This window comes from Bradyrhizobium sp. Unk1 (assembly GCF_059512345.1).
On record NZ_JCAMOP010000015.1, the window covers coordinates 1 to 55,025 of the forward strand.

Sequence of the window (55,025 nt, forward strand, 5' to 3'; positions counted from 1 at the left end):
GAATTCCATCACACGCCTCCCGCGTTGCTGAGGCGGCGCACTGTGCGCGTCATTCATCGCGCAGACCACTTGCGCTGCGGCCGCAACTCCCGGCGCAGACCGATTACGGGCGGCAGTCTCGGACGGCCGCCTGCTGCGCGCGGTCACCCCAGTGCGCGCGGGGATGACGCTCCTCGTCGTCGGCAGCGCCGCCTTCGCGCTCACGCTTCGGCTTGCCGGCCAGCCGTCGCTCGCGCTCGAGGCGCTGTTCCACCTCTACGCATCCGCGTTCGGCGCCGCCGCGATCGTAGCCGCGCTTGCATTCGCGCCGCGTCTTGCGAGCCGGCCATTCCTTGTCAGCGCAAGCCTCTTCCTCGGCCGCATCTCCTACTCGGTCTATCTGTTCCACCTGCTCGTGCTGGCAGCGCTGGACCGCCTCGGCGCAGCAGAGAGCCCCGCGGGTTTGATCCTGTACGTCGCCCTGACGATCATCGTCACGACACTGATGGCCGTCGGGGTGGAGGCGCCGATCCTCGAGGCGAGACCATCCTACAGTGCCGGCCAGCGACCATCGCTCGATGCTCGTGAACGCGACGCTCGCGCGGTCGTAGAAGGTTGAACGCTGCCCGAGCATGGGCTTGACAAGCCCTGCCCTTCGGCTGTAGGGACCCGCCCCATGATCAACGCTCGGACCCATCAGCGCACCGAAATGCTCCGCCGTCGCTCCCGCGACGACGAGAGGGTGCGCCATGTCCGACGACGCCGCTGAACCACTGAATTCAGCCGAGTTTTCGAGAAGGCCGCACCCGCAAGGTGCGGCCTTTCTGCTTTTTGCGCCCCATTTCCACCCGCCTCCAGAGGAGTTCGACATGACCACGCATCCGTTTGACGCGCTGATGGACATCACCGCACGGCCCAAGGCCGTGTTCGTCCGCGGCGCGGGCTCCTACCTCTGGGACGACAGCCGCAAGCGCTATCTCGATTTCGTGCAGGGCTGGGCCGTGAACTGCCTCGGTCACTCTCCGCCCGCAATCGCCGATGCGCTGTCCGCGCAGGCCAAGCGGCTGCTGACGCCGAGCCCGGCGTTCTACAACGAGCCGAGCCTGAAACTTGCCCAGCGGCTTGTCGCAAACAGCGCGTTCGACCAGGTGTTCTTTGCCAATTCGGGTGCGGAAGCCAACGAGGGCGCGATCAAGCTCGCGCGCAAATACGGCAGCCTGCACAGGAACGGCGCGTTCGAGATCATCAGCTTCGCAGGCGGCTTCCACGGCCGGACGCTGGCGACGATGTCGGCCTCGGGCAAGAAGGCGTTCGAACCGCTGTTCGAGCCGAAGGTCGCGGGCTTCAAGAAGGCGAAGCTCAACGACATCGCCTCGGTCGAGAAGCTGATCAACGACAACACCGTCGCGGTGATGCTGGAGCCGATCCAGGGTGAATCCGGCGTATGGCCCGCGACCGATCAGTTCCTGCAGGAGCTGCGCACGCTCACCGAGGCACATGGCTTGCTGCTCATTTTCGACGAGATCCAGACCGGCATAGGCCGGACCGGAAAACTCTTCCACTACGAGCACACCGGCATCGCGCCCGACATCATGACGCTCGGCAAGGGCATCGGCGGCGGCGTGCCGCTCGCGGCCCTGCTGGCAACCGAACGGGCATCCTGCTTCGAGCACGGCGATCAAGGCGGGACCTTCAACGGCAACCCGATCATGTGCGCGGCGGGGCTCGCGGTGCTGGAGGAGATCGGCAAGCCCGACTTCCTGAAGGCGGTCACCGAGACCGGTCTGCTGCTCGAAAGCGAGTTGCAGAAGGTCTCGGCCCGGCACGGCCTCGGGGGCGTGCGGGGACGTGGCCTCTTGCTCGCGCTCGACCTCAAGCTGCCGATCGCACCGGGCATCGTCGCGCAGGCGTTCGAGGCCGGCGTGCTCCTGAACGCGCCGCAGCTCGACACGCTGCGCTTCATGCCGGCGCTGAACGTCACGAAGGGAGAGATCGCCGAGATGATCGATTGTCTCGACGGGATCTTGACCAGGGCCGGCGCGGCAAGACGCGTGGCGTAGAGACGGTCTCGTAGGGTGGGCAAAGCGAAGCGTGCCCACCATTCGTAGTCATCGTTGAGAGATGGTGGGCACGGCGCTCTGCGCCTTTGCCCACCCTACGAAACCGTCGATGCCGGCAGACCTACGGCTTCAAAATCGACGCGCCGGTGGTCTTGCGGCTTTCGAGATCGATATGGGCCTTGGCGGCGTCCTTGAGCGCGTAGGCGTGGTTGATCGGCACGTGCAGCTTGCCGTTGATGACGGCGGCGAACAGTGTGTCGGCGCCTTCCAGCAGCTCCTTGCGCGTGCCGACGTAGTCGTTGAGCTTCGGCCGCGTCGCAAACAGGGAGCCGTGATTGTTGAGCTCGGCGATCGAGAACGGCGGCACGGGCCCCGAGGCATTGCCGAACGAGACGAACATGCCGCGCGGCTTCAGGCAGGACAGCGAGCCCGGGAAGGTCGCCTTGCCGACGCCGTCATAAACGACGTCGCAGCCCTCGTTGCGGCTGATCTGCTTCACGCGCGCGACGAAATCCTCTTCGTTGTAGAGGATGACGTGGTCGCAGCCATTGGCCTCCGCAAGCTCCGCCTTCTCGCGCGAGCCGACAGTACCGATGACATGGGCCCCGAGCGCCCTCGCCCATTGGCAGGCGAGCAAGCCGATGCCGCCGGCCGCGGCATGGATCAGCACGCGATGATGCGGCTCGACCTTGAAGGTCTTGTGCAGGAGATACCAGACCGTCAGCCCCTTCAGCATCAGCACGGCGCCCTGCTCGTGCGTGATGTGGTCGGGCAGCTTGACCAGCTTCTCCCAGGGGATGTTGCGCTCGCCGGTATAGGCGCCGAGATTGTGGTAGTAGGCGACGCGGTCGCCGGGATGGAAATGCGTCACGCCGGGCCCGACGGCGATGACCTCGCCCGACGCCTCGTTGCCGGCGATGAAGGGCAGCCCCGGCGCCTTGTAGAGGCCGGTGCGATAGTAGACGTCGATGAAGTTCAGCCCGACCGCATGCTGGCGGATGCGCACCTCGCCGGTAGCCGGCGCCGGGACCTCGACGCTCTCATAGACCAGGGCTTCGGGGCCTCCGACCTTGTGCACACGGACGGCTTTGGTCATCACCTGACCTCCTCTCGGTCTTCTCGCCGCTGAGCGAAAGACATCGCGCCCGCCTTGTCAACTCGACCCAGATTGGAACGGCTAAACGGACGACTTGCGGACTTTCCTGCGGTTGCGCTTCGCCAGCACGTTGAAGAATTCCACCGCCGCCGAGAACGCAATTGCGAAGTAGATGTAGCCGCGCGGAATGTGGAATTGGAATCCGTCCGCGACCAGCGCGACGCCGATCAGCACCAGGAACGCCAGCGCCAGCATCTTGGTGGTCGGATGCTCCGCGACGAATCGCGACACCGGCCCCGACGAAATGTACATGACCAGGCAGGCGATCACGACCGCCGCGATCATGATCTCGATATCCTGCGCCATGCCGATCGCGGTGATGATCGAGTCCAGCGAGAACACGATGTCGATGATGATGATCTGGACGATCACCCAGAAGAAGGCGTTGCCACCGGATTCGCGGTCGCCCTCGCCGTCATCGGCTTCGACCTCGGCGTGGATCTCGTGCGTCGCCTTGGCGATCAGGAACAGGCCGCCGCCGATCAGGATGAGATCGCGCCAAGAGAAGCCGTAACCTGAAAACGAAAACACCGGCGCGGTCAGGCCGATCAGCCAGACCAGCAGGCTGAGCAAGATGATGCGGAAGATCAGCGCCAGAGCGAGCCCGATCTGGCGGGCGCGGTGGGCCTGCTTCTCGGGGATGCGCGAGACGATCACCGACAGGAAGATGACGTTGTCGATGCCGAGCACGATCTCGAGCGCGGTCAAGGTGAGTAGCGCGGCCCAGGCTTCAGGGCTCGTGAGGAGGTGCATCATGCGAAGGATCTTGCCAGGCGGATCAATGCGTCGCTGAAGCTGATCCAGAGCGCGATGGCGCAGAGCACGATGGTCACGCCGGTGCCGACGCGAAAATCCATCTCCAGCACATAGAGGCCGAGCACGGCCCAGATCGCGATCAGCGACATCGTCAGCCAGCGCAGCCGCACGACCCGGACCGGATGCAGCACGTGGAACGGCACGAAGGTCAGCACGACAAGCGCCGCGACCAGCAGCGTCGATACCAGCGGCGGCCAGTGCAGCAGGAACAGATAGAACGCCGCCGCATTCCACAGCGCCGGAAAGCCGCGAAAATGATTGTCGTCCGCCTTCATGCGCAGATCGGCGAAATATAGTGCGCTGGTGACGATGATGGCGATGCCGAGCAGCGGCGCGGCCACCGGCAGCAACAGCCCGCTCGCCACGATCGCATAGGCCGGCACGAACACATAGGTGACGAAGTCGACCACGAGATCGAGCACGTCTCCCGACCAGTTCGGCTGCACGTCCTTGACCTTCAGCAGGCGGGCGATCGGCCCGTCGATCGCATCGATGATCAGGGCGACGCCCAGCCACTGAAACATCGCCGCCCAATGCTCGCGCACGGCCTCCAGCATCGCCAGCAGCGCGATGGCCGCGCCGAATGCGGTGAAGATGTGCACCGAAAAAGCCGCGGCGCGGATCGCCGGTTTCGGCTTCAGGGAATCCTCTTGGGTATCCATGGCTTCTGCTATCAGAATGAGACCGCTTTGCACATCCGCCATTGCGGCGCTCGGTCGCACAATTCGCCACAAAATCAAGGAAATATAGCCGGGCTTGAATTTGCCGCGCAGCATGTCAATTGTCGTTCCATGACAGATGCATCGACACTCCATGACGCGGCCGTGATCGGCGGCGGACCGGCTGGACTGGCGGCCGCCATCGCACTGGCGCAGGCCGGCGCGCGGACCGCGCTGGTGGCGCGGCGCGTGCCCTATGCCGACAACCGCACCACCGCCCTGCTCGGCGCCTCCGTCGATCTCCTGGAGGGCCTCGACGTCTGGCCGCGCTGCAAGGGCAAGGCGGCCGCGCTTGAAATCATGCGCCTCGTCGACGACACCGGCCGGCTGTTCCGGGCGCCGGAGGTCCGGTTCTCCTGCCACGAAATCGCGCTCGACGCCTTCGGCTACAACATCGACAACCGCTCGCTGATGCTGGCAATGGAAGAACGCGCGGCCGAGTTGCCCAACCTCGTCCGTTGCGATGACGAGGCCGAAAGCGTCGTCATCGAAGCCGACGACGTCGCGGTCCGCACGGCGTCCGCTCAATTCCTCTCGGCCCGGCTCGTGGTCGGCGCCGACGGCCGGCACTCGCTGTGCCGGGAAGCCGCCGGCATCGCCGTGACGCGGCGCGACCTGACGCAGACCGCGCTGACCTTCAACGTCGGCCACGCGCGCCCGCATCGCAACGTCTCGACCGAGTTCCACACGCCGCATGGCCCTTGCGTGTTCGTGCCCCTGCCCGGCGACCGCTCCAGCATCGTCTGGGTCTCGGCCCCCGCCGAGGCCGAGCGGCTTCGCGGCTTGAGCGACGCGGAGCTGTCCGCCGCGATCGAGAAGCAGTCGCATTCCATTTTGGGACGCATGACGGTCGAGCCGGGCCGCAACCTGTTTCCGCTGGCGATCGAACGTCCAAAATCCTTCGGCCGCGATCGCATCGCGCTGGTCGGCGAAGCCGCCCATGTGGTCCCGCCGATCGGAGCCCAGGGCCTCAACCTTGGTCTGCGCGATGCCGCTGACATCGCCAGGCTTGCGGGCGAAGCCATCGCTGCGGGCCAGGATCCCGGCGCGCCCGACGTGCTCAAGCGCTACGACCGGGCGCGGCGCCCGGATATTTTGAGCCGAACGTTTGCGATCGACATCGCCAACCGCTCCCTGCTCAACGATTTCCTGCCGCTCCAGCCGGTCCGCGCGGTCGGCATGCACCTGCTCGGCGCCATCGGCCCGCTGCGGCGCTTCGCCATGCGCGAGGGCCTGACCCCGACGTGGCGGCGGTAGGCTCGCTTACGGAAACGCCAGCCGGCCGGTCTGGATCGCCCACATCACGCTGGTCAGCGTGACCACGGACGCGAAGGTCCCGAGCAGCACCGCGACGGAGGCGGATTCGATCCAGGCGTCGTTCTGCCGGGCGATCACGAACACGTTCAGCGCCGGCGGCAGCGAGGCCATCAGCACGGCGGTCGCGGCCCAGGGCTGCGCGAACGGTCCGAACGCCAGCATCAGGCCGAACGCGGCCAGCGGGTGGATCAATAGCTTCACCGCGATCACACCCGGCACCTCCCACGGCACCCGGTTGAACGGGCGGAGCGCCACGGTCACACCGAGCACGAACAGCGCGGTCGGTGCGGCTGCGTTCTGAAGGAACGTGATGGTGCGGTCGAGTGCGACCGGCATCTCGATATGAAGCGCCGCCACGGCCGCGCCAAAGCAGGCTGACATGATCAGCGGGTTGAGCACGATCTGCTTCAGCACGACGCCGAAGGCATGGACCAACGAGGGATGGTCGCGGTCGGAGAGCTCGATCAGCAGCGGCACGATCGTGAACAGGAAGATGCTGTCGCAGCAGAAGATCAGCGCGGTCGGCGCCGAGGCCTTCGGCCCAAGCACGGCGAGCGCCAGCCCCGGCCCCATATAGCCGATATTGCCATAGCCTCCGGAGAGGCCCGCAAGCGTCGCCTCGCGCAGCGTCAGCCGTCCCAAAACCTTGCCGACGATCAGCGCCAGGGTGAATGCCACAACGGTGGACAGCGTGGTCGCGACCAGGAACGGCGGGTTGTTCAATTCCGCAAACGGCGTCTTCGACATGATCGCAAACAGCAGCGCCGGCAGCGACACGTAGAGCAGGAAAAAGTTCATCCAGGCGAGGCCCGATTCCGGCAGCGATTTGACTTTGCCGCAGGCGAATCCGACAAAGATCAAGCCGAAATAAGGTAGCGCCAGATTGAGGATATCGATCATTGATAAAGTGTTTTCTGAAGATTTGGGGGTTATCCACCCCTTAGTCGAAGGTCAATTCCAGATCAGGGCACTAGCATCGGCCACAATCCTGGTCTATCGACGGGGAATGATTAAAGCGAGGACCGCCAAATTCCAGATCGGACAGGTCGTGCGCCACCGGATCTTCTCGTTCCGGGGGGTGATCTTCGACATCGATCCGGAATTCAACAACACCGAGGAATGGTGGCTGTCGATTCCCGAAGAGGTGCGGCCTCACAAGGACCAGCCGTTCTATCACCTGCTCGCGGAGAACGCTGAGTCGGAATACGTCGCCTACGTCTCCGAGCAGAACCTGGTGCCGGACGATTCCGGCGAGCCGATCCGCCATTCCCAGGTTGCCGAGATCTTCATCAAGGACAAAACCGGCGGCTATCGCCCGCGCAATCCGTCGCTGAACTGACCGGCCGCCGCTTGAATTGAGTTTTGCCGCCATCAAGCGGCCAGCAAAAAAGGCGCTCGAACCGAGCGCCTTTTTCATGTCCGGGATTTGAGCCCGCTTACTTCTGACCAGCCGGAGCCGCGCCGGGCGCGCCACCGTTCTGCTCGAGCTTCTTGCGCTGCTCGTCGGCCTTCTTCTGAAGCTCTTCCTGGAGCTTCTTCTGGGTTTCCTCGAACACCTTCGGATCCGTCGGCGGACCGTCATAGGCCTTCTGGAATTCTCCGGCGAGCGGCAGCGGCAGCGTCAGGGGCGCGCCGTTGGCATTGATCGCCTGGACAACGAGGTTCTGGCCCTTCTTCATGTTGCCGATGAGCTCGGGCGTGGCCTCGTAGTCGGACATGCAGCCGTTCTGGAAGCAGATCACATAGGGGCTCTGCAACGGCGCGTTGTTGTCCACGATGATGCGGGTGCCGTGCACGAGCTGCATGCCGAGCGGCAGCGTCACGCGCAGGATCTTCTTGGGCTCGCCTTCCGGCTCGATGATCACGGCCGCGATGACAGGCTGGCCCGATTCGATGCGGCCGTCCTTGCCGGTGAAGCAGACCTGCTTGGCGTTGGCGTCCTGACCCTTGAGGCAGAACTTGGTCCAGGGGGCATAGATCAGCTGGATCTGCTGATCAGCCGGCTGGGCGGCCGCGCCCTGCTGCGCCGGAGCGCCCGGCGCGGGAGCCGGCTGGGCGGGAGCCTGGGCGGCCGGCGCGGGAGCCTTCGGAGCCGCCTTGGGAGCGGCTTTCGGGGCGGCCGGGGCCGCCTTGGGCGCGGCAGGCGCGCCGGGGGCCGGCGCGGGAGCCTGGGCCTCAGCAGCAAACGGGACGACCAACGCCGTCGCCGTCAACAGGGCGAAAAGTCGCCCGCGCGGCCGGACGGACGCGGCCAAGTAACGGAAATTCATTGCGGAAAACCCTTTCTGAACGGGAAGTGCCCGAACCGCTCCGAAGCACCGAACCGAGCCGCCTGGCGCGGCTCTCTCCCCGTCAATTGAGGCGGATAAGTGACGGGCTCGGCGCTCGTGCGCGATTGCGTGCCTTCTTAACGTGGCCGACGGAAAGATCAATGCCGACAAGCGTCTTTGACAACGCCTTGAACCGCTCCCGGGCCTGCGATCCGTGAAATTCCTTGTGATAGGATTCAGGCCCGCAGGTCCTCGAATCAACGTGTGCCGATGTCCATGTTCCAGCGCCTTCTCGAGGGCCTTCTTGAGGGCCTTGGCACCCGCCTCAGTCTTCTCGCCTTGGTCCTCGCCTCCGCGCTCTCCGCAAGCGGCGTACGGGCTGAGGAAGCCCATGCGATCGCGATGCACGGCAGGCCGGCGATGCCGGCCGATTTCACCCACATGCCCTACGCCAACCCCGATGCCCCCAAGGGCGGCCGGCTGACCTGGGGCATTCTCGGTACCTTCGACAGCCTCAATCCCTTCATCGTCAAGGGACTGGCCGTGCAGCCGGTGCGGAACTACGTGATCGAGAGCCTGCTCGCGCGCGGCAATGACGAGCCGTTCACGCTCTACGGCCTTATCGCCAGATCGGTCGAGACCGATGACGCGCGGAGCTTTGTCACGTTCCGCCTAGATCCCCGCGCCCGCTTCTCCGACGGCAAGCCGGTCCTGGCGGAGGATGTGCTGTTCTCCTGGCAGCTGCTGCGCGATCACGGCCGCCCCAACCATCGGCAATATTACTCTAAGGTTGCCAAGGCCGAGGCGCCCGACCCTCTCACCGTCCGCTTCGACCTGGCCGGCGCCAACGACCGGGAATTGCCGCTGATCCTCGGCCTGATGCCGATCCTGCCGAAGCATGCAGTGGACGTCGCGACCTTCGAGGAGACGACGCTGACCGGCCCGATCGGCTCGGGCCCGTATCGGATCATGGCGGTGAAGCCCGGTGCCAGCGTGAGCTTGACCCGCAATCCCGACTATTGGGGCCGCGACCTGCCCATCAATCGCGGGCTCTACAATTTCGACGAGATCAGGCTCGACTATTTTCGCGAGGCCAACGGCCAGTTCGAAGCCTTCAAGCGCGGCCTCTATGATTTCCGCGTCGAGCACGAGCCGCTGCGCTGGCACGACGGTTACGACTTTCCAGCCGCCAGAAGCGGCGAAGTGATCCGCGACACCATCAAACCCGGCGTGCCGCAGCCTTCCGAATTCCTGGTGTTCAACACGCGCCGTCCGATCTTCGCCGACATCCGCGTGCGCCAGGCACTGACGCTGCTGTTCGATTTCGAGCTGGTCAACCGCAACTATTTCTTCGGACTCTATTCGCGCGTTGCCGGCTATTTCGCCGGCTCCGACCTCTCGGCCTATGGCCGGCCTGCCGATGCGCGCGAACGCGAACTGCTGAAGCCCTTCGCCGCGCAGATCCCGCCCGACATCATGGACGGCAGCTACCACCTGCCCGTCACCGACGGCTCGGGGCGCGACCGGACGACGCTGCGCGCGGCACTCAAGCTGCTGTCGGACGCCGGCTACGATCTCGACGGCACCGTCCTGCGTAACCGCGTGACAAAAGCCCCCTTCACCTTCGAGATGCTGGTGACGACCCGCGACCAGGAGCGCATCGCGCTCGCGTTCCAGCGCGACCTCAAGCGCGCCGGCATCGAGCCGAGCGTTCGCGCGGTCGATCCCGTGCAGTTCGACCAGCGCCGGCTCGGCTACGAGTTCGACATGATCCAGAACCGCTGGGACCAGTCGCTGTCGCCCGGCAACGAGCAGTATTTCTATTGGGGCAGCGCGGCCGCCGACAATCCGGGCACCCGCAACTACATGGGCGCCAAAGATCCCGCCGTCGATGCCATGATCGACGCTCTCCTCGAGGCCCGTGATCACACGGCCTTCGTCTCGGCGGTGCGCGCGCTCGACCGCGCCTTGATCTCCGGTTTCTATACAATCCCCCTGTTTAACGTATCCGAGCAATGGATCGCGCGCTGGAATCGGATAGAACGGCCAAAGGCCACCGCGCTGTCCGGCTACCTGCCGGAGACCTGGTGGTCGAAGGGGCAGCCGCAAGCGAAGTGACGCCGTGAATCAGCCAGCCGTATCGCCGACGCTCGACACGCTGTTTCAGCGCACGCTGATGCGGCAACCGCACGCGCCCGCTCTGCTCGATCCCCTCAACAAGGCCCGCGTGACCGGCCACCAGCCGCGGCGGATGACCTACGCCGAGGCCGACACCGCCATCGAGGCCCTGTCGGCGCATTTCGTCGAATCGGGCCTGCCGGCCAATTCCGTCATCGCGATCCAGCTGCCTGCCACGGTCGAGTTCGTGCTGACGGTGCTCGCCGCGCATCGCGCCGGGCTCGTCGTCGCCGTGCTGCCGCTGCTCTGGCGCCATGCGGAACTGACCGCCGCGCTGAACCGCACCGCGGCGCGCGCCATCGTCACCATGAGCAAGGTCGACGGCGTCAGCTATTCCGACCTCGCGATGCACGCCGCCGCAGAGGCCTTCTCGATCCGTTACGTCTGCGGTTTCGGCGCCGACCTGCCCGAGGGCATGGCCTCGCTCGACGACGTGCTGGCCCGCCCGCCGGGCACCACGCGCGCGGTGATCCAGGACGGCCGCAAGGCGGCGATGATCTCCTTCGACGTCACCGCGGAAGGCTTTCGCCCGGTGCCGCGGCCGCATTTCAGCCTGATCGCCGGCGGGCTCGCGATGTCGCTGGAAGCCGACATCAAGCAGGGCGCGACCGTGATGGCGGCGTTCACGCCGATGTCGTTCGCGGGCCTCGCCTCCTCGCTCGCGGTGTGGCTGCTCTGCGGCGGCACGCTGGCGCTGCATCATCCCTTCGAGAACGACGTGCTGGAACAGCAGATCAACGAGCACGAATGCGAGGTGCTGATCGCCCCCGCGCAGCTCGTGCTGCGGCTCGGCGATTCCGATCTCGCGGCGCGAATGCCGAGCTTGCGCAACGTCATCGGCCTCTGGCGCGCGCCCGAGCAGGTGGCGGCGAGCGATGCCTGGATCGCGCCGCATGCACCGCTGACCGACGTCTATCTGTTCGGCGAGGCCGGGCTGTTCGGCGCCCGCCGCGGCGAGGACGGCATGCCTGTTGCGGTGATGCCCGGGCCGCACGGCGCCCCGCGCGAGCAGTCCGGCTCCTCCATCGCCGGCGAGATCCTGCTGACGCCCAGGGGCACGCTCGGCCTGCGCGGAGCGATGGTGCCGATCGCGGCCTACGCGCCGCCGCAGCCGGTCGGCGACACGCTGACGGCGCAGCCGCCGCGCGATTATGTCGACACCGGCTATGCCGCGCGGCTCGACCGTCCAAGCGGCGCGATCTGCATCACCGCGCCGCCCTCCGGCATCATGGCCGTCGGCGGCTACCGCTTCCTGTCCAACGACCTCCAGGAATGGGCGCGCCGGCTCGGCCAGGGCGCCCTGCTCACCGCGCTGCCCGACCGGCTCTCGGGTCACCGGCTCGCAGGACGGGCGCAAGACAATGCCCGCGCCCGCGAAGCGCTCAATGAGCTCGGGCTTAACCCCCTGATGGTCGAGGCTTTTCGCGACCGCACGGGGCCGGAGCGCAGTTTCGGCCCTTCCATTGACGCTGCATTAAGGCAACCGGACTAGATTGCGCAGCATCTGTTGCGTGATCAGAGTTTGCGATGTCCCAGGCGGGCCCGATCCTGTTTGTGTCCAACACCCAGCGGCCGCCTTTCATTGCGGCACTGGACGAGGCCCGTCTGTTTCCCGTCGTGGACGCTGACTGGGCCAGCGCGGCGCGCGCGGTCGAGCAGGTGCAGCCGGCCGCGGTTCTCGCCGCGATGCATGCCGGGCACGAGCCCTATCTTGCGCCGCTCGCCAGGAAGATCGCGGACCAATCGCCCTACCTGCCGTTCGTGGCACTCGATGCTGCGGGCACGCTGCCGCAGAACGCCCTGCCCTTCTCCTCGCGCGGCGGCAATTCCGACCGCCTCGTCGCGCGGCTCCGCGCCGCGCTGCGCGTGCGTACTCTCCATGCAACGGTTCTGCGCCGGCTGCCGGACGCGAAGGTCGGGTTGCCGGAGGGGGATCCGGCACGCGATGCAACGGTGCTCCTGATCGGCCGCGGCGCAGCCTACCCTGCGCTCTCCGTTGCGTTCGGCGAACGCGTCGGGGTCGTCGGCGCGCTCTCGATCGAGGCTGCGGCCAAGCATCTCAACACCCGCGATATCGATGGCGTCGTGCTCGCCGAAGGTTTTACCGCGCGCGTCACCGACGCCTTCCTCACGGTGCTCGCCGAAGACACCCGATTCCGCAGCCTGCCCGTGGTCGTCACCGCGCACCAGCTCGCGCAGACGTACGACCTGCCCAATCTCGAGCTGATCCCGGGCGAGCCGGCGAAGGTCGCCGCCAACGCGCTGCCGCTGATCCGCCAGCACGCGATGGAAGCGCAACTGAGCCGCACGCTGCGCTCGATCGATGCCGGCGGCTGGCTTGATCCGCGCAGCGGCCTGCTCACGGTAGAAGCTTTTGCCCGCGATTTCGCCAAGGCGGTCGAGCAGGCCCTTGCCCGCGGCGGCGGCCTCTCCGTGGCACGCTTCGCCTTCGAGCCCGGCAATTCCCGTGCCCAGCTCGACGCCGCGCGGATCCTGAGCCGCCTGATGCGGCAGATGGATTTTGGCGTGGCGCAGAAAGACGGTTCCGTCATCGTCGTGTTCGCGGAGACCGACTTCCGCACCGCCCACATGATCGCCCGCCGCCTGTCGGCGGTGATGCGACACACCTCAAATGGCAAGCACGAGATGCGCAGCGATCCCGTCGTCAGCGTGGACTCGCTGTCGCCCTCGGATACGGCGCGGTCACTGCTCGGGCGTCTCTCGGCCGACGCGTCAAGGGCCGCGTCGTAGCTACGATCTCCAGGCCGTAGGGTGGGCAAAGCGAAGCGTGCCCACCACTTTCAGCGGTCTTGGAAGGATGGTCGGCACGGCGCAAGCGCGCCTTTGCCCACCCTACGACAATCCTGCCGAAATCATTCGATCCGCGTCATCGCCCTAAGCGCCGCCATTCGTCCCAGGTTGCGCGTTGGTTGCGAGAGCAGGCGCAGGCGTGGCCAGGAGAAAGCCAACAGTCTCGTTCAGGAGCTCGTGGGCCCGGTCGACGATGTCGTCCAGCGACATCGTCTTCGCGAACATGCGCTGCGCTTCAGCCAGCAACTGGTCGCGAGTCGGCATGCTGGCCAGACGCAGATCGGCTCTGTGCTGCAACAGGTGAATCGCGTCCCGGACCGACAATTCGGTCTCATGGATCGACGTCCTGATCGCCAGGGCGATGTGTTCGGGATTGAAGCGAGCGGCGAGCTGCTCGGCCGCTTGCTTGATCACGCGAGATCCCAGCCGATGCTCATTGCGCAGGACCTGCTTGGGCGGCATCTTCAGATCCCGGACAATCCCGAGCCAGGACAGGACCACCAGGATATAATAGGTGAGATCGATCTCGTACCAGTGGAAGCCCTGTCGAGCACTGGCCTGGTAGGCGTGGTGATTGTTGTGCCACCCCTCACCCATCGTGACGAGAGCGAGCAGCCAGTTGTTGCGGGAATCGTCACCGGTCACATACCGCCTGCGGCCGTGAACATGTGCGAGGGAGTTGATGCAGAACGTGCCGTGATACACCAGCACGGTGCTCCAGAGGAACCCGACCACGAGTCCCGACCACCCCGCAATGAGGAAGCAGAGGCCCGCGAGCACGAATGCCGGCAGAAGCTCCAGCCTGTGCAGCCACATCAACTCCGGATACGACGCCAGATCCGATACTTTCACCAGGTCGGTTGCATCGTGCTGCCGGTAGAAGATCCAGCCGACATGACTGTAGAGGAAGCCCTTGTGCCGGGGCGAATGCACATCCTTCGCCGTATCCGAGTGAAGATGATGATGGCGATGTTTGGCAGCCCACCAGAGGACGCTTTTCTGAGCGCTGCTCTGGGCCAGGAAGGCCAGGATGAACTGAAACACCCGGCTGGTCGCGTAAGCCCGATGCGAGAAATACCGGTGATACCCGGCGGTGATCGCAAACATGCGCAACCAGTACAGGACCGCGCAGATGGCAACGGCTTGCCACGAGACGCCTGACCAGATCGCCGCGAAGCATCCCGCGTGGACCAATATGAACGGCAGGACCTGCGGATACATGACGTCGTCGTGTTCGTCACCGGATTCCTGGCCTGAATCGATATTGATAGACACGCTCGCGACCTCAGAGGTTTCAATGGGCGGGGAAGGCCCGTTTTGCGGTACAAAAAACCCGCGGCCGGTAAACCAGTCGCGGGTCACACGAATCAGGTCATCAGTCGGGCACGCAATCAGCGGCGAGGCCAAATCGTCGGCCGAACTCGACGAATCGAACATGGCTGTCGTTCGATCATTCCGCAAGTGGCCATATGCCGCTGTCTTGTATCCAAGTACCGCTCCGGTGGCGCTCGGAACAATTACGCCGCCTTCTTGCTCTGCGCCAGCTGTGCAAGCTGTCGCATGATCTCGGTGGTGCCGGCGAGACGCTCTTCCGGCGTCTCCCAGTCCTGCAGGAACACCACCTTCATGTCGGGCCGCACCTTGGCGGCCTGGCCGTAGCTGCGGATGAACGACACCAGGCGGTCGGGATGGGCGAACGAATTATCGCGGAAGGCGATGACCGCGCCCTTCGGGCCGGCATCGATCTTCCCGACATTGGCCGTGCGGCAGAACGCCTTGATCGCGGCGACCTTGAACAGGTAGCGCACCTCGTCCGGCAGCACGCCGAAGCGGTCGCGCATCTCGGCGCCAAAGTTCTCGATCTCCTCCTCGGTGTCGAGATCGGCCAGCCGCCGGTACAGCGACAGCCGCACCGAGAGATCGCCGACATAGTCTTCCGGAATGAGCACGGGCATGCCGATGGTGATCGAGGGCGACCAGCGGTCGGCAGCAGGCTCGGACACGCCGGCCTTGAGGTTGACGATCGCCTCCTCCAGCATCGACTGATAGAGCTCGAAGCCCACCTCCTTGATGTGGCCGGACTGCTCCTCGCCGAGCAGGTTGCCGGCGCCGCGGATGTCGAGGTCGTGCGAGGCGAGCTGGAAGCCCGCGCCCAGCGTCTCCAGCGATTGCAGCACGGTGAGCCGGCGCTCGGCCTGCGCCGTGATCTTCTGCTGCGCCGGCAGCGTGAACAGCGCATAGGCCCGCAGCTTGGAGCGGCCGACGCGGCCGCGGAGCTGATACAGCTGCGCCAGGCCGAACATGTCGGCGCGGTGCACGATCAGGGTGTTGGCGTTGGGAATGTCCAGGCCGGATTCCACGATCGTCGTGGACAGCAGGATGTCGAACTTGCCGTCGTAGAAGGCGGTCATGATGTCCTCGATCACCGCGGGCGGCATCTGGCCGTGCGCGACCGCGACCTTCATCTCCGGCACGTTCTTGTCGAGGAAGTCCTTGACCTCGGCGAGGTCGTCGATGCGCGGCACCACGTAGAACGCCTGGCCGCCGCGATAGCGCTCGCGCAGCAGCGCCTCGCGGATCATCAGCGGATCGTGCGGGGCGACGAAGGTGCGCACCGCGAGGCGGTCGACCGGGGGCGATGCGATGATCGAGAGCTCGCGGACGCCGGTCAATGCCAGTTGCAGCGTGCGCGGGATCGGCGTCGCCGACAGCGTCAGCACGTGCACCTCGGAGCGAAGCGCCTTCAGCCGCTCCTTGTGAGTGACGCCAAAATGCTGCTCCTCGTCGACGATGACGAGGCCGAGATCGCGGAACTTGATCGCCTTGCCGAGCAGTGCGTGGGTGCCGACGACGATGTCGACCGAACCGTCAGCGATGCCCTTCTTGACCAGGTTCAGCTCCTTGGTCGGGACCAGGCGCGAGGCCTGCGCCACGTTCACCGGGAAGCCCTTGAAGCGCTCGGTGAAGGTCCTGTGATGCTGACGGGCCAGCAGCGTGGTCGGCACCACGACCGCGACCTGCTTGCCTTCGAGCGCGACGGCAAAGGCCGCGCGCAGCGCAACCTCGGTCTTGCCGAAGCCGACGTCGCCGCAGATCAGGCGGTCCATCGGACGGCCGAGCTCGAGGTCCTTCAGGGTGGATTCGATGGCGCCGAGCTGGTCTTCGGTCTCGTCATAGGGGAAGCGCGCGCAGAACTCGTCGTAGAGGCCCGACTGCACCGGCAGCTTTGGCGCCTCGTGCAAATGGCGCGCGGCAGCGATCTTGATCAATTCGCCCGCGATCTCGCGGATGCGGTTCTTGAGTTTTGCCTTGCGGGTCTGCCAGCCGCTTCCGCCCAGACGATCCAGCTCGACCGTGGTCTGGTCGGAGCCGTAGCGCGACAGCAACTCGATGTTCTCAACGGGGAGGAACAGCTTTGTCTCGGCGGCATAATGCAGCTCGAGGCAGTCGTGGGGCGCGCCCGCGACGTCGAGAGTCTGGAGGCCGATGAAGCGGCCGATGCCGTGATCGACGTGGACGACGATGTCGCCCGCGGCAAGGCTGGTCACCTCCGAGATGAAATTGTCGAGCTTGCGGCTCGCCTTGCGGGGCCGGACCAGGCGGTCGCCAAGGATATCCTGCTCGCTGATCAGCGCGATCTCGTCGGTCTCGAAACCGCTTTCCAGGCCGAGCACGGCGAGCATGGTCTCGTTGCGCGGGGTCGCCTGCACCGTCCGCCAGCTGTTGACGCTGGTGGTATGGGTCAGCTTGTGGTCGCGCAGCATCGAGGTCATGCGGTCGCGCGATCCCTCGCTCCAGAGCGCGATCACGACCTTCTTGCGCTGGGCATGCAGCGCCATCACGTGGCTGACGACGGACTCGAACACGTTGACGGTGGCGTCATTGCGTTCGGGTGCGAAGTCGCGGCCCTTGCGCGCGCCGGCATCGACGATCGTCGCCCCATCGGCCGGAACCGAAAACTGCGTCAGCCGCACCAGCGACATCTCGTTTTCGCGCCTGGTCCATTCCTCGTCGGTGAGATAGAGCCTGTCGGGCGGCAGCGGCTTGTAGATCGCGCCGCCGCCGGGATGCTCCATCGCATCGCGGCGGGCTTCGTAGTAATCCTGGATCTGCTTGAAACGCTCGCGGACGGCGTCCTCGGCCTGCGGCTCGATCGCGATGGCTGCGCCTTGCAGATAGTCGAACAGCGTGTCCATCCGGTCCTGGAACAGCGGCAGCCAGTGCTCCATGCCGGGATGGCGGCGGCCCTCGCTGACGGCCTCGTACAGCGCGTCGTCGCGCTCGGGCGCGCCGAACTCGGCGACATAGCCCATGCGGAAGCGGCGGATGGTGTCGGTGACGAGTTGGAATTCCGAGATCGGCACGAGGTCGAGCGAGCGCATGTCGAGCATCGTGCGCTGGGTCTCGGCGTCGAACGAGCGGATCGATTCCAGGCTGTCGCCGAAGAAGTCGAAGCGGACCGGCTGGTCGAGGCCGGCCGGAAACAGATCCAGGATACCGCCGCGCACGGCATATTCGCCGGGCTCGCGCACGGTCGAGGAGCGGTTGTAGCCGTTGTGCTCGAGCCAGGCGACGATGGTGTCCATCGGCACCACGTTGCCCGGCGCAACCGACAGCGCCTGCGCGGCAACGAGTTCGCGCGCAGGGACGCGCTGCAGGATCGCGTTCACCGTGGTGAGCACGATCAGCGGCTTGTCGCTACCGGTCAGCGGCGCAAGCCGCGCCAGCGTGGTCAGGCGCTGCGCGAGGATGCCGCCATGCGGCGAGACGCGGTCATAGGGCTGGCAGTCCCAGGCCGGAAAGGTCAGCACCGGCAAATCGGGCGCGAAGAACTGCAGCGCGCGCTCGAGCTGCTGCATTCGCCCACCGTCGCGGCAGACCACGGCGAGGCTGACGGCCGCCTTCTTCGGCCGCGCGGCGATGGCGCGGGCGAGATCGGAGATGACGAGGCCCTCGGCGCCCTCGGCAACATTGGCAAGCGTCAGCGCGCGGCCGGGCGTGAGCAGCTCGGCCGGCGACTTCATCCCCTGTTTCATAAATCGCCGTCCGTAATCGGGAACGCCTTGATGCGGGCAAACAGCGCGCCGGTGACTTCAGCTGGCAGCACCTTGTCACCGGTGATGGCGGCATAGAGATCGGGATCGGACTCGTCGAGCAGGGTCTCGAGCTCGGACAGCTCCGCGTCGGTCAGATTGCCGATCTCCGCATCCGCGAAGCGGCCGAGGATCAGGTCCATCTCGCGCGTGCCGCGGTGCCAGCAGCGGAACAGAAGCCGCTTGCGGCGATCGTCCAGCCCGTTGCTCGATCGTGTCGTTCCCGTCATGTCTCGGATCCAGTCAAACGCAGAAAGCCCGGACGTGCCGGGCCGGGGTGATATAGCCACTCGGACCGCCCCTGTCAGCCCTCGATTTGGCATGGCCCGCTACCCGCGCGAGCGCCGCGAAAAAAGCCGTGGATGCCCGCCATAAAGCCGGGCATGACGGGCCGAAACGATCCTAGATTCGCTCTCATGCGCCCCAGCCTGCTCAATCCGCTGTTTGCTCCCGTGACCAGCCTGCCCGGCGTCGGTCCGAAGCAGGACAAGCTGCTGCAGTACCTGCTCAGCCGCAATGAGACGCCGCGCCTGGTAGACCTGCTGCTGCATTTGCCGAGCCAGGTCATCGACCGCCGTGCGCGGCCAAAGATCCGCGACGCCGTCCAGGGAACCATGGTGACGCTGGAGGTCACCGTCGATCGCCACCGCCCGCCTCCGCCGCGCAACGCCCGCGCGCCCTATCTCGTCTACGCCAGCGACGACACCGGCGACGTCGTGCTGACCTTCTTCCGCGCCAAGCCCGGCTATGTCGAAAAGCTGCTGCCTGTCGGCGAGAAGCGCTACGTCTCGGGCACACTGCAGATGTATGACGGCATCCCGCAGATCGTACATCCCGACCGCGTGCTCGACGAAGAGGCGATCGCAAAACTCTCCGGCATCGACCCGGTCTATCCGTTGACCACCGGCCTGGCGCTCGGCTCGCTGCGACGCGCGGTCGCGCAAGCGCTGCAGAAGCTGCCCGCCCTGCCGGAATGGATCAGCCCGGAGGTGATGCGCCGCTGCAGTTTTCCGACGGTCACCGAGGCGCTCAGCCGCGTGCATCAGCCGGTCGAGCTCACGGACATCCTGCCCGAAAAGCCCTACTGGTCGCGCCTCGCCTTCGACGAGCTTTTGGCCGGCCAGCTCGCGCTGGCCCTGATCCGCGCCCAATTGCGCCGCCCCGCCGGCGTCCGCAACGCCGGCGACGGTCACTTGCGCAACAAGATCATCGACGCCCTGCCCTATGCCCTGACCCCGTCCCAGCGCAACGCCGCGGCCGCCATCGCCGAGGATCTGAAACAGCCCGTGCGCATGCTTCGCCTGCTTCAGGGCGATGTCGGCTCGGGCAAGACCGTGGTGGCGCTGCTGGCGGCGGCCGCCGTCGCCGAGGTCGGCAAGCAGGCCGCGCTGATGGCCCCGACGGAAATTTTGGCGCGGCAGCACATCAAGACCATCGCCCCGCTCGCGGAGCACGCAGGGCTGCGCGTGGCCATTCTCACCGGCCGCGAGAAAGGCAAGGAGCGGCGCGAGCTGTTGGCGCAACTCGAAGCCGGCGAGATCAATCTCCTCGTCGGCACCCATGCGCTGATCCAGGACGACGTGATCTTCAGCGATCTCGCCCTGGCCGTCGTCGACGAGCAACATCGTTTCGGGGTGCGCGAACGCCTCGCGCTGACCTCGAAGGGCGAGTCCGTCGACGTGCTGGTGCTGAGTGCGACGCCGATCCCGCGCACGCTGGTGCTGACCTATTTCGGCGACATGGACATCTCCGAGTTGCGCGAGAAGCCCGCCGGCCGCCAGCCGATCGAGACCCGCACCATATCGATGAGCCGCCTCAATGAGGTCACGGACAGCATCGGCCGGGCCTTGGAGGCCGGCAAGCTGGTCTACTGGATCTGCCCGCTGGTCGAGGAATCCGAGGCCGAGGGCACCGAGCACCTGACCAATGCGACCAAACGCTTCGAGAGCTTGCAAAAACGTTTCGGCGACCGCGTCGGCCTCGTCCACGGCCAGATGAAGGGCACCGAGAAGGACCGCGTGATGGGCCAGTTCGCCGCCCATGAGATCGGCCTTCTGGTTGCGACCACCGTGGTCGAGGTCGGCGTCGACGTGCCGGCCGCGACCATCATGGTGATCGAGAACGCCGAACGGTTTGGCCTGGCCCAGTTGCACCAGCTGCGCGGCCGTATCGGGCGCGGCTCGGAAGCCTCGACCTGCCTCCTTCTCTACTCGGAGCCGCTCGGCGAGATGTCGAAGGCACGCCTGAAGGTGATCCGCGAGACCACCGACGGCTTTCGCATCGCCGAGGAAGATTTGAAGCTGCGCGGCGAAGGCGACGTGCTGGGCGTGCGCCAGAGCGGCCTGCCCGGCTACCGCATCGCGCGGTCGGAGGTGCACGGCCAGCTCATCACCCAGGCTAGAGACGAGGCGCTGCGGATCCTGAAGGACGATCCGAAGCTGAAGGGCGAGCGTGGCGAGGCGCTACGGTGCCTGCTGTACCTCTATGAGCGGGACGAGGCGATCCCGCTGATCGGGGCGGGTTAGCCTGCTGCTCTTCGGCGCCCGACCTCGTAAGCCGCCACATGCGCCACGGCCAGATCCAGCAGCGGCGTGTCGATGCCGAGCGTACGGGCCCGATTGGCCATGTCGCCCAGGATGTGCTCCGCCTCGGTGACCGAGCCGCGCTCGATATCGCGCAGCATCGAGGCCTTGAGCGGCGAGTCCAGGGTCGTGAAGAGTTTCCGGTCGAACTCGATGAACGGCGCGCGAGGTTCAAAGCCTGACGCCGTCGCAACGGCACAGCATTCCGCAAACAGGCGGAAGATCGACTGCTCGCCGTTCGGCACGGCCAGGATGTCGCCGACACTCGCGCGCATCAGGCAGGTGATGCCGGCGAGCGTGCTCAGCTGGACGAACTTCTCCCACATGTCTTGCATGATCGCTTCGCTGGCGCGTACGTCGATACCAGGGACATGGAGCAGTGTTTCCAGTGCGAGCGCGCGCTCGCTCAACGCTCCCTTGGTCTCGCCGAAGACGATCGTTTGATTGGCCATGAACTGAACGACACGACCATCCGCGTCGAGCCCGGCACTGACGTTCGCGAGCCCGCCAAGGACGCGCGCGGCACCGAACCGCGCGGTCAGGGCGTCGATATGTTTCAATCCGTTGAGGATCGGCAGAATCATCGTATCGCCGCCAACGGCAGGAGCAAACTGGCTCATGGCATCGTCGAGCGAGTAGGATTTTACGCCGACGAGCACGACGTCGAACGGCTCCTTGAGATCGTTAGCGAGGACGATCTTCGGCTGCACGGCAAAGTCGCCATGCGGGCTGACGACCTGCAATCCTGTCCGGCGCAGTTGCTCGGCCCGCTTCTCGCGCACCAGAAAGGTCACGTCGCGCCCGGCGCGGACCATGCGAGCTCCGTAATAGCCGCCAAGCGCGCCCGCGCCGATCACCAGCACTCTCATTCGAGCTCCGATTGCATCCATCTGCTTCCGCAAGACAGTAACAGATGGATCCCGCGCCGTCTCCTCCTCGTCATTGCGAGCGTAGCGAAGCAATCCAGACTGTCTCCGCGGAAAGATCCTGGATTGCTTCGCTGCGCTCGCAGTGACGATGTGGGTGGAGCTCGGCACACGTCGGACGGGTTGAGATGCGGCGGAGGCCCTCACCCCGCATGCGCACGCAAGAACCTGCCGTGCTCGGCTTCGGTCGCATCGTTGGCGGGGAACATGCATTCGAGCCGCAGCTCTTCGGCCGTCACCGTCTGCGGCGTTCCGACGGTCGTGATCAGCGAGAAATAGTCGAGCGTCACGCCGTCCTTGACGAAGCTGAGCGGGATCATCGGCATCGCATCGGAGGCCGAGGGTGCGCGCCATTCCGGCTTCACGCCCGGGTATCGCGATAGCTCTTCCAGCAGCGCCTTGGTCCTGACATCGATGACATGCCCGACCGCCTCGCGATGGACACGGGCCAGCAGGCCGCGGGCGGTCTGCGGCCAGTTCGCGATGAAGGGACGCATGCCGGCCGGATCGAACATCAGGTGTAAGAGATTGCGGGGAGCCGGTCGCGCGGACATGTCGATGAAGCAATTGAAGAGCTGCGGCGCGGCGTCATTGGTCATCAGCACGTTCCAGTACCGGTCCATGACGATGGCCGGAAACGGTTCGTGCTGACGCAGCATGCGCCGCAGGGCGCGATTGATGCTCGTCATGGCCGGTGTATCGAGCGCCGGATCGGAATAGGACGGCGCGTAGCCCGCGGCGAGCAGCAGCTCGTTTCGTTCGCGCAAGGGGACGTCGAGGGCCTGCGCGAGATCGAGCAGCATCTGCCGGCTTGGGATGCTGCGGCCGCTCTCGACGAAGCTGATGTGCTTCTGCGTAACGCCCGCATCGAAGGACAGATCGAGCTGCGTCTTGCCGCGAATGTCCCGCCATTGACGCAGCAGAGCGCCCGCGGATCTGACGGCTATCTTGATGTCGCTGGCCACAGCTTTCATGCGATCGATCCTTCCGGTCGATATCGTCGACGCGCATCGGCGGCGGCGCCGGTTTACCCGAGGCGCCGCCGCCAATGGCAGGCTTATTCCAGGCGATCAACCGAAGGTGACCGGCCCCACGGCGCCGACCCAGTGCCGCACCTTGGTGTCGTCCGTCTCGTCCATGTAGAAAAAGTGCGTCATGGTCGGATGCACCGTCGTCATCGAGGGATCGTCGGGTGTCATGTCGACGACACCGCGAAACACCTTCAGGGAACCGGCGTCCCAATATTCGGTGACGTGATGCAGCGCGGTGAATCCGGTGTCGATGAAAGCCTTCAGATTGGTGCGGATTGCTTCCCGCCCCTTCCAATCGGCGACGCCGAGATTGCAGACGGCATCCTCCGCAAAACACTCGAAACCTTGCCCGAAGGTCTTGTCGTCGATCTCCTTCCACATATCGAGCAGCCATTGTGGCGGCGCCTTCTTCGTAAACACGACTTCCATCTCACTCTCCTCATGCGGTGACACGCGCGCTCGACGGAGGCTTGAAAGCTCCCCGCGGGTGGACGATCAGCAAAGTAGACGGGCTGCGAATTGGCTCAATTACATGCGAGGTAATAAAGCGCGCCCGGAAGGCACGCTCTTTCCCCGCGACCGACTTTATGGAACCTTGCGCTCATGCGCCGGGTCATCGTTGTCGGTTCTCAGGGAAGCGGAAAGACCAGCCTCTCCCGAAATCTCGGGCGGAAGCTTGGACTGCCCGTGGTGCATCTCGACGTGCTCTACTGGCGGCCGGGATGGAAGCCATCTGACAAGGCCAGCTTCCGTCTACGCGTCGCGGAGGCGATCGCGGGCGACGCATGGGTCATCGACGGCAGCTTCTCGGGGCTGGCCTTCGATCTCACGCTTGCGCGTGCCGACACCATGGTCGTCATCGACCGCCCGCGCTGGCTCTGCCAGTGGCGCATTCTCTGGCGCTCCGCGTTCGATCGCGACACGACGCGCCCCGATCTTCCCGAGGGATGTCCGGAACAGTTCGACTGGAAACTGATGAAGGAGGCGTGGCGCTACGACACGGAGCGCTTGCCTGTCATCGAGGCCGAGCGCCTTCAATATGGCCCCGATGTCCCGGTCGTGCGCCTGAGACGCGACCGGGACATCCAGGGTTTTCTGGAGTCGGTTTCAGTGCACGGCGAGTGATCCATTGCCGTGACTTCGGACTGGACGGTCAGGCCTTCTTCTGCGCGACACGCGCTGCGAACGCCTTCAGCAGTGCCGCATCCACCGCTTCGCCATTCGCATCCGCGGCGAGGTGCTCGAGCCAGCGTGCAAAGCCTTCGTAGATCTGGCTCGCCGGATGGTCGGGCCCGAGGAAACCCGAGATCTCCCGCATCTCCGCGACCCAGCGATAGGCCTTCGGGATCATGTCCGGCAGCGCGACTTCGAGCCGGGCCAGGACCGCGGGCTGGCTCAGCGCGAGCTCGTCGCGCAGCGCGTCAGCCGCGCCCGCTTTCGTGGCCGCGACCACCATGGCCGAGCCGATGCCGGCGAGGCCCTTGACGATGCCGGCATAGGACATCTTCAGCGCGGAGGCCGCGCCGATGGGGCCCTCGACGATCCGCACGTCGAGGCCGAGATCCTTCAGAACTGCGAGGTCCTTGGCGTATTCGCCGGACAGGTAGAAAGCCGGGCTCTTGCCGCCGGGCTGCGGCGGGAAACCGATGATACCGCCATCCACGAACGGCGCCTGTGCCGAGCCGATGATCTCCTCGATCCGCTGCACGGTATCGACATTGACCGCGTTGCAGTCGACCACGACCGGCTTCTTTTCGCGCCGGACGATCAGCGCGGCCAGGCGTTCGGCCAAAGCCACGGCTTCGCCCGGCGGCACGATCGAAAGGATGATGTCGGCCTCCGCGATCGCGTCGTCCTCGGCGCCGATCATGCCGGCATCCGCGGCGCGCTTTTGCGTCGCCTCGCTGCGCCCCTTCAACGACGTCAGCACGCGCGCACCGTTTTCGCCGAGGCGGCGGGCCACGGCGCTGCCCATGGCGCCGGGCGCGAGGATCGCAATGGTCTTCGTCATCATGCACTCCAGGTCGAATTCCGAGCGAGGCGCTCAATTCAACCGGAAGACTAGCAGAGGACGAAAGTGCTTGCGCGAATGCGGCCATCCGAAACCGGAATGGCCCTACTCCACCTTCGCAGGCTGGGGCTGGAGCGCCGAGGCATTGGCGATGCGCGCGGCGTTCGCCATGCCCGCAAGCGCGGCGGCCTTCTTCGGGTCGGGGGCCGCGCCCGGCTGCACCACGCCGGCCGACATGATCAGCGTTGCGGCGTCCTCGGTGCTCATGTCGACCTCGACGATCTTGCTCTTGGGCACGTAGAAGAAGAAGCCCGTGGTCGGGTTCGGCGAGCACGGCAGGAACACGGAGACGTGCTCCTCCTGCCCCGGCAGGCTGCGCGCGACCTCTTCATTCGGCGACTGCGAGATCAGCACGATCGACCACATGCCCGGCGACGGAAACTCGACCAGGCCGACCTTCCGGAAGCTCGAGCCCTTGCCCGAGAACAGCGTCTCGAACACCTGCTTCAGGCCGCGATAGATGGCGCGCACCGCCGGGATGCGGCCGAGGAAGGTCTCGCCGATATCGACCAGCGTTCGGCCGATCAGATTGGCGGCGAGGAAGCCGACCAGCGTCAGCGTGAAGAATGCGACAATCAGTCCCCAACCTGGAACGACATACGGCAGATAGGTTTCAGGCCGGTAGGCCAACGGCACAAACGGCCGCACCACGCCGTCAACCCAGGTGACGAACCACCAGACCAGATACAGCGTGATGGCAATTGGCCCCGTCACGACGAGGCCGGTGAGGAAATAATTGCGGAAGCGGCCCATCAGGCCGGTATGCGGTTCCGGGATGGGATCAAGCGGCGCAGGCGCGTCGTCGCGGGGGGTCATTCGGGTTCCAGGTCGGTCGCTGCACTCAAACTAGGGTCTTCTAGCAGGTTTTGGAAGACTACCTAGCGTCCCGGCCTGATCCCTTCTGCCTATTCCACGGTCACCGATTTCGCGAGGTTGCGCGGCTGGTCGACGTCGGTGCCCATGATGACCGCCGTATGATAGGCGAGCAGCTGCACGGGGACGGCATAGACCATCGGCGTGAACGCGGCCGCCATGTCGGGCAAGACGATGGTGACGAGGGACTCGACGGTCGCCTCCTCCGCGCCCTTTGCGTCCGTCATCAGGATGATCCTGCCGCCGCGGGCGGCAACCTCCTGCATGTTGGAGACGGTCTTTTCGAACACGCGGTCATAGGGCGCGATGACGACGACCGGCATGGTCTCGTCGATCAGCGCGATCGGCCCGTGCTTCAGCTCGCCGGCGGCATAGCCCTCGGCATGGATATAGGAGATCTCCTTCAGCTTGAGCGCGCCTTCGAGCGCGAGCGGGAAGCTGGTGCCGCGGCCGAGATAGAGCACGTCGCGCGATTTGGCGATCTCACGCGCGAGCTTCTCGATCTGGAGCTCGGTGGTGAGCGCGTCCGACATCAGGCGCGGGATCTCGACGAGGCCGTGAACGAGCTTGGTCTCGTCCTCGTCGGACAATTCGCCGCGGGCCTTGCCGGCAGCGATCGCAAGATTTGCCAGCACCATGAGCTGGCAGGTGAAGGCCTTGGTCGAGGCGACGCCGATCTCGGGACCGGCCAGCGTCTGCAGCACGGTCTCGCTCTCGCGCGCGATCGTCGAGGTCGGCACGTTGACAACGGCCACCGTGTGCACGCCCTCGGCCTTGGCATAACGCAGCGCGGCCAGCGTGTCGGCGGTCTCGCCCGATTGCGAGATGAAGATGGCGAGATCGCCCTTGCGCAAGGGCGCCTCGCGGTAGCGGAATTCGGAGGCGACATCGACCTCGACCGGCACGCGCGCAAAGCGTTCAAACCAGTATTTCGCGACGAAGCCGGCGTAGCTCGCGGTGCCGCAGGCGGTGATGTTGATGCGCTGGATGCTCTTGAAGTCGAACGGCAGCTTGACCGGCAGCGAGACGCGCTCGGTCGCCATGTCGACATAGCGCGCCAGCGTGTGGCCGACGACTTCCGGCTGCTCGTGGATTTCCTTCGCCATGAAGTGGCGGTAATTGGCCTTGTCGACCAGCGAGGTCGAGGCGGCGTGCTTGATCTTCTCGCGCTGGACGGCGTGGCCGTCCTTGTCGAAGACCGTGGCGCCCTTGCGCGTCAGCACGACCCAGTCGCCATCTTCGAGATAGCTGATCGTATCGGTGAACGGGCCGAGCGCGATGGCGTCGGAGCCGAGATACATCTCGCCGTCGCCATATCCGATCGCGAGCGGCGGGCCGTTGCGGGCGCCGATCATGAGGTCGTCGTCACCGGCGAAGATGAAGCCGAGCGCGAAGGCGCCGCGCAGCCGGGCCAGCGTCAGCTTCACCGCTTCCACGGGCTTGTTGCCGCGCGTGAGCAGATCGTCCACGAGATGCAGCACGATCTCGGTGTCGGTCTCGGTGTGGAACACCGTGCCCTTTTTCTCGAGCTCTTCGCGCAGCTCGCGGAAATTCTCGATGATGCCGTTGTGGACCACGGCAACGCGTTCGGTCGCGTGCGGATGGGCGTTGTTGACGGTCGGCTTGCCGTGGGTGGCCCAGCGAGTGTGACCGATGCCGGTCGTGCCTTTGAGCGGCTCGGCCTCGAGACGCTTCTCCAGGTTCTTCAGCTTGCCCTCGGCGCGGCGGCGCGCGAGATGCTTGCCTTCGAGCGTGGCGACGCCCGCGGAGTCGTAGCCGCGATATTCAAGACGTTTGAGCGAATCCACCAATTGCTCTGCAACCGGCGAGCGCCCGAGAATGCCGACAATCCCGCACATGCGGATCAATATCCCCCAAATCGTCGAAAAATCGCCTAAACGACCCGCTCGGTCTTTAGCGAAGTTCCTAAGGAACCAGATACTCAATAATTATTGCTGATTGAGACAGCGCCGGTTCGCTTCCGATTTCGACTGCGTCGAATTGGCCGGCCTTAAACCGCGCGAATTAACTTGTTGTCAATGAGTTTGACCAACGATTCCCGGCCATGGAGTAAGGTCATGAAAAGCCCGTCCGGCCGCAAAGGCCTGTCATCGATGTATGCCCACGCCAGCGAGACCACTGGCACGCACCTTGCGCATTGGCCGCCGCCCCAGCGCGGCAAGGAAAGCAAGCCCGTCTTCGTCAAGCACGCAGCCGGAGAACCTGCAAAACGCGCCAAGCCGCGCGGCTGGCGCCTGACGCGCGCGATCTTCTCGGAATTCTCCGACGACGAATAGCGGCGCGCCTTACCACCCCAGCATCACGGCCCAGACGAGGAAAATGAGGAGCGCCCAGAACGCCAGCCCGATGACGAGGGCCACAATCTCGGGCGGATCGTACTCGTTCATCTCCCACAGCAGCCGTCGCCCCATCCCCGTGACGCATGTCTCGATCAGAAAACTGAAGAGATCGCGAACAAAGCGAGAGGACACGGCAGTTGGCGCTCAGTTCTCCGGCTTCTTTTCGACTTTCTTGCCGCCCGTCTTCATCTCGCGATAGCGCGCCGCGCCGCCTTCCCTGATGGTCTGCTGGTTGCGCTCCAGCGCCATGGCGTCGTCGGGCACATCGCGCGTGATCACCGAGCCCGAGCCGATATAGGCGCCGTTGCCGATCTTCACGGGCGCGACGAGAGAGGAGTTGGTGCCCACGAAGGCACCCTGCCCTATGATCGTCTTGTGCTTCTTGAAGCCGTCGTAGTTGCAGGTGATGGTGCCGGCGCCGATGTTGGAATTGGCACCGACGGTGGCGTCTCCGATGTACGAGAGATGGTTGACCTTGACGCCGGCCTCCAGCGTCGCGGCCTTGGTCTCGACGAAATTGCCGATGCGCGCGCCATCGCCGAGCGAGGTGCCGGGTCGCAGCCGCGCATAGGGGCCGATCGAGACGTTCTTGCCGAGCGTGGTCTGCACGATATGCGAGAAGGAATGGATCACCGTGCCGTCGGCGATCGACACGCCCGGACCGATCACCACGAACGGCTCGATGGTGACGTCATTGCCGAACACGGTGTCGGCGGACAGATAAACGGTCTCGGGCGCGATCAGCGTGACGCCTGCTTCCATCGCCGCTTTGCGCAAGCGCGCCTGCATCACGCTTTCGGCCTCCGCGAGCTGCGCCTTGGTGTTGATGCCGCGCACCTCGTCCTCGCTGGTCTCGATCACGACGGCCTCCCATCCCTGTTCACGAACGACGCCGACCGCGTCGGTCAGATAATATTCGCCCTTCGAATTCGCATTGCCGATCCTGTCGAGGATCGCGAGTGCACGGTGCCCGTCGATCGCCATCAGGCCGGCATTGCACAGATCGATCTTGCGCTCTTCCGCGCTGGCATCGGCATGCTCGCGGATCGCGACCAGACGGTCGCCCTCGACGATGAAGCGGCCATAGCCGGTGGGATCGGCGGCGCGAAAGCCGAGTGCGGCGATTGCTGCGCCCTTCGCGAGCGGCGCGCGCAGCCGCTCAAAGGTCTCGGCCGAGATCAGCGACGTGTCGCCGAAGGCAATCAGCAGATCGTCCGCGCCCCGCGCAATCGCCTCGCGCGCCGCCAGCACCGCATGCGCGGTGCCGATCCGTTCTGCCTGCACGAAGGTGAGCGCATCGGGACGGATGCGCTTCGCCTCGTCCGCGACCGCCTGATGGTCGGGGCCGATCACGACGGCGAGCGAGGTGCCGGTTCCCTTCGGTGTGGCGGCGAGCACGTGCGCGAGCAGGCTCTGGTGGGCGACCGGATGCAGCACTTTCGGCAGGTTCGATCGCATGCGCGTGCCTTCGCCGGCGGCGAGCACGATCGTGAGGCTGGAACGGGCGGTCATCGAAATCCTGTCAAATGCGGCCGAATCAATGGGCGGCGGCAGGCCGATGCCGTCTTGAGCTGTCGCCTTGCTACCCCCGCGAACGCCCGGAATTCAAGTGCGACGGGGTTTTCCTGTTAATGTTCCTTGATTGATTCGGGGAAGCTGTTCGGGGCTGGGCACTTAACGTTCATGGCAAAGGATTCCGACCCACTGGCGGATGCCTTCGGGACCAAGGAGACCGGCGGGCTGTTCTCCGGACTTCTGGCCGAGGAAAGCGCGGTCGACCGCAGCATGATGTGGCGGCTGGGCTCGTGGGGCGTGGCCGCCGTCGGCGCTGTCGTGCTGGCCGTGCTGGCCAATCAGGCCCAGCTCGGCTGGCGCCGTGACCAGGTTGCGTCGGCCGATCTGTCGCGCCAGGCCGACCGGCTCCAGATGCTGACCAAGGAGAGCCAGAATGAGGGCCGCCGCCTCGCCTCCGCCATCGAGACGCTGAACACCGATCGTGACCGGCTCTATTCGCGCGTCACCGTGCTCGAGCAAGGGATGGATTCCGTCACCGGCGCCATCGCCAAGCAGAGCGCGAAGCCGCAGGACGCGCCAACGCCCGACGTCCAGCCCGCGGCGCCGAGCGTCGCGCCGGTCGCCTCGACGCCGGCTCCCTCAAGTGACAAGCCGCGCGCGGCGGCCGCGAAGGACCAGGCGAAGGAGCCTGCAAAAGACGCCCTGAAGGAGGCAGCAAAGGACCAGTTGATCCCGCCGCCGCAGAACGCCGCCATGGCCTCGCTGGTGTCGCAGTCACCGCTGACGACGTCGGCACTTCCCATGCTTCCGCTGGTGCCATCCAAGTCGATCATGGCGCCACCCGATCCCGCCGCATCGAAGCTGACGCAGCCCGAGACGACGGAGAAGGCCGCCGAGAAGAAGCCCGAACAGACGCCCGCCCCGACCGAGGTTGCCGCGGCGCCAGCCAAGCCGCCGGAGACGGCCGAGAGCGAGGCCCCTGCAATCGCGGTCCAGCAGACGCGCTTCGCCATCGAGCTGGGCGGCGCCAACTCGCTCGACGGCCTGCGCGCGCTCTGGCGCGGCCTGAGCAAATCCAATCCCGAGATCGCGGCGCTGCGGCCGATCATCATGATCAAGGAAGGCAATGCCGGCCTCGGCATGCAGCTCCGTCTCGGCGCCGGCCCGCTGATCAATGCCGCGGCCGCCGCAAAGCTCTGCGCCGGCCTTGCCGAGAACGACCGCCATTGCGAGACCACCGTGTTCGACGGCCAGCGCCTGTCGATGCGCGGCGGATCGGAGAAGGGACAAGAGAAGACTCAGGACCGGGTTCAGGAGAAGAACTCCGAGAAGAACCAGGACGCGGCGCCGCAAGCCGAGACTGCGCCGGCGCCCGCTCCTGCCGCCAAACCGGAGAAGCGCCGCCGCAGCTACTCATCAAAGCGCTCGTCGAAGCGCGAGGAGCCCGCGCCTGCCCCCGCGCCTCAGCCGCCGGCCGCACCGGCGAAGCCGGAGACGGCCTCGGCGGGATCGACGCTGTCGTCGTTCTTCAGGCGGTAGGAACGCGCACGAGTTAAATCATTACCCGCGGATCTTCGTTGCGCACCCTCTTGTTGCGCGGCCCATGAGCTCACTGCGGCCTCTCATCAAATTGGGGCGTCAATGGCCGTCGAGCAATGACTCGCCGAACGGCGCAAGCGATCAGAAATATCCACCTCCCCTGTTGCCCCCTCCCCTCATCCCGACCATATTGCGCCCATGACAAAAAAGCCCTTCCGCCTCACACCCTACCAGGTGCAGTTCCTGATCGTCGTCGGCTTCTTGTCCGTCGGCTATGCGATCTATTTGCGCTATCTCGGCATCGAGAACTCGACCGTCGGGCTCGCCTGTGACGCTGGCTTGCAGACGCTGATCTGCAAGGCGCGCACGGTATCGACGGTGCTGTTCAAGAATTCGGTGTTCGGCATCGTCGCGCTGGTGGCTGCGACGCTGAACCTGATGCGGCCGTCGATCGTGCTGCTGACCGTCGGCATCGTCGCCGCCGGCCTCGGCATCGTGCTCTACAATGTCGTGCTGTCGGGCCTTGCGATCGGCCTGTTCATTCTTGGATTTGCTCGGCCCGCGCCCGCCACAGCGTGAACGCGAACAGCAGATAGATCGCGCAGGTCCACAGCGACTGCCAGTTCTCGCGGCCCTCGTTGAACAGCACATAGGCGGCCGCCAGCGTGAGCAGGCCCGCGAACACCGATTCCGCGATCGGACGCTGGCCGATCTGCGGCCGGTTCAGCATCAGCACCGCGAACGGCACCACCGCCATCGTCAGCGCGGCGTAGGGAAAGTCGTGGTAGCGCGGGTCGAACACGAAGGCGAGCGCGGTCTGCGCCGCGATCACCGCGGTCACCGCCAGCGTCAGGCCAAGCACGGCGGTGAGCTTCGACCATTTGCGGCCCTCGCGTGGACCGAGCAGATCGAGGAAGGTCGGAAGGCTGCGGCCGATCACCATTGCCTGCGCGCAGAAGATCGGCGACAGGATGCCGGCCAGAAGCAGCGCGCCCCAGTGCAGCCAGCCGCCGATGCCGTAGCTCTCATAATACATCTTGTCGGCGCCGATCCCGAGCAGGATGCCCGCTGACGTCGCCGAGATCGCGACGCCGAGCCAGGCCGAGAAGCGCGGCGTCCACGGCCGCCTGCGCAGCGTGAGGCCGGCGACCGCGAACACCAGCACGCAGAGGCCCATGCCGGCGCCCATGTACCATTTCCAGTACGGGAAATTGCTGATCGGCTGGCCCGGCGGATATTTCAGGTTCCGGCGCACCGAGTCATACAGGCCCCAATAGCCGCCGACGGTGCCTTCCAGCTTGCGCTTCCAAGGCTGGTCATAGGACTCGATCAGATTGACGCGAAACTTGTTCGATTTCGCCAGGCCCAGGATTTCCGAGACGACGCGCGCCTGGTTGGCGCGCGACGGCAGCGCGCCCTCGCGCATGCGCCCTTCGCTGGGCCAGCCGGTTTCGCCGATCAGGATCTCCTTGCCGGGGAACGCGACCGCCATGCGCTCGCGGATCGCCTCGACATGGCTCGCTGCGAACTTCGCCTTCACCGGAACATCCTCCCAATAAGGCAGGATGTGGATCGTGACGAAGTCGACGGCCTCATAGACCTCGCGATTCCTGAGCCAGAACTCCCAGACGTCGGCATAGGTGACGGGCACGCTGACCTGCGCCTTCACCGAGCGGATGATGGAGACGAGGTCCGCCGTCGTCATCTCGCCGCGCAGCAGCACCTCGTTGCCGACGATGACGCTGGTGATGATTCCGGGAAATTCCTTGGAAAGGCGGACGGCGAGCGCGGCCTGCTCAAAATTCTTGGCGCGGTTGCTGGAGAGCCAGATGCCCTGGAGCACCTTCAGCCCGCCGACCTTGGCGGCGATCGCCGGCACCTGGTCGAGCCCGTTCTCCATCGAATAGGTGCGGACGCAGTCGGTGATCTCCTTGAGCTGGCGCAAATCCTGCTCGATCTGGTCGGCCTCGATATGGGTCCACGCGTTCAGCGGCGACTGTTCCCCGCGGAACGGCGCATAGGAGACGCATTGGACCTTGTCGGCCGGGTCGATCGGGGCGCGCGCGAGCGTGATTGGCGTGGCCAGCCACCACCACACGGCAGCAATCGCACCCAGTGAAACGAGCAGAAGCGCCAGTGGCGTACGAAGAGAAATCGGTTCCGTCCTCCGCGAGGTGCCGTCGATTACCTGCTCACGCGCCATCTGCCAAGGGGTGTGTCCGTGATGGATCCTTCCCTCCCCCGAGGAATTTACCTGCGGCCGTTCGACAGGGGCCTAGGATCGTGACTTTGCTGGACAAAATTTCAAATTCAGGTCATGGACTCGGCAGGACTTTGCCGCCGCATTGGGGACCCATTTGGACGCCATCACCGGCGAGTCCGCGAGGTCCTGGCGCGGGCGGTCAGCTGATATATTGGGGAATTCATGCGGCAACGGGTGTTCGAGTTACGAAATGCGGTCCTGCGGCAGTTCGCCGCCACCTTGGCCGTCTCCTCCCTGGTCGTGTTGGTCGGCCTCGGTGGCGCCTCCGCCCAGAGCGGCACGCCCGCCCCGGACCAGGGCAAGGCAGCCGCCCAGCCCGCCGATGCCGCCGCCAGGGACGCCGCCCAGAACCAGCGCCGCACCGACGAGTTCGCCGAAGCAGCCCAGGTCATCAACGGCCCGGCCGGCAACCCCGAATGCGTCTGGCTCGGCCGGCGCGTGGTGCGGCTGATGTGGCGCGACGACCTCGATACCGCGTTCCGCCATCTCGACCTCTACGACCGCTTCGGCTGCCCCGGCGGCCACATCCAGGCCGCCTTCCGCTGCCTGACCCGCTTTGGCGGCCAGATCGATCCCAAGGTCGCCGAGACCCTGGACAGCCGCGTGCACGCCTGCTGGATCAACCCGGCATCCCAGCCGCAGCAGGCGTCAGCCAGCGCGTCCCAGCCGGCGGCGCCAACCACGGGCAATTCGCAGGCCCCTCAGCCGGCCGCGAGCCCCGCGCCTGCGGTAAGCCCGACACCGGCGCCCCAGAAATAGCCGCGATCGTTTCAGCCGCCGTTCAGGAACGATCGGCAATAGAAGCGGTTGGCACTGCCGCACATTCCGAAACTGTCATGCCCTCATACGGTCATGAGGCCGTGACAGTTGTGAAACCGCGCGGCAGAGGTATGCTCCATTTGCCGCGGACTCGGTCGGATCTCGGGGTCGGATCCGCTTCCCTGCCACCTCAGCCCCTTTTGGTTTAGCCGCGATGCGCGTTGTCGCCGCCGTTCTGTTGCTTGTGTCCGTGCTTCACGCCGGCATCTGGGGAGTCATGCGGGACAAGGAACCCGCGCCCGACTTCAAGGGCCTCTTGCCCAGCGTCTCCTACGCCCCGTTCGAAGGCGCGGCCCACCCCGACATCGACAACATCCCCACCGTCGAGAAAATCCGCGCCGACCTGAAGACGCTGTCGACGATGACGCGCGCGATCCGTCTCTATTCGTCGACCGGCGGCGTCGAGCTGGTGCCGCCGATCGCGGCCGAGTTCGGCCTCAAGGTCACCGTCGGCGCCTGGATCGACAAGGACAAGGATCGCAACGAGCGCGAGATCAAGGCCGCCATCGAGCTCGCCCGCAAGAACAGCAACGTCGTCGGCGTCGTGGTCGGCAACGAGGTGATCTACCGCGGCGAGCAGAAGGTCGAAGACCTCATCGACATGATCAAGAAGGTCAAGGGCTCGGTCCGCGTGCCCGTCACGACCGGCGAGATCTGGAACATCTGGCGCGACAATCCCGACCTTGCCTCCAACGTCGACTTCATCGCCGCCCACGTGCTGCCCTACTGGGAAAACTTCCGCTCGGACCAGGCGGTCGACCAGGCCGTCGACCGCTACAATTTGCTGCGCAACCTGTTCCCCGGCAAGCGCATCGTGATCGCCGAATTCGGCTGGCCGAGCCAGGGCTACAATCTGCGCAACGCCGACCCCGGCCCGTTCCAGCAGGCGCTGACCCTGCGCAACTTCGTCAGCCGCGCCGAAGCCATCGGCATGGAATACAACATCGTCGAAGCCATCGATCAGCCTTGGAAGTTCTTCGAAGGCGGCGTCGGCCCGTACTGGGGCATCCTCAACGCCAGCCGCGAGCCGAAATTCGCCTGGACCGGCCCGGTCGAGAATCCCGACTACTGGAAGCTGATGGGAATTGCGCTGCTGGTCGGCATCCTCCTGTCGCTGCCGATCCTGCGGCTGGAGCAGCCGACCGCCAGGCAGGCGTTCCTGCTGTCGGCGACCGCCAACGGCGTCGGTGCCTGGGCCGCGACCGTGTTCGCATTCTGGAACGGGCACTATTTCATCTTCGGGTCGGCCTTCGCGCTCACGCTCGGCATGATCCTGCTTGTTCCCCTTGTCCTCATCGCGATGGCGCGCGTCGACGAGATCGCGGCGGTGGCCTTGGGCCGGCCGCCGCAGCGGCTGCTCTCCAAGGGCAAGCCGGTCGAGAACGTTCCCGAGAATTACTACCCGAAGGTCTCGATCCACATCCCGGCCTATTTCGAGCCGGTCGAGATGCTGAAGCAGACGCTCGATGCGCTGTCGCGGCTGAACTATCCGAACTACGAATGCGTCGTCATCATCAACAACACGCCCGATCCCGCGTTCTGGCAGCCGATCCAGGACCATTGCCGCGCCCTCGGTGAACGCTTCAAGTTCATCAACGCCGAGAAGGTGCAGGGCTTCAAGGCCGGCGCCCTGCGGATCGCGATGGACCGCACCGCCGTCGATGCCGAGATCATCGGCATCCTCGATGCCGACTATGTCGTCGATCCCGACTGGCTGAAGGACCTCGTGCCTGCTTTCGCCGACCCGCGCGTCGGCCTCGTGCAGGCGCCGCAGGAGCATCGCGACGGCGACCTGTCGATCATGCACTACATCATGAACGGCGAATATGCCGGCTTCTTCGACATCGGCATGGTCCAGCGCAACGAGGCCAACGCCATCATCGTGCACGGCACGATGTGCCTGATCCGCCGCGCCGCGATGGACATGGCCGGCGGCTGGTCATCCGACACGATCTGCGAGGACTCAGATCTCGGCCTTGCGATCCAGCAGCTCGGCTGGACCACCCACTACACCAATCACCGCTACGGCCAGGGCCTGCTCCCCGACACCTACGAGGCCTTCAAGAAGCAGCGTCACCGCTGGGCCTATGGCGGCCTCCAGATCGTGAAGAAGCACTGGCGGCACTTCCTGCCCGGCCGCAGCCGGCTGACGCCCGACCAGAAGCGCGAATATGGCTTGGGCTGGCTGAACTGGCTCGGCGCCGAGAGCCTCGGCGTGGTGGTGGCGCTGCTCAACCTCGTCTGGGTCCCGATCGTCGCCTTCGCCGACATCGCCATCCCCGACAAGATCCTGACCCTGCCGATCATCGGCGCCTTCATCGTCTCGCTCGCGCACTTCCTGTCGATGTACCGCGCGCGCGTCGCGATCAAACCCGGCCAGATGATGGGCGCGATGATCGCGGCGATGAGCGTGCAATGGACGGTGTCGCGCGCGGTCGCGCAGGGGTTGATCACCGAGCACATCGCGTTCGCGCGCACCTCCAAGGGCGGCCTGTCCAGGATGTCGATCGAGTTCCAGGCATTCTGGGAGGCTGTGATTGGCACGCTGCTGGTGATCGGCGCCGGGGTGCTGATCGCCTCCAACAGCTATCGCCAGATCACCGAGATCTACATCTTCGCCGGCGTCTTGGTGCTGCAAAGCCTGCCGTTCCTGGCCGCGGTCGCGATCGCGATCCTCGAGCTCAGCCGCATCAACTCGTTCCAGTTCTGGCGCGACAGCGCGATCCGCACCGCCGAGCTGATCGGCCTGCGCCCGGTTGCGTTGCCGACCCCCGCCGGCACGCCGCAACCGGTGCCGAGCGAGGTACGCCGGGAGGCGAACTGACGGGACGAACGGCCTCGCGGCGCGGGTGAAACCTCCGCGCCGGCAAGCCACCAGCGCTGTTCGGCGTGGATAGCGGGCCGCCAATCGGGTTGAAAATTCCGGCCTAAGCGGCGGAAACCGCGAGCGAATCCCAGCCTCTGCCAGGAGTTTCGGCCGCCACCCGCGCTATTGACCTCCGCAGCCACTCCCCCTACACAGCGCGGGCCGAAAGCATGATCCGGAAACAGCCGGTTTTTCCCCGCGACGCCAGTTGAGGCAGCGGCAAGACATGCTTCTCGAATGTCCGAAGACGATGGCGATCGATTCTCGAAAGCCATCAGCGGCCATGGGAGCGCGTAGCTCAGCCGGTAGAGCACGTGACTTTTAATCACGGGGTCCTGGGTTCGAGCCCCAGCGCGCTCACCATCAAACTCAAAGACTTAACGAGAATATAGACCCGGCTTAAAAAGCCTTGTGTGGGCACTGTGTTGGCAACGGTGGGCGCCGCGGAACGATGGTTTGAGGAGAACGACCGGGAGGGCGTCGCCTTCGAATACGATGTGATCGAGTGATGTGGAGCGGATAATCAGCGCCACATCGTTGGTGGGTTCAAGGCCTCGCGACCTGCCGCTTTCAACGCGTCGGTTGAGAGCTGCCCATGTGCCGCGGCATCGAGCAGCTTCGAAGCAACGTACGCTCTGGCGCCCGTCTCGCTTACAGGAATATTTTCGCAAACTTCATCGAGCACCGCCCTGAGCAGCGCAGTCATTTCAGCATCAAACACGCCGAACTCCCGAAATTGAGAGGATACTGAACGCTGCACAAGCGGAATATATTCGCTTGGCAGCGTTCGCCGCGTATTCCGGTCTGGGCTCTGAAATCCCAGCGCCTTCCAAATTGGCACCTGTACGTCAAAGTAATGTGACAGCTTCCTCGACCACATCAACAGGAGTTTGCAGGGCCTGCCAAGGCCCGCCAGCGTGAACCGGCAGCCTGAAACCTTCCCAGGTTTCGCGCGTAAAATCTGTATCCGAGGTTTTTGTTAGTTCCCATCTCGGGGCTGGAAATGAACACCGCCGCCGGGACAATGTATTAGAGCCCGGCGGCGTATTTGTTGGTGCCGGAACCGGCGCGCGCCTCGAGCGGCGGCTTCCACCTGAATTTGTAGGGCAGGTTTTTTTCTAACCTGAGTTAGTTTTTTCTATGCCCAGCGTCGACTACCCCAATTTTTCTGCGCGTAGAGCAAGGGGTCGACCGGGTGGTTCAACAACTGGGACTGGAGGATTGGGCCTGGCAAATCGCCGCCGACGTGTATCGCTTGAATCTGTATAGCCGACTCACCGGACGAGCGGCCCCGGGAGACGCCGTTTCGGACGAACAGCTTGCCAGAGCAATCCGCGAAAGCTTCACTCAAACGAACGACGCCGCTTATCGAGAAATGGTTGAGTTAGCGACCGATGCCGCTTTATCGGTCTACGATCGTGTCGTCTCACGCAATGTCAAACAGGCGCGCGCTCAACTAGCGAACTAACGGCTCGTCGGCGGATGATGACTAGCCTGCCCCGCGGAGATCCCCCGACCTTGTGAGCCGGCGGGCTTATCTCTACCGCTTCAACCGGCGGCGATGCGTCATAAGCCGCTGCCGGACGACACTCCGATGCATTGATGCCGCAATCGGCGCGATGTTATGCTAGTCGCAGAACCGGGAGTTTCTCGATGCGCAAAATCGCCGCCGCTGTCATGTTTGCCCTGATCGCACAGACCGCATTGGCAGAGGACCATGTTCCAATGTACGGCGAGTCCAAGGACAAGACGGAGGCCGAGAAGGCGGACGACATTCGGGCCGAGCGCGCCTATCAACGCTCCCTCGGCAATGTTCCCAACCAGAAGGCAGTCGATCCGTGGGGAACTGCCCGCGGCGACGAAGCGAAGAAGCCGGCCACGCCGGCCAAACCGGTAGTGAAACATTCGTCCAAGGCCAAGAGCGGCAGCCCCCCCAACTAGCGAATTCTAAAGGGGAGCCGCCAGCGTGAGCCGGCGGGTCAGCGCTTCGCTGCGTTGCCAGCTAATTCCATCGCGAGATCTAGGGCTGCGATTCCAATTTGGTCGGTCGGACGGGATCTACAGCGCTGTAAAGTCACCGCCTCCAACAATCGCCTCTATCATAGAGCGACGGCCGCGAGGCTGCCATCGAGCATCCAGCCAAAGCTTATGCCGTGGCGACGGCAATAGCCGGCCAATTCTTGTGAAGCGCAGAAGCCTGGTGCGTGCGGAGCCGGCTCCTGAGTCGCGGCGGCTCAGAGGCTAGGGAGTGTTCGTCCCCCGGTTTGCAACCTTGGGGAAAACGCACCCTAGGTCAGTCGGACTGCATTTTCCGAATCAACCAGATGTGCGCGCCTTCGCGCGTGATCTTGCCGGGGGTGTGCGTGAGCCAGTTTCTGTCGGTGCTGCTATTGCTGACGACGTTGACGCTGGCGGTGTGTTTCGGCGTGGCTGCCTGGCGCCAGTCCGCCGGCAGAGACGTCGATATCACCGCCACCATTTCACATCGGGAAACCGGCTGGAGGTCGGAACGGAGCAACTGAGACCTTGCGCTCGCTCTTGCGAGAGAGTTTTGAAGTCACCGTTGGCGCGCGCCAGTTCGATTGCGATGCCCCCCGGGCTTGATCTCGAAAATGCATCGGGGCGCAGCAGCCCCTGTTGCGGCGTCTAAGTCGAGCGGCCCTTCACGGATAACGCCTCGGTGAATGAAACCGTTCACCGCATTACGCGAAGCACTCAGGAAACAATCCGGGTCCAGTGTGCCCTCACCCACGAGGGGATATCGAAATGATTATTCTCAAGGTTTTTGCTGTTGTTCTTGGCGCTGGCGTCCTTTTCACGATGTACTCAGGGGACCTGGGCGCCGACGTCGTGCTTGCCATCGTGTCCTGCCTGGCGTGACAAGACGACCGGCCAGCGTGAGCTCGAGAGCCAGTAGTGTCAGGTGATTCACCTGACCTGTCTTCAGCTTTCCGGAGCCGCCACTGCAGCCGGCACACTCAGCGGCGCTCCTCCAACTGAAACCGGCCCTACGGATTTCGACTGCCGAACCATCCGCTTCCGCATCGCTGCCGACAGTCCATAGCGCGCATTCGCTTTTCGGATCGAGGACGTGACGTCCGACATCATCGCATTTTGCAGCGTATCGACTTTCGCGATGAGCGTGGACAGCTGCGAAGATATCTTCCTCACATCGACCCGTTCGTCCGTGATGCTTTGGCGCAGCGACAACAGCACCATTGAATCCTGCTGCAGCAGAGCTGCATTTTGCTGCAAGGCGTGGTTGCTCTCCTGCAGCGAAGCCGTGTGTTGCTGCTGGGCCGACTGAATGTCCTTCAAGGCGGCGACAACCGGATCCGATTTTGGCGCGGAGGCTTCCCGGCGCGGAAGCAGTTCAGCCAGACTGCTGAGATTCGGCGATGGAAAATCAGCCGGCCATGTATAGATCGCCGCCGCGCCGTTGATGGCCAAGGCACACACCGACAGTGCCAGGACCGATTTCCGGCTGGACCGCTTGGTCGGTGCTGGAGCTTCCGGGGCTGCGGGTTCGAGTGCTGCGACTGCGAGCGCGAGCGCCGCGGGGTCGAGTTGTTCGACGAGGCCTTGCGCCTCGGATGTCGTGGTCATGTCCATTGACCTCAAATGAGCGAGCAAAAGGAAGCCGACGCCGGAACGTCCTCGCGACGGCTCCTCTACGCAGCACCCACCTACAACTGCCTAAAATTGTGGGCATTTTGGATTAATTCCAGGTTAGCGACGTGGCCGCCTGGCAGGCCCCAGCCACCCCGGCCGAATACGGGGGGCGAAGCGACGGAATAAGTCACGCGGCAGCCTGCTTCGCAGCACGACAAAGCCGAGAGACAAGGCCCCCGAAAGGTGTAAGATTCACGAGAACCGGAGGAACGGCATGTTTGAAATCAGCGGTTTCGACACGGCAGGCGTCGTCAGCCACAAGCGGCTGTCACTCGCGGCCGCCCTCAAGAAGGCCAGAGAGCTTGTCGAAGACGGGTGCTGGGACGTTCAGATCGTCGATCCAACGGGACGCGTACACACCTCGTTTGAGGAGCAGGCTGCCTAGTCGTGGTGCTGGGCCGGCTCCGCGGCTAGCTCATCAAGAGCACGCCGATCGAGAGCAAACTTGGCCTCGCGCCTGACGGCCCGTCTCTCAGTACCGCCGATAGTAATTCTCTGGCCGGTCCTGGAATTGTAGTGGAACCGTGCCGTTGGGGTAGCAGGCACCGTCGCGGATATCGACGTCAGCGCCGTGGCCGCATGGCACCGGACGCCGGCGCATTCCATAGTAAGGCCGCGGGCCCTGATAGTACCCCTGCAGCGCCGCCTGGTCTTCCGGACGGAGATAGCCGTTGGGATAGCACATCCCGTCGCGGGCGCTCTGATCCCAGTGATCGCCGCACGGCGGCGGATGCCTCGGCACGCCGCGATACTGCACCTCGAGCGGGCGTTCGACAGCTGCGGCAGGCGCCGTCGCACCGCCGTGAAGGGCAAGGATTGTCGCAATAGTGGTGATCAACATCGAAGCGGTCCTCCAAGGCAGCAAGATAGACAGTCCCTCTGAATGACGCCTGAACGAGGCGGGAGCGCTAACGACCATCAGGGTCGGCCGATGGCACGATGGCGGCCACCGCGCTGCAGTGGACACTGCAGCTGCCTGCAGTTCCAAGGGCCTTGCCACAAAAGCCGGGAGACAACGCCCTCGAAAGGTGTAAGACTCAGGAAAACCGGAGGAACGGCATGTTTGAAATCAGCGGTTTCGACACGGCAGGCGTCGTCAGCCTCAAGCGGCTGTCACTCGCGGCCGCCCTCAAGAAGGCCAGAGAGCTCGTCGAAGACGGGTGCTGGGACGTTCAGATCGTCGATCCGGCTGGGCAGGTCTACACCTCGTTTGAGGAGCAAGCCGCTTAGTCGCGCCCGCCCCTCGGCACTTTTCAGAAATCATCCGCCCGGTCCGATCACGCTTCGCGAGCGGTGGCCGTGATCGAAATGAAAACCCCAGCGCCTGGTAGGGAGCGCTGGGGCGTTTTCAAAATATCAATCGGTAAAAGCAATGAGGGCTTCATAGCACCGGTCTCGAAGCGCGAGTGTGAACTGGTTCACACGGCTCCGCCGATCTTCGCGTACCGCGTCCGGGTATAGCTATCCGCCTCGGCCGACGTTGGACGAGGCATTATTGAGCCAGCGCGCCGTTGCTTCATCGCTCCAGCCGGGGACCGCGAAGCGCACGCGAGGATTCACTTCCGTGCCGAAACGATCGACCGGAGGATGGCGTGTCGCAGGATTGTGCGCACGCGCGTGGTGCGCGGCGTCTGCAGACGTGCACAAGACGATCAAGAGGCCCAGGGCCAAAACAAGACGCATCGTATCGGCTCCAATTGAGTCCGCTTCCGCTCATGTAGTACGCCGACCGTCCCACCGCGATCTGACGCGGCTTCACAGCTAGGAGAGCGAAGCGCGAACGCGACGCTCTCGCGATGAAGCGAACCGCCGCTCAACTCCCGCGCGCCGCACCGTTGCCAACCAATTCGTTTGGGAGCACGCTCTCTCCAGGCGCTCAAGACGCCGCACGGGGAGAACCACATGAAGGAACCGGGCCTGGACGGCCGCCATCGGGACAAGGATGGCGCGATCAGCAAGAAGCATGGCAACACGCTGGTCGGTACGTTGCGGAAGATCTACGGAAAGGCATTTGCGGCCGGTTATCCCGATGCGACGCCGCTCAGCGAGGTCTTGCATCAATTAAACGAGACCTCGCTGAGCCAATTGCGTCGCGATCACGACACCGGGCATCTCGGGCACAAGATCGACCACGCGTCGAAGTGAATGGACTTCACTTGGCCGACTTCGCTTGGCCGACTTCAGGTCGCTGAAAAACCGACTCCACCGACAGCCTCTCGGACGCAGGCTGCGCTATCGGTCGTCCCACCGCACTTGCCGTTTGAGCCCCCGCTACCCTCGCGCTAGCATGAGCCCTTTTACGGAGGCTCATTTGAAGCAGTACATTATCATCATCGCCGCCATCGCGCTCGCCGTGACCGCTCCCGCCGGCTCGCAGGCGCTGGTCGATCCCAACAAGGTTGCCCCCGAATATCGCGAGGCGGCCGAGAAGCGCCGGGCCGAGCAGATGCGGCAACGCGAATGCGCGCTGAAGGCGGATCTCGACAAGGTGCTGCCCAGGGATCGTACCGTCTATCTCAACCATTGCCTGGACACGCTGGCGGTCAAGCAATAGCAGCCGGCTGGGGCCGTCTCGATCAGACCACGACGCGGTAGGCCGACCTGACCGCACGATGATCTGTCGATTTCGGGCTCGTGTTGTGGACCAGCGGGCGATTTGTCGCACAGGCGCCGCGAAGACGCGGCCCCCCCTCCTCACTGGCGCCGCGGCTTGCTCGGAAACAGCCGATCGCGGATGTAGCGCGAGGTCGGCGTCAGGCGGATGCCCCGCGGCTTCTGCCAGGCGGCGCGGTCGATCTCCTTCTTGTCGCCGATCTCGAGCCTGCCCTTGGCACCCTTGGCGATGAAGATCGCGTCGCTCATCTTGCGACCGGAGCGCTTATTCCTGGCCGTCACTTCCTTCCACAGGCTGATCCGGCCGAGCTTCAGCTTGGGCAGCTCCTCCTTGATCTCCCGCCGCAGGCAGTCCTTGTCGGACTCGCGCGAACGCTTGCGGCCGCCCGGGAACATCCACAGGCCGTCCGACCGCCGTCTGACCAACAATACCTTGCCGCGTTTTGCGGCAACCAGCTTGGAAGACTTCGCCATTACTGCCGTAGATCGAAAACAGAATCGCCCTATCGTAACTTGTCTAGTTGAATAGACAAGTTCGCGGGGCGCTTTGACCACAGCCCGTGCGAGCAGCTCAGCTTTCGCTCGCCGCCGCCCGGTCCTCGGTCCTGATCCAGGCCATCATCAACTCCCAGGCCACCGACAGGATGATCGGCCCGATGAACAGGCCGACGATGCCGTGGGCGAGCGTGCCGCCGATCACGCCGACGAAGATCACGATGGTCGGCGTGGTGAGGCCGCGCCCCATCACCAGCGGCTTCAACATGGTGTCGATGAAGCCGACGAGGACGAGAAACACGGTGAGCAGCAGCGCCGTGGTGACGTCCTTGGCGGTCCAGATCCAGATGATCACCGGCAGGATCACCAGGAACGCGCCGATCTGCACGATCGACAGCAATAGCACGATGAAGGCGAGCAGGCCGGCGCTCGGCACGGCGGCCATCTTGAAGCCGATGCCGGCGAGCAGCGCCTGCACGATGGCGACGCCGATCACGCCTTGCGCCACGGCGCGGATGGTGGCGCCCCCAAGCTCGAGAAAATGCTCGCTCTGCTCGGGCACGATGCGAAACAGGAAGCCGCGCCCGGCCGCAACCAGCCGCGGCCCGTGCGGAAACAGGAAACCGGCGACGAACACCGAGACCAGAAACTGCAGCGTGCCGAGGCTCGCATCGCCCGCAAGCGACAACAAGGGTCCCGCCAGCGGCTGGAGATAGGGCGCGACCTCGCGCAGCACCGCACGGATGTTGTTGTAGGCCTGATCCCAGAGATCAAAGAGCCAAGGGCCGACCACCGGCCACGACTTGAGCTGCTCCGGCGCCGACTGCAGCGCGAGATCGCCGGTGCCGAGCTGCTTCGCCAGTTCGCGCGCACCGTCCACCGCGCTGAGGCCGAGCCAGGTCGCCGGGCCAATGACGATGCCGAGCGTGATCAGGGTGAGGATCGCGGCCGCGGTCTTCGGGCGGCCGCCGAGGATCTTGGCGACCCAGCTGAAGGCCGGATAGAACGCGACCGCGAGCACGGCGCTCCAGGCCAGGATCGGTACGAACGGGCGGATGATCAGGAAGGTCCAGATGATCAGCAGGCCAAGCAGGCCGACCCGGATCAGGAGCTGGATGATGTCCTCTCCCGTCAGGAGCTGACGGAGACTTTTCACGGGCACGCCTTTCCTTGCGGCATTGACGCGGGGTTCCGGCACTTGCGCGGCAAAGCGTTATTGCCAGCCGCGCATCCGGCGTCAAGACGACCGGGCCCGCGACGGCCCCCGGATCAGCGAACGTTTCGGCCCGATGCGCATTTGGAAGCGATGGCGCACCGCCGCAAAGAGCCCGATCGCCGCACCGGCATTCATCGCGGCATACACTACGCGCCCGAGCCAAACGTAGCGCCCGGCTTTCGGCGCTACACTTGCGCGATCCACGACAAGGACCGGTCCGACCGGCTGCACGCAGGGGTTGGCTAACGACAATTAACCGGATTTCCGCGCGCCGGTTTACGCGGCTGCAAAGGCACGCACCTACGCTTCCCACAACGCATCCAAGAACACTGACGTGCAATGGCCAACAGCATCTGGACGACCGAAGAATTCACCTGCGCGGGTTGCAGCATGAACTACACCGCGACACGGGAAGAGCACAGCGAAGCCCACACCGGCAGCTTCAAGTGCAGCATCTGCAGCGGCGTGGTGCACACCTGGTCGGGGAAGCATCACTTCTTCGGCTGGTCGGCGGTGAAGACCAAGCCGCCGGTGTTCGGCAGACGATGGGCGGGAGTGGGTTGGTAGGCCAGTGGAGCTCAACAAACGAAAAATAAGTTGGCTTGGAAGATGTCCGACGCGGGCCGAGACGATGGGAATCTTGTTCGCGCTCGCCCTGATTTGCATTTCCGCTGTCGTGCTTGTGTGGTTCCCATCCGCCAATCAAGCCACAGGCTTCGGCTCAAATTGGAAATGCAAGAGCATCCCCAATAGTGAGCCGGTTTGCATGAAGACGATCAACCCGTAGCTGCCGTCGGGCAAAACACCGGTCACCTCTACTGCGCCCTTGCTTCGACGAGGGCAAAAGGACGACGCATGACTCGGGCGAAATGCGCCGCGAGAAGGCGACGTCATGCCTGCCATCCGGCCATCGAGAGCGGCTTCTGCTACGCCGCGACACCGGATAAACTCGCTCTCCCCGCATCAGAAGCCGACGCGCAATGACCGCACCCTTCGTTCCCCAGATCGCCCTCTACCGCAACTGGCTCGCCGAGCAGCGTGGCCTCTCCTTTGCGAATTACGAGGAGATGCGGCAGTGGTCGGTGCGCGATCTCGACGGCTTCTGGCGCAGCATCTGGGACTATTACGATCTGCAATCGCCGACGCCGTTTGCGGCGGTGATCACCGAGCGCAAGATGCCGGGCGCGGTGTGGTTTCCCGGCGCGCAGGTCAACTATGCGCGGCAGGTGTTCCGGCATGTCGAGGCCGCCGACGCCGCCGGCTTGCCCGCGATCGTCAGTAGCGGCGAGGACGGCAAGCTCGACGAAACGAGCTGGCCGGAGCTGCGGCGCAAGGCGGCGGCGCTCGCACTGCATCTCAAGGACTGGGGTATCAAGCCTGGCGACCGGATCGCGGCCTACCTGCCCAACATCCCCGAAACCATCATCGCGTTTCTGGCGAGCGCCAGCATCGGCGCGGTCTGGAGCGTCTGCGCGCCCGACATGGCTGCACCCGCCGTGATCGACCGCTTCAAGCAGATCGAGCCGAAGGTGCTGATCGCCTGCGACGCCGTCACCTATGCCGGCCGCCGGCATGATCGCAAGGACGTCGTCGCCGAGCTGCGGCGGTCGCTGCCGACGGTCGAGCACGTCATCCTGCACAGCGAGGCCGCGCCCGCAGCGCCGGACGCCCTGCTCGCCGACATCGTCGCAAGGACAGGCGCCGCGATCGACGCGTTCGAGCCGGCCTGGCTGCCGTTCGATCATCCGCTCTGGATTGTCTATTCCAGCGGCACCACCGGCCTGCCGAAACCGATCGTGCATGGCCATGGCGGCATCGTCATCGTGGTGCTGGCGCTGCTGGGCCTGCACAACGACCTCGGCTGCTCCTACCACGAGAACTCGTTCGGCGAGCGCTATCACTGGTACTCTTCGACCGGCTGGATCATGTGGAATTCGCAGGTCGGCGGCCTGCTCAGCGGCACCACCTGCTGCATCTTCGACGGCAGCCCGGGCGGCACCAAGGACAAGCCGGACTGGACCACGCTGTGGCGGTTCGTGGCACAGTCGAAAGCGACCTTCTTCGGCGCCGGCGCGGCATTCTTCGCCAACTGCGCCAAGGCCGAGATCGATCTCACAGCGGCCGGCGATCTGTCGCGGCTGCGCTGCCTCGGCTCGACCGGCTCGCCGCTCGGCGCCGATACGCAAGCCTGGTTCAACGATCGCTTCGCGGCGTTGTCGAAAATCAACGGCAGCAAGGCGCAGGCCGACATCTGGTGGGCGAACATCTCCGGCGGCACCGATTTTGCCGGCGCCTTCATCGGCGGCAACCGCGAACTGCCGCAGACACCGGGCGCGATGCAATGCCGCCTGCTCGGCGCGGCGGTCGAAGCCTTCAGCGAGCAGGGCCGCGCCGTCATCGACGAGGTCGGCGAGCTCGTCTGTACCGAGCCGATGCCCTCGATGCCGCTCCGTTTCTGGAACGACCAGGGCGATGCGCGCTATCGCGCCAGCTATTTCGAGACCTATCCGGACAATTTCGACGGCAGCGGCCGCGGGCCGGTGTGGCGGCACGGTGACTGGCTCAAGGTCAATCCGGACGGCTCCTGCATCATCTATGGCCGCAGCGATGCGACCATCAACCGGCACGGCCTGCGCATGGGCACGAGCGAGCTCTATTCCGCGATCGAAGCGCTGCCGGAGGTGCTGGATAGCCTCGTCGTCGATCTCGAATATCTCGGCCGCGACAGCTACATGCCGCTGTTCGTGGTGCTGCGCGAGGGCACAGCCTTCGACGCTGCGATGCAGGCCAGGATCAACAAGGCGATCGAGGCCGGCCTGTCCCGGCGATTCCTGCCGAACGAGATCTTTGCCGTCGCCGAGATCCCGCGCACGCTCTCGGGCAAGAAGCAGGAGCTGCCGATCAAGAAGCTGCTGCTCGGCCAGCCCGTCGAAAAAATCATCAACAAGGAGGCGATGGCCAATCCCGCCTGCCTCGACTGGTATCTCGCCTTCGCCCGCGACTATCTCGCCCGAACCGCGCCTTAGCTTCGATCAACCCCCGCCGAAATTGGAGGGATCGAGATTCCTGTTCTCCGACGGCGGGATCGGGGGATACCCGGGAAATTTGTACCAGCCGGGCGGGACCGGCGCGTCCTGGGGCAGATGGACGACGACGTGATGGCGCGGGCGGGCATGATGCGCCGGTCCGGCAGCCGCCGACGCGCATGTTGAAATCAGGAGGACCAAAGCCAGGATAGACCGCATCATACGCGCTCCAGACGTCCACCCGGGCCCAATGTGGTGCGGGAACCACGCTGGGACGACGCATCGCAACGTCACGATGTCTCACATCGGCGGCATCGCTGCTGCCGGGAGACGCCGGAGATCAACCCAATTGCGCCAATGGCGTTTGGATTCCGTTCACCGATCGCCGCTAGATCAGGATGGATCCTCCGCGACGAACAGCAGCTATGGCCGATCTCAACGCCGTCCTCACCAGGCTCAACGACCGCCTGCTCCGCCTCGAAGGCGAGCTGTTCGTGCTGCGCTCGCTGGCGCGCGCGACGCTGACGGCGGGCGACGACCATGCGGCGCGCATGCGCAAGCTGGTCGAGGCCGCAAAGGTCGCGCTCGACGACGAGGCCAAACGCGAGCTCGACAAACCGACGCGCAAATATGTCGATGCGGCAGCCGCGCTGGTGGAGGAACTTCTGGTCGAGCCGACCCAGGCACGGCCGCTGTTCACCGTCATCGACGGTGGCCGGCGCGACTGAGCGCGTCAGATCGGACGTATCCGCGGGGATCCGGAGACTGAGCCTTCAGCCGGCTGAGCCCCTCCTCGATGATCGCGATCTCCTCATCGATCTTGCCGATCGGCAGGCTGAAATCATAGCCGGACCTGCTCTTCAGATCGACCGCGAGCCGCTGCCTGTGCATCATCAGCTCGTCGAGCCCACGGCGGTTCTTCAGCCGCACATAGGCGTCCACGATCTGCTCAATTGCGCTCGGCATGAAATCGGTCCCGGCAAAAAAGCCCACGCGGCGCACCCACGCCGGCGAGACATTTTTGGTGTCGCGGTACGCAATACAAATCCGCGACGGATTCGTCGATACGACAGGCAGGTTGAGAACGCGTTACCGTTTGATGAATTCGTGATGGCCGGCATGAAAAGCCGCTGGCGATTGCTCGCCAGCGGCCAAAGCCGGGTTCGAAAACGGATTCGGAATCAAATTTGGCCAGCCCCGGTTGGTGCATTGTAGCGGGACACGGGGGCTGCTTATGTTAGAAATGAAACAGAGGAACCGACGGATAGATCATTTGCTGTCGATGTGGCCGCCCGGCAACGCTAGTCCGTGACGCAAAAATACTTCCGCGGCAGCCTGCGGTAGGCGCTGTAGCGGTAGTACGGCCTGTAGGCGTAGCCGCGATAGAGTGCGGGCGGCTCCTCGCCGTAATAGGCGTCGTGGTAGAAATTATAGACCGGCCCTTCGGCGCAACGATAGGCATCCCATGTCGGACCGATGAAGGGCGCCACCCCGACCTCGGGCGGGACCGCCGGGTACGGCCCGCCGGCGCGCGCGGGCGTGGCCACGCTCAGTGCCGCGAGAAGGAAAAACCACGCACTCCGCATGCGCTCGCTCCTGATACGGTGCAATACGCGCATGGAAGCACCGGGACGGCCGGCCGCGCAATCGCGGAGTCCGTCGCGCCCCGCGCCCGGTGCATTGTTGATAACCGGCACAAACCTCCCGCGGCTGGTGACAGGACGCACCGACGTGTTATCGGGGGATGACGCAGTTGCGAGACGGATCGGACACCCATGCGCATTACCCTCGTCGGCTCCCGCCATTTCGGCGTGACCACCCTGAACATGCTCCGGGAGCACGGCGTCTCGATCGTGCGGGTCGTCGTGGCCGACGCCGAGGATCGCCTCGCCGCGAGCGCCAAGGCGGCCGGCATCGATGTGGCGGTCCAGGCCAATCCGAAGCTGGTGGTCGCCTCCGAAATCGGCCCCGACACCGACCTGATCATCACCGCCCACAGCCACGCCCGGATCGGCAAGGACGCCCTGGCCGCCGCGAAGTTCGGCGGGATCGGCTATCATCCCTCGCTGCTGCCGCGTCATCGGGGCAAAGCCGCCGTGGAATGGACCATCAAGGAAGGCGATCCGGTCGCCGGCGGCACGATCTATCATCTTGCCGACCGCATGGACGCCGGTGCCATCGCCGCCCAGGACTGGTGCTTCGTCAGGAAGGGCGAGACGGCTCGCGAGCTCTGGGAGCGCGCGCTCGCTCCGCTCGGCCTCAAGCTGCTGGCCGACGTGATCGACTACGTGAAGGTCCACAAGGCGCTGCCCTCCAAGGTTCAGGACGAGCAGTTCGCGACCTTGGCGCCAAGTCTTTCGTGAGTCCTTTCCTGAGTCCGTCCCCTTGAGTCGTCTCCTGACGTTTACCCTTAACGTGAAGCCGCGTTGATTCTGCTTCGAAAATTGGAGGCGGAAACACAAATAAACCATTGTTTCCACAGGAACAATTTTCGCTTTGGCATTGCAACAAATTTCCGTCACATTTGGGCCGAATAAGCGTCAGCATATCAGACAGATTCAAGGACGGAATTCATGCGTTTTGGTCGCATTGCGGCATTCTGTGCCGCTTCAGTTATCACCCTCGCCGCTCCCGCTTTCGCCCAGACCCCTTATGATGGCAACTGGCACGTCACCATCGTCACCAAGAGCGGCACCTGCGAGCCGACCGCGAGCTCCATGCTGACGGTTGCCGACGGCAAGATCACCGCGCCCGGCGCTAACGTTTCCGGCACCATCGGCAGCGGGGGACTTGTGAAAGTTTCGATCAATGGTGCATATGCCAACGGTCAACTCAGCGGCAACGCCGGATCGGGGAAGTGGAATGGAGCATCTGCAGGCATACCGTGCAGTGGGCGGTGGGAAGCATCGCGCCAGTAAGAAGTTCGGGACCAGCGTCGTAAGCCGGCGGCTGCTGATCGCGGCCGCCGTTTTGTTTGCGGTGGGGATCACCAGCTCTGAGAGCAAGGCCCAGTCCAGCCCGTTCGCCCCGCTGGCGGGCAACTGGAGCGGTGCAGGCACCGTCACGCTGGATGACGGCTCGACCGAGCGGATCCGCTGCCGGGCCAGATACGCCCCGATCGGACCGACGATGGAGATGTCGCTGACCTGCGCCAGCGACGCCTACAAGTTCAATCTCGGCGCCAATGTCAGGGCCGAAGGCGGCGCCATCGCCGGCAGCTGGTCCGAGGCCAGCCGCAACATCAGCGGCTCCCTCCAGGGCCGCGGCGCTGGCGGAAACTACGAGCTGGTCGCCTCGACCGCCGGCTTCAACGCCAACATCTCGTTGAAGACGTCCGGCAACAAGCAGAACGTCACGATGCGCGCGGACAGCCAGTTCCGCGGCGCCAACATTTCGCTGTCGCGCTAAGGCGGGCCGCGTTCAAGCCAAAAGCCCCGGCGATTCCGCCGGGGCTTTTTTATGCGTTTTATGCGTTCGGCACGAACGCCGTGACCTCGATCTCGACCTTGGCGCGCTCGTCCACGAGACCGCCGATGTAGAGCAGCGTCGAGGGCGGAAAATTGCGCCCCAGCGTTTCCTTCCAGGCCGCGCCGATGCCCGCGCCCGCGGCCTCATATTCGCTGCGGCTGGTCAGGTACCAGGTCAGGCGGACGATGTGCTCCGGACCGGCACCGGCCTCGCCCAGCAGCTTGATGATGCGCTTCAGCGCGGTTGCGACCTGCGGCGCCATATCAGGCGCGTAATTGCCGGTCTCGTCGCCGCCGGTCTGCCCGGCCAGCACCACCCAACGGCCCGGCCCTTCGGCCACCACGCCGTGAGAAAAGCCCCGCGGTTTCTTCCATTCGGCCGGCTGCAAGATTTGCATGAGCGAAGATCTCCCTTTTCTTGTTGTTCAATGATGCCTTAGCACGCCGCCACGCATCGCTGCATCCGCAGTTTTGGCCGTTGCAAACGCCGGCGATGTCGCCGATACCGGCCCTCCCCTCAGGCTCGATCGCCCGCGCCAGCAATGATGACCGCGACACCGTCCAAAACGATGGCTGCACTGTGGATGGCCGGCTGGCTGGCGCTGATGCTGGTCATGGCGGTTGCCGGCCGCGAGACTACGCGCGAGCTGAACGTCTTCCAGATCATGGAAGTGCGCTCGGTGATCGGGTTCACGCTGCTGCTGCCGATCATCTACCGGGCCGGCGGTTTCAAGGCGGTCGCGACCAAACGCCTGCCCCAGCACCTCGCGCGCAACGGCGTCCATTATTTTGCGCAGCTCGGCTGGTTCTACGCACTGATGCTGATCGGGATCGGCCAGGTCGTCGCGATCGAATTCACCATGCCGATCTGGACCGCGGTGCTGGCCGCGACCTTCCTGTCCGAGCGCATGACCGTCTGGAAGATCTCCGCCATCGCGCTCGGCATCGTCGGCGTCGTCATGATCGTGCGGCCTGCCACCGGCGAGATCAATCCGGGCCAGCTGATCGCGCTGGGGGCCGCGATCGGCTTCAGCATTTCAATGATATTAGCGAAATCGCTGACGCGGACCGAGAGCGCATTGTCGATCCTGTTCTGGATGATCGTGGTGCAGATGGTCGTGGGCCTGCTGCCGACGCTCTATGTCTGGACCTGGCCGTCAACCACTCTCTGGGGGTGGCTCTTCGTCATCGGGGTCTGCGGCACATTCTCGCACTATTGCCTCGCCAGCGCGCTCCGCTACGCGGACGCAACCATCGTGGTGCCGATGGACTTCCTGCGGGTTCCGCTCACCGCGACTGTCGGCTGGCTGCTGTATTCGGAGCGGCTCGACGCCTGGACCGTGCTCGGCGCGACGCTAATCCTGTGCGGCAATCTCCTGAACCTGAAGCCGACCGCCCCGGTTCCTGCCCGCGCGCAGTGAACCCGCGCGCAGCCTCGCACGACAAAAACCAAGTGGCCGTGTGATTTGGATCACGTTGGAGGGTCCTTCCATCGTGCACATTCGGCCACACAGCAGCGGGTTGAATACGACGTACTGCCGTTTTGGTGGCGCGAAGTCGGGCACTTCGTGTAGGTTCGTTGCCAATTTGTTGCTGCCTGCAATTCGATTCTGTTGGGGATTTCAGATGCGCACTCTCACCCTGCTCGCTTCGCTGATGTGCATGGCACTGTCGGTCAGTGCCGCGAAGGCCGACCGCCGTGTCGCTTTCGTCGTCGGCAACGGCTCCTACAAGAACGTCGCACAATTGCCGAACCCGCCGATCGACGCCAAGGCGATGGCGGCGACCCTGCGCAATGTCGGCTTCGAAGTGATCGAAGGATCCAACCTCAGCCGTGATCAGATGACCGAGAAGCTGCTCGACTTCGGCCGCAAGGCGCAAGGCTCCGATGTCGCAGTGTTCTATTACGCCGGCCACGGCATCGCGGTCGGCGGCAGCAACTACCTCCTGCCTGTCGACGCCGACATCAAGTCGGAGATGGACGTCAAGCTCGGCGCAGCCATCAATATCGACCTGACGCTCGAGCAGACCATGGGCGACGCCAAGGTCAAGCTCGTCTTCCTCGATGCCTGCCGCGACAATCCGTTCGCCGCCAAGATCAAGTCGAACTCGGCAACGCGCAGCGTCAACGTGCAGAGCGGTCTTGCCGAGATGAAGTCGGGCGAAGGCACGCTGATCGCGTTCGCCACCGGCCCGGGCCAGACCGCGCTCGACGGCCAGGAGGGCAACAACAGCCCGTTCACCCGCGCGCTGATCGACAACATCACCAAGCCCGGCGTCGAGATCCAGCAGGCGATGACGTCGGTGCGTGCCCAGGTCAACGAGGAGACCCACAAGGGCCAGCTTCCCTGGGGCCACACCAACCTGATCGGCGCGGTCTATCTCAACCAGGCCCCGACGACCCAGGTTGCCAACGCCGCGCCGACGGCAGGCATCACGCCGGCGGCGACCGGCGGCAGCTCGGACGGTGTCGAGCTCGAATACTGGCGCTCGGTCAAGGAGAGCAACAAGCCGGAAGAGCTCAACGCCTATCTCTCGGCCTACCCGAACGGCCAGTTCAAGGCGCTGGCGCTGGCGCGGCTTGCCGCGATCAAGAGCGGCCCGTCGACCACGACCCGCAACCTCAACTCCGGCATCGATCCCGCGACCTTCACCGATGACGCCAGTCAGCTCACCGAGGACCAGATCGGCCTCGACAAGGGCCAGCGCCGCGACGTGCAGCGTCGCCTGACGGGACTCGGCTTCGACACCAAGGTGACCGGCGCGTTCAGCGACGACACCCGTTCGGTGCTGAAGCGCTGGCAGGCCGCGCGCGGCTACCCCTCGACCGGCTATCTCAACAAGAACCAGCACAAGGCCCTGCTCTCCGAGATCGTGGCGGGCGCACCGGCCACCGCGAGCGACGAGAGCCAAAAGCCGGCCCGGCGTGCGCCCTCCCAGGCTCAGCAGAGCGCACCGGCCCAGCATCGCGGCGGTGGCGGCGATGCCGGCGCGGCCTTCGTCGGCGGTGTCGTCGGTGGCATGATGGGCGGCATGTTCCGCCGCTGAGGCGCAAGGCCAGAGCTCAAACGGAAAAGCCCGGTGCCAGCCGGGCTTTTTCGTTGCTAGTAGTCCTGGGTGAACCACGGCACGAGCGTCCGGATCCGCGGCATCGCCTGCATCGTAATGCTCGTCCGAGCCATCTCCGCGATGCGCGGCGCCAGTGATGAGAGATCGCCACGGCGGGTCACCAGAAGCAGCTCACGAAAAAATCCGGGGCCCGGCAGAGGGAGAGCGCTGACCTGACCAGCGT

Annotated in this window: 55 protein-coding genes and 1 tRNA gene (1 of these 56 running past the window's edge); 30 read left to right on the top strand and 26 right to left on the bottom strand. The window is 64.9% G+C overall.

All coding sequences use genetic code 11. From position 1 onward, the window contains the following. Positions 1-151 precede the first annotated feature (151 nt). Entirely contained in the window at positions 152-598 is a 447-nt protein-coding gene (locus AC5ZFO_RS20185; protein WP_496122421.1) for a hypothetical protein, read from the top strand. Positions 599-848: 250 nt separating this feature from the next. Beyond that, entirely contained in the window at positions 849-2,039 is a 1,191-nt protein-coding gene (locus AC5ZFO_RS20190) for an acetylornithine transaminase (RefSeq protein WP_282519101.1), read from the top strand. Between the two features lie 121 nt (positions 2,040-2,160). Here the strand turns inward: AC5ZFO_RS20190 and AC5ZFO_RS20195 are convergent, their stop codons facing one another. From AC5ZFO_RS20195 to pcsA, 3 genes are all read right to left on the bottom strand, one after another. Further along, positions 2,161-3,135, bottom strand: coding sequence for a quinone oxidoreductase family protein (locus AC5ZFO_RS20195; RefSeq protein ID WP_282519100.1), 975 nt, complete (start codon positions 3,133-3,135; stop codon positions 2,161-2,163). A gap of 81 nt (positions 3,136-3,216) precedes the next feature. Next, positions 3,217-3,951 carry a TerC family protein gene (locus AC5ZFO_RS20200; RefSeq protein ID WP_282519099.1) on the bottom strand — a complete coding sequence of 245 codons (735 nt, stop codon included), beginning with the start codon at positions 3,949-3,951 and terminating at the stop codon, positions 3,217-3,219. After that, positions 3,948-4,715, bottom strand: a complete 768-nt coding sequence (gene pcsA, locus AC5ZFO_RS20205; RefSeq protein WP_282519098.1) for a phosphatidylcholine synthase — start codon at positions 4,713-4,715, stop codon at positions 3,948-3,950. Before pcsA ends, AC5ZFO_RS20200 begins: the two co-directional genes overlap by 4 nt. A gap of 87 nt (positions 4,716-4,802) precedes the next feature. On the opposite strand from pcsA, the gene AC5ZFO_RS20210 reads away from it, so the two are divergent. Continuing rightward, on the top strand, positions 4,803-5,987 hold the full coding sequence (locus tag AC5ZFO_RS20210) for a UbiH/UbiF family hydroxylase (RefSeq protein WP_282519097.1): 1,185 nt from the start codon (positions 4,803-4,805) through the stop codon (positions 5,985-5,987). A 6-nt stretch (positions 5,988-5,993) separates the two neighbouring features. Here AC5ZFO_RS20210 and AC5ZFO_RS20215 read toward each other — a convergent pair whose 3' ends face one another. Further along, entirely contained in the window at positions 5,994-6,947 is a 954-nt protein-coding gene (locus AC5ZFO_RS20215; RefSeq protein WP_282519096.1) for an AEC family transporter, read from the bottom strand. Between the two features lie 106 nt (positions 6,948-7,053). On the opposite strand from AC5ZFO_RS20215, the gene hspQ reads away from it, so the two are divergent. Further along, positions 7,054-7,386 (top strand): heat shock protein HspQ, encoded by a 333-nt coding sequence (gene hspQ / locus AC5ZFO_RS20220; protein WP_014495177.1) that lies wholly within the window; start codon positions 7,054-7,056, stop codon positions 7,384-7,386. A 97-nt stretch (positions 7,387-7,483) separates the two neighbouring features. Here the strand turns inward: hspQ and AC5ZFO_RS20225 are convergent, their stop codons facing one another. Next, complete coding sequence (locus AC5ZFO_RS20225) at positions 7,484-8,317, bottom strand: invasion associated locus B family protein (RefSeq protein ID WP_282519095.1); 834 nt, start codon at positions 8,315-8,317, stop codon at positions 7,484-7,486. A gap of 270 nt (positions 8,318-8,587) precedes the next feature. Here AC5ZFO_RS20225 and AC5ZFO_RS20230 point away from each other — a divergent pair, with 270 nt between their 5' ends. From AC5ZFO_RS20230 to AC5ZFO_RS20240, 3 genes are read left to right on the top strand one after another with little or no spacing between them, the layout of a single operon-like run. Beyond that, positions 8,588-10,435 (top strand): extracellular solute-binding protein, encoded by a 1,848-nt coding sequence (locus AC5ZFO_RS20230; RefSeq protein ID WP_282519094.1) that lies wholly within the window; start codon positions 8,588-8,590, stop codon positions 10,433-10,435. A 4-nt stretch (positions 10,436-10,439) separates the two neighbouring features. Continuing rightward, on the top strand, positions 10,440-11,987 hold the full coding sequence (locus AC5ZFO_RS20235) for an AMP-binding protein (RefSeq protein ID WP_496122422.1): 1,548 nt from the start codon (positions 10,440-10,442) through the stop codon (positions 11,985-11,987). A 35-nt stretch (positions 11,988-12,022) separates the two neighbouring features. Then, positions 12,023-13,246, top strand: coding sequence for a GGDEF domain-containing protein (locus AC5ZFO_RS20240; RefSeq protein ID WP_282519092.1), 1,224 nt, complete (start codon positions 12,023-12,025; stop codon positions 13,244-13,246). 144 nt (positions 13,247-13,390) lie between these two features. Here the strand turns inward: AC5ZFO_RS20240 and AC5ZFO_RS20245 are convergent, their stop codons facing one another. From AC5ZFO_RS20245 to AC5ZFO_RS20255, 3 genes are all read right to left on the bottom strand, one after another. Beyond that, complete coding sequence (locus AC5ZFO_RS20245) at positions 13,391-14,527, bottom strand: acyl-CoA desaturase (protein ID WP_496122492.1); 1,137 nt, start codon at positions 14,525-14,527, stop codon at positions 13,391-13,393. Positions 14,528-14,823: 296 nt separating this feature from the next. After that, entirely contained in the window at positions 14,824-18,342 is a 3,519-nt protein-coding gene (gene mfd, locus AC5ZFO_RS20250) for a transcription-repair coupling factor (RefSeq protein WP_282519091.1), read from the bottom strand. Then, on the bottom strand, positions 18,339-18,629 hold the full coding sequence (locus tag AC5ZFO_RS20255) for an FAD assembly factor SdhE (RefSeq protein ID WP_248877644.1): 291 nt from the start codon (positions 18,627-18,629) through the stop codon (positions 18,339-18,341). The genes mfd and AC5ZFO_RS20255 overlap by 4 nt, the downstream gene beginning before the upstream one ends. Before the next feature lie 186 nt (positions 18,630-18,815). Here AC5ZFO_RS20255 and recG point away from each other — a divergent pair, with 186 nt between their 5' ends. Then, complete coding sequence (recG, locus tag AC5ZFO_RS20260; protein WP_282519090.1) at positions 18,816-20,924, top strand: ATP-dependent DNA helicase RecG; 2,109 nt, start codon at positions 18,816-18,818, stop codon at positions 20,922-20,924. On the opposite strand, the gene panE is transcribed toward recG, so the two are convergent. The 3 genes from panE to AC5ZFO_RS20275 all read right to left on the bottom strand — a co-directional run bounded on the left by panE (position 20,921) and on the right by AC5ZFO_RS20275 (position 23,367). After that, positions 20,921-21,850, bottom strand: a complete 930-nt coding sequence (panE, locus tag AC5ZFO_RS20265; protein WP_282519089.1) for a 2-dehydropantoate 2-reductase — start codon at positions 21,848-21,850, stop codon at positions 20,921-20,923. The two genes, recG and panE, sit on opposite strands and share 4 nt — an antisense overlap. 200 nt (positions 21,851-22,050) lie before the next feature. Further along, positions 22,051-22,881: a helix-turn-helix domain-containing protein gene (locus tag AC5ZFO_RS20270; RefSeq protein WP_282519088.1), complete on the bottom strand. Its 831-nt coding sequence runs from the start codon at positions 22,879-22,881 to the stop codon at positions 22,051-22,053. Between the two features lie 96 nt (positions 22,882-22,977). Further along, positions 22,978-23,367, bottom strand: a complete 390-nt coding sequence (locus tag AC5ZFO_RS20275) for a nuclear transport factor 2 family protein (RefSeq protein WP_282519087.1) — start codon at positions 23,365-23,367, stop codon at positions 22,978-22,980. 174 nt (positions 23,368-23,541) lie between these two features. Here AC5ZFO_RS20275 and AC5ZFO_RS20280 point away from each other — a divergent pair, with 174 nt between their 5' ends. Next, entirely contained in the window at positions 23,542-24,063 is a 522-nt protein-coding gene (locus AC5ZFO_RS20280) for a P-loop NTPase family protein (RefSeq protein WP_282519086.1), read from the top strand. A gap of 28 nt (positions 24,064-24,091) precedes the next feature. Here the strand turns inward: AC5ZFO_RS20280 and AC5ZFO_RS20285 are convergent, their stop codons facing one another. The 3 genes from AC5ZFO_RS20285 to glmS form a co-directional block, all read right to left on the bottom strand. Then, positions 24,092-24,949, bottom strand: coding sequence for an NAD(P)-dependent oxidoreductase (locus AC5ZFO_RS20285; protein ID WP_282519085.1), 858 nt, complete (start codon positions 24,947-24,949; stop codon positions 24,092-24,094). 105 nt (positions 24,950-25,054) lie between these two features. Further along, a complete protein-coding gene (locus AC5ZFO_RS20290; protein ID WP_282519084.1) occupies positions 25,055-25,825 on the bottom strand; it encodes a DUF502 domain-containing protein in 771 nt (256 codons plus the stop codon). A gap of 89 nt (positions 25,826-25,914) precedes the next feature. Next, a complete protein-coding gene (glmS, locus tag AC5ZFO_RS20295; protein WP_496122423.1) occupies positions 25,915-27,741 on the bottom strand; it encodes a glutamine--fructose-6-phosphate transaminase (isomerizing) in 1,827 nt (608 codons plus the stop codon). Positions 27,742-27,960: 219 nt separating this feature from the next. Between glmS and AC5ZFO_RS20300 the strand changes: the two genes are divergently transcribed. Further along, on the top strand, positions 27,961-28,179 hold the full coding sequence (locus AC5ZFO_RS20300; RefSeq protein ID WP_282519083.1) for a hypothetical protein: 219 nt from the start codon (positions 27,961-27,963) through the stop codon (positions 28,177-28,179). Between the two features lie 9 nt (positions 28,180-28,188). Here AC5ZFO_RS20300 and AC5ZFO_RS20305 read toward each other — a convergent pair whose 3' ends face one another. After that, positions 28,189-28,374, bottom strand: a complete 186-nt coding sequence (locus AC5ZFO_RS20305; RefSeq protein ID WP_282519082.1) for a hypothetical protein — start codon at positions 28,372-28,374, stop codon at positions 28,189-28,191. Between the two features lie 12 nt (positions 28,375-28,386). Further along, positions 28,387-29,754 (bottom strand): bifunctional UDP-N-acetylglucosamine diphosphorylase/glucosamine-1-phosphate N-acetyltransferase GlmU, encoded by a 1,368-nt coding sequence (glmU, locus tag AC5ZFO_RS20310; RefSeq protein WP_282519081.1) that lies wholly within the window; start codon positions 29,752-29,754, stop codon positions 28,387-28,389. A 171-nt stretch (positions 29,755-29,925) separates the two neighbouring features. Here glmU and AC5ZFO_RS20315 point away from each other — a divergent pair, with 171 nt between their 5' ends. Both AC5ZFO_RS20315 and AC5ZFO_RS20320 read left to right on the top strand, forming a co-directional pair. Next, positions 29,926-31,296, top strand: a complete 1,371-nt coding sequence (locus tag AC5ZFO_RS20315; RefSeq protein WP_282519080.1) for a hypothetical protein — start codon at positions 29,926-29,928, stop codon at positions 31,294-31,296. 198 nt (positions 31,297-31,494) lie between these two features. Continuing rightward, positions 31,495-31,875 carry a hypothetical protein gene (locus tag AC5ZFO_RS20320; RefSeq protein ID WP_282519079.1) on the top strand — a complete coding sequence of 127 codons (381 nt, stop codon included), beginning with the start codon at positions 31,495-31,497 and terminating at the stop codon, positions 31,873-31,875. Here the strand turns inward: AC5ZFO_RS20320 and AC5ZFO_RS20325 are convergent. Further along, positions 31,835-33,499 (bottom strand): glycoside hydrolase family 17 protein, encoded by a 1,665-nt coding sequence (locus AC5ZFO_RS20325; protein WP_282519078.1) that lies wholly within the window; start codon positions 33,497-33,499, stop codon positions 31,835-31,837. The two genes, AC5ZFO_RS20320 and AC5ZFO_RS20325, sit on opposite strands and share 41 nt — an antisense overlap. A gap of 222 nt (positions 33,500-33,721) precedes the next feature. Between AC5ZFO_RS20325 and AC5ZFO_RS20330 the strand changes: the two genes are divergently transcribed. From AC5ZFO_RS20330 to AC5ZFO_RS20340, 3 genes are all read left to right on the top strand, one after another. Beyond that, positions 33,722-34,318 (top strand): beta-1-3, beta-1-6-glucan biosynthesis protein, encoded by a 597-nt coding sequence (locus AC5ZFO_RS20330; RefSeq protein WP_496122424.1) that lies wholly within the window; start codon positions 33,722-33,724, stop codon positions 34,316-34,318. A gap of 214 nt (positions 34,319-34,532) precedes the next feature. Beyond that, positions 34,533-37,202 carry a glycosyltransferase gene (locus tag AC5ZFO_RS20335; protein ID WP_282519076.1) on the top strand — a complete coding sequence of 890 codons (2,670 nt, stop codon included), beginning with the start codon at positions 34,533-34,535 and terminating at the stop codon, positions 37,200-37,202. 329 nt (positions 37,203-37,531) lie between these two features. After that, positions 37,532-37,607: transfer RNA gene (locus tag AC5ZFO_RS20340), tRNA-Lys, on the top strand. A gap of 160 nt (positions 37,608-37,767) precedes the next feature. On the opposite strand, the gene AC5ZFO_RS20345 is transcribed toward AC5ZFO_RS20340, so the two are convergent. Continuing rightward, positions 37,768-38,004 (bottom strand): hypothetical protein, encoded by a 237-nt coding sequence (locus tag AC5ZFO_RS20345; protein WP_404979721.1) that lies wholly within the window; start codon positions 38,002-38,004, stop codon positions 37,768-37,770. A 435-nt stretch (positions 38,005-38,439) separates the two neighbouring features. Here AC5ZFO_RS20345 and AC5ZFO_RS20350 point away from each other — a divergent pair, with 435 nt between their 5' ends. From AC5ZFO_RS20350 to AC5ZFO_RS20360, 3 genes are all read left to right on the top strand, one after another. Further along, positions 38,440-38,712, top strand: coding sequence for a hypothetical protein (locus AC5ZFO_RS20350; protein ID WP_282519074.1), 273 nt, complete (start codon positions 38,440-38,442; stop codon positions 38,710-38,712). A 185-nt stretch (positions 38,713-38,897) separates the two neighbouring features. Further along, entirely contained in the window at positions 38,898-39,185 is a 288-nt protein-coding gene (locus AC5ZFO_RS20355) for a hypothetical protein (protein ID WP_282519073.1), read from the top strand. Positions 39,186-39,607: 422 nt separating this feature from the next. Next, a complete protein-coding gene (locus tag AC5ZFO_RS20360) occupies positions 39,608-39,766 on the top strand; it encodes a hypothetical protein (RefSeq protein ID WP_496122425.1) in 159 nt (52 codons plus the stop codon). Between the two features lie 421 nt (positions 39,767-40,187). Here AC5ZFO_RS20360 and AC5ZFO_RS20365 read toward each other — a convergent pair whose 3' ends face one another. Then, positions 40,188-40,856 (bottom strand): hypothetical protein, encoded by a 669-nt coding sequence (locus AC5ZFO_RS20365; RefSeq protein ID WP_282519071.1) that lies wholly within the window; start codon positions 40,854-40,856, stop codon positions 40,188-40,190. Between the two features lie 274 nt (positions 40,857-41,130). Between AC5ZFO_RS20365 and AC5ZFO_RS20370 the strand changes: the two genes are divergently transcribed. After that, positions 41,131-41,301: a hypothetical protein gene (locus AC5ZFO_RS20370; RefSeq protein WP_496122426.1), complete on the top strand. Its 171-nt coding sequence runs from the start codon at positions 41,131-41,133 to the stop codon at positions 41,299-41,301. 87 nt (positions 41,302-41,388) lie between these two features. On the opposite strand, the gene AC5ZFO_RS20375 is transcribed toward AC5ZFO_RS20370, so the two are convergent. Further along, a complete protein-coding gene (locus tag AC5ZFO_RS20375; RefSeq protein ID WP_282519070.1) occupies positions 41,389-41,757 on the bottom strand; it encodes a hypothetical protein in 369 nt (122 codons plus the stop codon). Positions 41,758-41,975: 218 nt separating this feature from the next. On the opposite strand from AC5ZFO_RS20375, the gene AC5ZFO_RS20380 reads away from it, so the two are divergent. The 3 genes from AC5ZFO_RS20380 to AC5ZFO_RS20390 all read left to right on the top strand — a co-directional run bounded on the left by AC5ZFO_RS20380 (position 41,976) and on the right by AC5ZFO_RS20390 (position 43,470). Then, positions 41,976-42,146, top strand: a complete 171-nt coding sequence (locus AC5ZFO_RS20380; protein WP_167541702.1) for a hypothetical protein — start codon at positions 41,976-41,978, stop codon at positions 42,144-42,146. A gap of 672 nt (positions 42,147-42,818) precedes the next feature. Continuing rightward, complete coding sequence (locus AC5ZFO_RS20385) at positions 42,819-43,061, top strand: hypothetical protein (RefSeq protein ID WP_028152129.1); 243 nt, start codon at positions 42,819-42,821, stop codon at positions 43,059-43,061. 166 nt (positions 43,062-43,227) lie between these two features. Then, positions 43,228-43,470, top strand: a complete 243-nt coding sequence (locus tag AC5ZFO_RS20390; RefSeq protein WP_282519069.1) for a hypothetical protein — start codon at positions 43,228-43,230, stop codon at positions 43,468-43,470. Positions 43,471-43,610: 140 nt separating this feature from the next. On the opposite strand, the gene AC5ZFO_RS20395 is transcribed toward AC5ZFO_RS20390, so the two are convergent. Next, the gene (locus tag AC5ZFO_RS20395; protein ID WP_028152127.1) at positions 43,611-44,003 is read right to left on the bottom strand and encodes an NUDIX hydrolase; all 393 of its coding nucleotides are present in this window, start codon (positions 44,001-44,003) and stop codon (positions 43,611-43,613) included. 97 nt (positions 44,004-44,100) lie between these two features. Next, positions 44,101-45,186 carry an AI-2E family transporter gene (locus AC5ZFO_RS20400; protein ID WP_085404720.1) on the bottom strand — a complete coding sequence of 362 codons (1,086 nt, stop codon included), beginning with the start codon at positions 45,184-45,186 and terminating at the stop codon, positions 44,101-44,103. Between the two features lie 393 nt (positions 45,187-45,579). Between AC5ZFO_RS20400 and AC5ZFO_RS20405 the strand changes: the two genes are divergently transcribed. From AC5ZFO_RS20405 to AC5ZFO_RS20415, 3 genes are all read left to right on the top strand, one after another. Next, a complete protein-coding gene (locus tag AC5ZFO_RS20405) occupies positions 45,580-45,807 on the top strand; it encodes a hypothetical protein (protein WP_282519068.1) in 228 nt (75 codons plus the stop codon). A 413-nt stretch (positions 45,808-46,220) separates the two neighbouring features. After that, a complete protein-coding gene (locus AC5ZFO_RS20410) occupies positions 46,221-48,266 on the top strand; it encodes an acetoacetate--CoA ligase (RefSeq protein WP_496122427.1) in 2,046 nt (681 codons plus the stop codon). Between the two features lie 425 nt (positions 48,267-48,691). Then, positions 48,692-48,994, top strand: a complete 303-nt coding sequence (locus AC5ZFO_RS20415; protein WP_282519066.1) for a hypothetical protein — start codon at positions 48,692-48,694, stop codon at positions 48,992-48,994. On the opposite strand, the gene AC5ZFO_RS20420 is transcribed toward AC5ZFO_RS20415, so the two are convergent. Continuing rightward, positions 48,969-49,232, bottom strand: coding sequence for a hypothetical protein (locus AC5ZFO_RS20420; protein WP_282519065.1), 264 nt, complete (start codon positions 49,230-49,232; stop codon positions 48,969-48,971). The two genes, AC5ZFO_RS20415 and AC5ZFO_RS20420, sit on opposite strands and share 26 nt — an antisense overlap. A 335-nt stretch (positions 49,233-49,567) precedes the next feature. After that, positions 49,568-49,852 carry a hypothetical protein gene (locus AC5ZFO_RS20425; protein WP_282519064.1) on the bottom strand — a complete coding sequence of 95 codons (285 nt, stop codon included), beginning with the start codon at positions 49,850-49,852 and terminating at the stop codon, positions 49,568-49,570. Positions 49,853-50,041: 189 nt separating this feature from the next. Here AC5ZFO_RS20425 and AC5ZFO_RS20430 point away from each other — a divergent pair, with 189 nt between their 5' ends. The 3 genes from AC5ZFO_RS20430 (at position 50,042) to AC5ZFO_RS20440 (ending at position 51,674) form a co-directional block, all read left to right on the top strand. Then, a complete protein-coding gene (locus AC5ZFO_RS20430; protein ID WP_282519063.1) occupies positions 50,042-50,629 on the top strand; it encodes a formyltransferase family protein in 588 nt (195 codons plus the stop codon). A 210-nt stretch (positions 50,630-50,839) separates the two neighbouring features. Further along, positions 50,840-51,184 (top strand): hypothetical protein, encoded by a 345-nt coding sequence (locus AC5ZFO_RS20435; RefSeq protein ID WP_282519062.1) that lies wholly within the window; start codon positions 50,840-50,842, stop codon positions 51,182-51,184. Further along, positions 51,129-51,674: a hypothetical protein gene (locus tag AC5ZFO_RS20440; protein ID WP_282519061.1), complete on the top strand. Its 546-nt coding sequence runs from the start codon at positions 51,129-51,131 to the stop codon at positions 51,672-51,674. The genes AC5ZFO_RS20435 and AC5ZFO_RS20440 overlap by 56 nt, the downstream gene beginning before the upstream one ends. Positions 51,675-51,732: 58 nt before the next feature. On the opposite strand, the gene AC5ZFO_RS20445 is transcribed toward AC5ZFO_RS20440, so the two are convergent. After that, positions 51,733-52,131, bottom strand: a complete 399-nt coding sequence (locus AC5ZFO_RS20445) for a RidA family protein (protein WP_282519060.1) — start codon at positions 52,129-52,131, stop codon at positions 51,733-51,735. 147 nt (positions 52,132-52,278) lie between these two features. Here AC5ZFO_RS20445 and AC5ZFO_RS20450 point away from each other — a divergent pair, with 147 nt between their 5' ends. Both AC5ZFO_RS20450 and AC5ZFO_RS20455 read left to right on the top strand, forming a co-directional pair. Beyond that, positions 52,279-53,154: a DMT family transporter gene (locus tag AC5ZFO_RS20450; RefSeq protein ID WP_496122493.1), complete on the top strand. Its 876-nt coding sequence runs from the start codon at positions 52,279-52,281 to the stop codon at positions 53,152-53,154. 205 nt (positions 53,155-53,359) lie between these two features. Next, complete coding sequence (locus AC5ZFO_RS20455) at positions 53,360-54,781, top strand: caspase family protein (protein WP_282519059.1); 1,422 nt, start codon at positions 53,360-53,362, stop codon at positions 54,779-54,781. 56 nt (positions 54,782-54,837) lie between these two features. Here the strand turns inward: AC5ZFO_RS20455 and AC5ZFO_RS20460 are convergent, their stop codons facing one another. Further along, a protein-coding gene (locus tag AC5ZFO_RS20460) for a LysR family transcriptional regulator (RefSeq protein WP_282519058.1) crosses the window boundary here: on the bottom strand, positions 54,838-55,025 show its 3' end. 772 nt of this gene lie beyond the right edge of the window; only the last 188 of its 960 coding nucleotides appear in the window; its start codon lies beyond the right edge, outside the window; its stop codon occupies positions 54,838-54,840.

What these genes read in the sequence shown, in the direction of transcription:
- AC5ZFO_RS20190 (WP_282519101.1), top strand. Translation starts at nt 849, where the DNA reads ATGACCACGCATCCGTTTGACGCGCTGATGGACATCACCGCACGGCCC.
- AC5ZFO_RS20195 (WP_282519100.1), bottom strand. Translation starts at nt 3,135, where the DNA reads ATGACCAAAGCCGTCCGTGTGCACAAGGTCGGAGGCCCCGAAGCCCTG.
- AC5ZFO_RS20200 (WP_282519099.1), bottom strand. Translation starts at nt 3,951, where the DNA reads ATGATGCACCTCCTCACGAGCCCTGAAGCCTGGGCCGCGCTACTCACC.
- pcsA (WP_282519098.1), bottom strand. Translation starts at nt 4,715, where the DNA reads ATGGCGGATGTGCAAAGCGGTCTCATTCTGATAGCAGAAGCCATGGAT.
- AC5ZFO_RS20210 (WP_282519097.1), top strand. Translation starts at nt 4,803, where the DNA reads ATGACAGATGCATCGACACTCCATGACGCGGCCGTGATCGGCGGCGGA.
- AC5ZFO_RS20215 (WP_282519096.1), bottom strand. Translation starts at nt 6,947, where the DNA reads ATGATCGATATCCTCAATCTGGCGCTACCTTATTTCGGCTTGATCTTT.
- hspQ (WP_014495177.1), top strand. Translation starts at nt 7,054, where the DNA reads ATGATTAAAGCGAGGACCGCCAAATTCCAGATCGGACAGGTCGTGCGC.
- AC5ZFO_RS20225 (WP_282519095.1), bottom strand. Translation starts at nt 8,317, where the DNA reads ATGAATTTCCGTTACTTGGCCGCGTCCGTCCGGCCGCGCGGGCGACTT.
- AC5ZFO_RS20230 (WP_282519094.1), top strand. Translation starts at nt 8,588, where the DNA reads ATGTCCATGTTCCAGCGCCTTCTCGAGGGCCTTCTTGAGGGCCTTGGC.
- AC5ZFO_RS20240 (WP_282519092.1), top strand. Translation starts at nt 12,023, where the DNA reads ATGTCCCAGGCGGGCCCGATCCTGTTTGTGTCCAACACCCAGCGGCCG.
- AC5ZFO_RS20245 (WP_496122492.1), bottom strand. Translation starts at nt 14,527, where the DNA reads ATGTATCCGCAGGTCCTGCCGTTCATATTGGTCCACGCGGGATGCTTC.
- mfd (WP_282519091.1), bottom strand. Translation starts at nt 18,342, where the DNA reads ATGAAACAGGGGATGAAGTCGCCGGCCGAGCTGCTCACGCCCGGCCGC.
- AC5ZFO_RS20255 (WP_248877644.1), bottom strand. Translation starts at nt 18,629, where the DNA reads ATGACGGGAACGACACGATCGAGCAACGGGCTGGACGATCGCCGCAAG.
- recG (WP_282519090.1), top strand. Translation starts at nt 18,816, where the DNA reads ATGCGCCCCAGCCTGCTCAATCCGCTGTTTGCTCCCGTGACCAGCCTG.
- panE (WP_282519089.1), bottom strand. Translation starts at nt 21,850, where the DNA reads ATGAGAGTGCTGGTGATCGGCGCGGGCGCGCTTGGCGGCTATTACGGA.
- AC5ZFO_RS20270 (WP_282519088.1), bottom strand. Translation starts at nt 22,881, where the DNA reads ATGAAAGCTGTGGCCAGCGACATCAAGATAGCCGTCAGATCCGCGGGC.
- AC5ZFO_RS20275 (WP_282519087.1), bottom strand. Translation starts at nt 23,367, where the DNA reads ATGGAAGTCGTGTTTACGAAGAAGGCGCCGCCACAATGGCTGCTCGAT.
- AC5ZFO_RS20280 (WP_282519086.1), top strand. Translation starts at nt 23,542, where the DNA reads ATGCGCCGGGTCATCGTTGTCGGTTCTCAGGGAAGCGGAAAGACCAGC.
- AC5ZFO_RS20285 (WP_282519085.1), bottom strand. Translation starts at nt 24,949, where the DNA reads ATGACGAAGACCATTGCGATCCTCGCGCCCGGCGCCATGGGCAGCGCC.
- AC5ZFO_RS20290 (WP_282519084.1), bottom strand. Translation starts at nt 25,825, where the DNA reads ATGACCCCCCGCGACGACGCGCCTGCGCCGCTTGATCCCATCCCGGAA.
- glmS (WP_496122423.1), bottom strand. Translation starts at nt 27,741, where the DNA reads ATGTGCGGGATTGTCGGCATTCTCGGGCGCTCGCCGGTTGCAGAGCAA.
- AC5ZFO_RS20300 (WP_282519083.1), top strand. Translation starts at nt 27,961, where the DNA reads ATGAAAAGCCCGTCCGGCCGCAAAGGCCTGTCATCGATGTATGCCCAC.
- glmU (WP_282519081.1), bottom strand. Translation starts at nt 29,754, where the DNA reads ATGACCGCCCGTTCCAGCCTCACGATCGTGCTCGCCGCCGGCGAAGGC.
- AC5ZFO_RS20315 (WP_282519080.1), top strand. Translation starts at nt 29,926, where the DNA reads ATGGCAAAGGATTCCGACCCACTGGCGGATGCCTTCGGGACCAAGGAG.
- AC5ZFO_RS20320 (WP_282519079.1), top strand. Translation starts at nt 31,495, where the DNA reads ATGACAAAAAAGCCCTTCCGCCTCACACCCTACCAGGTGCAGTTCCTG.
- AC5ZFO_RS20325 (WP_282519078.1), bottom strand. Translation starts at nt 33,499, where the DNA reads ATGGCGCGTGAGCAGGTAATCGACGGCACCTCGCGGAGGACGGAACCG.
- AC5ZFO_RS20330 (WP_496122424.1), top strand. Translation starts at nt 33,722, where the DNA reads ATGCGGCAACGGGTGTTCGAGTTACGAAATGCGGTCCTGCGGCAGTTC.
- AC5ZFO_RS20335 (WP_282519076.1), top strand. Translation starts at nt 34,533, where the DNA reads ATGCGCGTTGTCGCCGCCGTTCTGTTGCTTGTGTCCGTGCTTCACGCC.
- AC5ZFO_RS20355 (WP_282519073.1), top strand. Translation starts at nt 38,898, where the DNA reads ATGCGCAAAATCGCCGCCGCTGTCATGTTTGCCCTGATCGCACAGACC.
- AC5ZFO_RS20365 (WP_282519071.1), bottom strand. Translation starts at nt 40,856, where the DNA reads ATGGACATGACCACGACATCCGAGGCGCAAGGCCTCGTCGAACAACTC.
- AC5ZFO_RS20370 (WP_496122426.1), top strand. Translation starts at nt 41,131, where the DNA reads ATGTTTGAAATCAGCGGTTTCGACACGGCAGGCGTCGTCAGCCACAAG.
- AC5ZFO_RS20375 (WP_282519070.1), bottom strand. Translation starts at nt 41,757, where the DNA reads ATGTTGATCACCACTATTGCGACAATCCTTGCCCTTCACGGCGGTGCG.
- AC5ZFO_RS20380 (WP_167541702.1), top strand. Translation starts at nt 41,976, where the DNA reads ATGTTTGAAATCAGCGGTTTCGACACGGCAGGCGTCGTCAGCCTCAAG.
- AC5ZFO_RS20385 (WP_028152129.1), top strand. Translation starts at nt 42,819, where the DNA reads ATGAAGGAACCGGGCCTGGACGGCCGCCATCGGGACAAGGATGGCGCG.
- AC5ZFO_RS20395 (WP_028152127.1), bottom strand. Translation starts at nt 44,003, where the DNA reads ATGGCGAAGTCTTCCAAGCTGGTTGCCGCAAAACGCGGCAAGGTATTG.
- AC5ZFO_RS20405 (WP_282519068.1), top strand. Translation starts at nt 45,580, where the DNA reads ATGGCCAACAGCATCTGGACGACCGAAGAATTCACCTGCGCGGGTTGC.
- AC5ZFO_RS20410 (WP_496122427.1), top strand. Translation starts at nt 46,221, where the DNA reads ATGACCGCACCCTTCGTTCCCCAGATCGCCCTCTACCGCAACTGGCTC.
- AC5ZFO_RS20415 (WP_282519066.1), top strand. Translation starts at nt 48,692, where the DNA reads ATGGCCGATCTCAACGCCGTCCTCACCAGGCTCAACGACCGCCTGCTC.
- AC5ZFO_RS20420 (WP_282519065.1), bottom strand. Translation starts at nt 49,232, where the DNA reads ATGCCGAGCGCAATTGAGCAGATCGTGGACGCCTATGTGCGGCTGAAG.
- AC5ZFO_RS20425 (WP_282519064.1), bottom strand. Translation starts at nt 49,852, where the DNA reads ATGCGGAGTGCGTGGTTTTTCCTTCTCGCGGCACTGAGCGTGGCCACG.
- AC5ZFO_RS20430 (WP_282519063.1), top strand. Translation starts at nt 50,042, where the DNA reads ATGCGCATTACCCTCGTCGGCTCCCGCCATTTCGGCGTGACCACCCTG.
- AC5ZFO_RS20435 (WP_282519062.1), top strand. Translation starts at nt 50,840, where the DNA reads ATGCGTTTTGGTCGCATTGCGGCATTCTGTGCCGCTTCAGTTATCACC.
- AC5ZFO_RS20440 (WP_282519061.1), top strand. Translation starts at nt 51,129, where the DNA reads ATGGAGCATCTGCAGGCATACCGTGCAGTGGGCGGTGGGAAGCATCGC.
- AC5ZFO_RS20445 (WP_282519060.1), bottom strand. Translation starts at nt 52,131, where the DNA reads ATGCAAATCTTGCAGCCGGCCGAATGGAAGAAACCGCGGGGCTTTTCT.
- AC5ZFO_RS20450 (WP_496122493.1), top strand. Translation starts at nt 52,279, where the DNA reads ATGACCGCGACACCGTCCAAAACGATGGCTGCACTGTGGATGGCCGGC.
- AC5ZFO_RS20455 (WP_282519059.1), top strand. Translation starts at nt 53,360, where the DNA reads ATGCGCACTCTCACCCTGCTCGCTTCGCTGATGTGCATGGCACTGTCG.